General features: G+C 70.0%; 52 protein-coding genes and 1 pseudogene (2 of these 53 only partly in view). 28 read left to right on the forward strand and 25 right to left on the reverse strand.

Annotated elements, in window-relative coordinates; all coding sequences use genetic code 11:
* Both IPL89_03300 and IPL89_03305 read left to right on the forward strand, forming a co-directional pair.
* On the forward strand, positions 1-1,315 hold the 3' portion of the coding sequence (locus IPL89_03300) for an ABC-F family ATP-binding cassette domain-containing protein (protein MBK9062208.1). 320 nt of this gene lie to the left of the window's left edge; only the last 1,315 of its 1,635 coding nucleotides appear in the window; its start codon lies off the left edge, out of view; it ends in the stop codon at positions 1,313-1,315.
* A gap of 7 nt (positions 1,316-1,322) precedes the next feature.
* Positions 1,323-3,020 carry a glycosyltransferase family 39 protein gene (locus tag IPL89_03305; protein ID MBK9062209.1) on the forward strand — a complete coding sequence of 566 codons (1,698 nt, stop codon included), beginning with the start codon at positions 1,323-1,325 and terminating at the stop codon, positions 3,018-3,020.
* Here IPL89_03305 and IPL89_03310 read toward each other — a convergent pair.
* A complete protein-coding gene (locus IPL89_03310) occupies positions 2,980-4,809 on the reverse strand; it encodes a hypothetical protein (GenBank protein ID MBK9062210.1) in 1,830 nt (609 codons plus the stop codon). The genes IPL89_03305 and IPL89_03310 overlap by 41 nt on opposite strands.
* A 351-nt stretch (positions 4,810-5,160) precedes the next feature.
* On the opposite strand from IPL89_03310, the gene IPL89_03315 reads away from it, so the two are divergent.
* Positions 5,161-5,691, forward strand: a complete 531-nt coding sequence (locus IPL89_03315) for a hypothetical protein (protein MBK9062211.1) — start codon at positions 5,161-5,163, stop codon at positions 5,689-5,691.
* A 349-nt stretch (positions 5,692-6,040) separates the two neighbouring features.
* Here the strand turns inward: IPL89_03315 and IPL89_03320 are convergent, their stop codons facing one another.
* The 6 genes from IPL89_03320 to IPL89_03345 form a co-directional block, all read right to left on the reverse strand.
* Positions 6,041-7,870, reverse strand: coding sequence for a carbon starvation protein A (locus IPL89_03320; GenBank protein MBK9062212.1), 1,830 nt, complete (start codon positions 7,868-7,870; stop codon positions 6,041-6,043).
* A gap of 24 nt (positions 7,871-7,894) precedes the next feature.
* Positions 7,895-8,479 (reverse strand): hypothetical protein, encoded by a 585-nt coding sequence (locus tag IPL89_03325; protein ID MBK9062213.1) that lies wholly within the window; start codon positions 8,477-8,479, stop codon positions 7,895-7,897.
* The gene (locus IPL89_03330; GenBank protein ID MBK9062214.1) at positions 8,476-9,633 is read right to left on the reverse strand and encodes a helix-turn-helix domain-containing protein; all 1,158 of its coding nucleotides are present in this window, start codon (positions 9,631-9,633) and stop codon (positions 8,476-8,478) included. The genes IPL89_03325 and IPL89_03330 overlap by 4 nt, the downstream gene beginning before the upstream one ends.
* Positions 9,634-9,816: 183 nt before the next feature.
* On the reverse strand, positions 9,817-10,479 hold the full coding sequence (locus tag IPL89_03335; protein MBK9062215.1) for a metal-dependent hydrolase: 663 nt from the start codon (positions 10,477-10,479) through the stop codon (positions 9,817-9,819).
* A gap of 9 nt (positions 10,480-10,488) precedes the next feature.
* Positions 10,489-12,153, reverse strand: a complete 1,665-nt coding sequence (locus tag IPL89_03340; GenBank protein ID MBK9062216.1) for a S8 family serine peptidase — start codon at positions 12,151-12,153, stop codon at positions 10,489-10,491.
* Between the two features lie 2 nt (positions 12,154-12,155).
* On the reverse strand, positions 12,156-12,602 hold the full coding sequence (locus IPL89_03345; GenBank protein ID MBK9062217.1) for a lipocalin-like domain-containing protein: 447 nt from the start codon (positions 12,600-12,602) through the stop codon (positions 12,156-12,158).
* 116 nt (positions 12,603-12,718) lie between these two features.
* Here IPL89_03345 and IPL89_03350 point away from each other — a divergent pair, with 116 nt between their 5' ends.
* Positions 12,719-13,336, forward strand: a complete 618-nt coding sequence (locus IPL89_03350) for a hypothetical protein (protein MBK9062218.1) — start codon at positions 12,719-12,721, stop codon at positions 13,334-13,336.
* 10 nt (positions 13,337-13,346) lie between these two features.
* Here IPL89_03350 and IPL89_03355 read toward each other — a convergent pair whose 3' ends face one another.
* Genes IPL89_03355 through IPL89_03370 form a run of 4 tightly spaced genes read right to left on the reverse strand, consistent with a single transcriptional unit; the run spans position 13,347 to position 19,022 of the window.
* Complete coding sequence (locus IPL89_03355; protein ID MBK9062219.1) at positions 13,347-15,842, reverse strand: beta-propeller fold lactonase family protein; 2,496 nt, start codon at positions 15,840-15,842, stop codon at positions 13,347-13,349.
* A gap of 30 nt (positions 15,843-15,872) precedes the next feature.
* Positions 15,873-16,325, reverse strand: a complete 453-nt coding sequence (locus tag IPL89_03360) for a hypothetical protein (protein ID MBK9062220.1) — start codon at positions 16,323-16,325, stop codon at positions 15,873-15,875.
* 14 nt (positions 16,326-16,339) lie between these two features.
* A complete protein-coding gene (locus tag IPL89_03365; protein ID MBK9062221.1) occupies positions 16,340-16,636 on the reverse strand; it encodes a hypothetical protein in 297 nt (98 codons plus the stop codon).
* A 19-nt stretch (positions 16,637-16,655) separates the two neighbouring features.
* Entirely contained in the window at positions 16,656-19,022 is a 2,367-nt protein-coding gene (locus IPL89_03370; protein ID MBK9062222.1) for a protein kinase, read from the reverse strand.
* Positions 19,023-19,106: 84 nt separating this feature from the next.
* Between IPL89_03370 and lpdA the strand changes: the two genes are divergently transcribed.
* The 9 genes from lpdA to IPL89_03415 all read left to right on the forward strand — a co-directional run bounded on the left by lpdA (position 19,107) and on the right by IPL89_03415 (position 29,668).
* A complete protein-coding gene (lpdA, locus tag IPL89_03375; GenBank protein ID MBK9062223.1) occupies positions 19,107-20,516 on the forward strand; it encodes a dihydrolipoyl dehydrogenase in 1,410 nt (469 codons plus the stop codon).
* A 274-nt stretch (positions 20,517-20,790) separates the two neighbouring features.
* Positions 20,791-21,951, forward strand: a complete 1,161-nt coding sequence (locus IPL89_03380; GenBank protein MBK9062224.1) for a hypothetical protein — start codon at positions 20,791-20,793, stop codon at positions 21,949-21,951.
* A complete protein-coding gene (locus IPL89_03385) occupies positions 21,948-22,643 on the forward strand; it encodes a response regulator transcription factor (protein ID MBK9062225.1) in 696 nt (231 codons plus the stop codon). Before IPL89_03380 ends, IPL89_03385 begins: the two co-directional genes overlap by 4 nt.
* 80 nt (positions 22,644-22,723) lie before the next feature.
* Entirely contained in the window at positions 22,724-23,899 is a 1,176-nt protein-coding gene (locus IPL89_03390; GenBank protein ID MBK9062226.1) for a porin, read from the forward strand.
* 119 nt (positions 23,900-24,018) lie between these two features.
* Positions 24,019-24,108, forward strand: a complete 90-nt coding sequence (locus tag IPL89_03395; protein MBK9062227.1) for a potassium-transporting ATPase subunit F — start codon at positions 24,019-24,021, stop codon at positions 24,106-24,108.
* A 7-nt stretch (positions 24,109-24,115) separates the two neighbouring features.
* Entirely contained in the window at positions 24,116-25,822 is a 1,707-nt protein-coding gene (gene kdpA / locus IPL89_03400) for a potassium-transporting ATPase subunit KdpA (GenBank protein MBK9062228.1), read from the forward strand.
* Between the two features lie 12 nt (positions 25,823-25,834).
* Entirely contained in the window at positions 25,835-27,883 is a 2,049-nt protein-coding gene (gene kdpB / locus IPL89_03405) for a potassium-transporting ATPase subunit KdpB (protein MBK9062229.1), read from the forward strand.
* A gap of 8 nt (positions 27,884-27,891) precedes the next feature.
* A complete protein-coding gene (gene kdpC, locus IPL89_03410) occupies positions 27,892-28,491 on the forward strand; it encodes a potassium-transporting ATPase subunit KdpC (protein MBK9062230.1) in 600 nt (199 codons plus the stop codon).
* Between the two features lie 7 nt (positions 28,492-28,498).
* Complete coding sequence (locus IPL89_03415; GenBank protein ID MBK9062231.1) at positions 28,499-29,668, forward strand: histidine kinase; 1,170 nt, start codon at positions 28,499-28,501, stop codon at positions 29,666-29,668.
* 15 nt (positions 29,669-29,683) lie between these two features.
* Here the strand turns inward: IPL89_03415 and IPL89_03420 are convergent, their stop codons facing one another.
* The gene (locus IPL89_03420; GenBank protein ID MBK9062232.1) at positions 29,684-31,684 is read right to left on the reverse strand and encodes an APC family permease; all 2,001 of its coding nucleotides are present in this window, start codon (positions 31,682-31,684) and stop codon (positions 29,684-29,686) included.
* A gap of 100 nt (positions 31,685-31,784) precedes the next feature.
* Here IPL89_03420 and IPL89_03425 point away from each other — a divergent pair, with 100 nt between their 5' ends.
* The 3 genes from IPL89_03425 to bfr are packed head-to-tail and all read left to right on the forward strand — an operon-like array spanning position 31,785 to position 32,731.
* Positions 31,785-31,985, forward strand: coding sequence for a hypothetical protein (locus IPL89_03425; GenBank protein MBK9062233.1), 201 nt, complete (start codon positions 31,785-31,787; stop codon positions 31,983-31,985).
* A 48-nt stretch (positions 31,986-32,033) separates the two neighbouring features.
* The gene (locus tag IPL89_03430) at positions 32,034-32,264 is read left to right on the forward strand and encodes a hypothetical protein (GenBank protein MBK9062234.1); all 231 of its coding nucleotides are present in this window, start codon (positions 32,034-32,036) and stop codon (positions 32,262-32,264) included.
* Positions 32,261-32,731, forward strand: coding sequence for a bacterioferritin (gene bfr, locus IPL89_03435; GenBank protein MBK9062235.1), 471 nt, complete (start codon positions 32,261-32,263; stop codon positions 32,729-32,731). The genes IPL89_03430 and bfr overlap by 4 nt, the downstream gene beginning before the upstream one ends.
* A gap of 21 nt (positions 32,732-32,752) precedes the next feature.
* Here bfr and IPL89_03440 read toward each other — a convergent pair whose 3' ends face one another.
* The 3 genes from IPL89_03440 to IPL89_03450 all read right to left on the reverse strand — a co-directional run bounded on the left by IPL89_03440 (position 32,753) and on the right by IPL89_03450 (position 34,582).
* Positions 32,753-33,607, reverse strand: coding sequence for a slipin family protein (locus tag IPL89_03440; GenBank protein ID MBK9062236.1), 855 nt, complete (start codon positions 33,605-33,607; stop codon positions 32,753-32,755).
* Between the two features lie 136 nt (positions 33,608-33,743).
* The gene (locus IPL89_03445) at positions 33,744-34,136 is read right to left on the reverse strand and encodes a GntR family transcriptional regulator (protein ID MBK9062237.1); all 393 of its coding nucleotides are present in this window, start codon (positions 34,134-34,136) and stop codon (positions 33,744-33,746) included.
* 44 nt (positions 34,137-34,180) lie between these two features.
* Complete coding sequence (locus IPL89_03450; protein ID MBK9062238.1) at positions 34,181-34,582, reverse strand: Rrf2 family transcriptional regulator; 402 nt, start codon at positions 34,580-34,582, stop codon at positions 34,181-34,183.
* A 97-nt stretch (positions 34,583-34,679) separates the two neighbouring features.
* On the opposite strand from IPL89_03450, the gene IPL89_03455 reads away from it, so the two are divergent.
* The 9 genes and pseudogenes from IPL89_03455 (at position 34,680) to IPL89_03495 (ending at position 43,434) form a co-directional block, all read left to right on the forward strand.
* The gene (locus IPL89_03455; protein ID MBK9062239.1) at positions 34,680-35,753 is read left to right on the forward strand and encodes a sulfate ABC transporter substrate-binding protein; all 1,074 of its coding nucleotides are present in this window, start codon (positions 34,680-34,682) and stop codon (positions 35,751-35,753) included.
* Positions 35,750-36,568 (forward strand): annotated as a pseudogene (cysT, locus tag IPL89_03460) (sulfate ABC transporter permease subunit CysT). Before IPL89_03455 ends, cysT begins: the two are co-directional and overlap by 4 nt.
* A 15-nt stretch (positions 36,569-36,583) precedes the next feature.
* Complete coding sequence (gene cysW, locus IPL89_03465) at positions 36,584-37,426, forward strand: sulfate ABC transporter permease subunit CysW (protein ID MBK9062240.1); 843 nt, start codon at positions 36,584-36,586, stop codon at positions 37,424-37,426.
* The gene (locus tag IPL89_03470) at positions 37,423-38,145 is read left to right on the forward strand and encodes an ATP-binding cassette domain-containing protein (protein MBK9062241.1); all 723 of its coding nucleotides are present in this window, start codon (positions 37,423-37,425) and stop codon (positions 38,143-38,145) included. The genes cysW and IPL89_03470 overlap by 4 nt, the downstream gene beginning before the upstream one ends.
* 61 nt (positions 38,146-38,206) lie before the next feature.
* Entirely contained in the window at positions 38,207-38,587 is a 381-nt protein-coding gene (locus IPL89_03475; GenBank protein ID MBK9062242.1) for a hypothetical protein, read from the forward strand.
* Complete coding sequence (locus IPL89_03480; protein ID MBK9062243.1) at positions 38,587-41,250, forward strand: glucosidase; 2,664 nt, start codon at positions 38,587-38,589, stop codon at positions 41,248-41,250. Before IPL89_03475 ends, IPL89_03480 begins: the two co-directional genes overlap by 1 nt.
* A gap of 131 nt (positions 41,251-41,381) precedes the next feature.
* Complete coding sequence (locus IPL89_03485) at positions 41,382-41,759, forward strand: hypothetical protein (GenBank protein MBK9062244.1); 378 nt, start codon at positions 41,382-41,384, stop codon at positions 41,757-41,759.
* A 12-nt stretch (positions 41,760-41,771) separates the two neighbouring features.
* On the forward strand, positions 41,772-42,638 hold the full coding sequence (locus tag IPL89_03490) for a DUF692 domain-containing protein (GenBank protein ID MBK9062245.1): 867 nt from the start codon (positions 41,772-41,774) through the stop codon (positions 42,636-42,638).
* Entirely contained in the window at positions 42,631-43,434 is an 804-nt protein-coding gene (locus tag IPL89_03495; protein ID MBK9062246.1) for a putative DNA-binding domain-containing protein, read from the forward strand. Before IPL89_03490 ends, IPL89_03495 begins: the two co-directional genes overlap by 8 nt.
* 4 nt (positions 43,435-43,438) lie before the next feature.
* Here IPL89_03495 and IPL89_03500 read toward each other — a convergent pair whose 3' ends face one another.
* Genes IPL89_03500 through IPL89_03515 form a run of 4 tightly spaced genes read right to left on the reverse strand, consistent with a single transcriptional unit; the run spans position 43,439 to position 46,724 of the window.
* On the reverse strand, positions 43,439-43,672 hold the full coding sequence (locus IPL89_03500) for a CDGSH iron-sulfur domain-containing protein (GenBank protein MBK9062247.1): 234 nt from the start codon (positions 43,670-43,672) through the stop codon (positions 43,439-43,441).
* An 11-nt stretch (positions 43,673-43,683) separates the two neighbouring features.
* A complete protein-coding gene (locus IPL89_03505; protein MBK9062248.1) occupies positions 43,684-44,178 on the reverse strand; it encodes a thioredoxin family protein in 495 nt (164 codons plus the stop codon).
* 9 nt (positions 44,179-44,187) lie between these two features.
* Positions 44,188-46,152, reverse strand: coding sequence for a hypothetical protein (locus IPL89_03510; GenBank protein MBK9062249.1), 1,965 nt, complete (start codon positions 46,150-46,152; stop codon positions 44,188-44,190).
* Entirely contained in the window at positions 46,149-46,724 is a 576-nt protein-coding gene (locus IPL89_03515) for a TIGR00730 family Rossman fold protein (GenBank protein MBK9062250.1), read from the reverse strand. The genes IPL89_03510 and IPL89_03515 overlap by 4 nt, the downstream gene beginning before the upstream one ends.
* A gap of 69 nt (positions 46,725-46,793) precedes the next feature.
* Between IPL89_03515 and IPL89_03520 the strand changes: the two genes are divergently transcribed.
* Positions 46,794-47,381: an NUDIX hydrolase gene (locus IPL89_03520; protein ID MBK9062251.1), complete on the forward strand. Its 588-nt coding sequence runs from the start codon at positions 46,794-46,796 to the stop codon at positions 47,379-47,381.
* A gap of 13 nt (positions 47,382-47,394) precedes the next feature.
* Here IPL89_03520 and IPL89_03525 read toward each other — a convergent pair whose 3' ends face one another.
* Genes IPL89_03525 through IPL89_03535 form a run of 3 tightly spaced genes read right to left on the reverse strand, consistent with a single transcriptional unit; the run spans position 47,395 to position 51,725 of the window.
* Positions 47,395-49,242, reverse strand: a complete 1,848-nt coding sequence (locus tag IPL89_03525; GenBank protein MBK9062252.1) for a long-chain fatty acid--CoA ligase — start codon at positions 49,240-49,242, stop codon at positions 47,395-47,397.
* Positions 49,243-49,285: 43 nt separating this feature from the next.
* Entirely contained in the window at positions 49,286-50,491 is a 1,206-nt protein-coding gene (locus IPL89_03530) for a hydroxyacid dehydrogenase (GenBank protein ID MBK9062253.1), read from the reverse strand.
* Between the two features lie 7 nt (positions 50,492-50,498).
* Positions 50,499-51,725, reverse strand: a complete 1,227-nt coding sequence (locus tag IPL89_03535; GenBank protein MBK9062254.1) for a DUF1015 domain-containing protein — start codon at positions 51,723-51,725, stop codon at positions 50,499-50,501.
* 116 nt (positions 51,726-51,841) lie between these two features.
* Between IPL89_03535 and IPL89_03540 the strand changes: the two genes are divergently transcribed.
* Both IPL89_03540 and IPL89_03545 read left to right on the forward strand, forming a co-directional pair.
* Positions 51,842-52,114 (forward strand): RNA-binding protein, encoded by a 273-nt coding sequence (locus IPL89_03540; GenBank protein MBK9062255.1) that lies wholly within the window; start codon positions 51,842-51,844, stop codon positions 52,112-52,114.
* The gene (locus tag IPL89_03545) at positions 52,111-53,841 is read left to right on the forward strand and encodes a D-aminoacylase (protein MBK9062256.1); all 1,731 of its coding nucleotides are present in this window, start codon (positions 52,111-52,113) and stop codon (positions 53,839-53,841) included. Before IPL89_03540 ends, IPL89_03545 begins: the two co-directional genes overlap by 4 nt.
* 7 nt (positions 53,842-53,848) lie before the next feature.
* Here IPL89_03545 and IPL89_03550 read toward each other — a convergent pair whose 3' ends face one another.
* The 3 genes from IPL89_03550 to IPL89_03560 all read right to left on the reverse strand — a co-directional run.
* Positions 53,849-54,769: a hydroxyacid dehydrogenase gene (locus IPL89_03550; GenBank protein MBK9062257.1), complete on the reverse strand. Its 921-nt coding sequence runs from the start codon at positions 54,767-54,769 to the stop codon at positions 53,849-53,851.
* A 123-nt stretch (positions 54,770-54,892) separates the two neighbouring features.
* Positions 54,893-56,419, reverse strand: a complete 1,527-nt coding sequence (locus IPL89_03555) for a hypothetical protein (GenBank protein MBK9062258.1) — start codon at positions 56,417-56,419, stop codon at positions 54,893-54,895.
* Positions 56,412-57,138 carry the 3' end of an ABC transporter ATP-binding protein gene (locus IPL89_03560; protein MBK9062259.1) on the reverse strand. 1,199 nt of this gene lie beyond the right edge of the window, so 727 of the gene's 1,926 nt are visible here — the last part of the coding sequence; the start codon falls outside the window, past its right edge — the gene reads right to left on this strand; the stop codon is at positions 56,412-56,414. The genes IPL89_03555 and IPL89_03560 overlap by 8 nt, the downstream gene beginning before the upstream one ends.

Below are 57,138 nucleotides of genomic sequence, written 5' to 3' on the forward strand. Positions count from 1 at the left end.
AGACCCTTCCCGCGCGGACGAGATGGAGAAGATCCTCGAGCGGTTCGGCGAGGTGCAGGGCGAGTACCAGCAGCGGGGCGGCTACGAGCTCGAGGCGCGCGCCCGCGAGGTCCTCCACGGCCTCGGCTTCGACGACGCGCGCATCGACGGCGACGTCGGCGCGCTCTCGGGCGGCTGGAAGATGCGTGTCGCGATGGCCAAGGTGCTCCTCGGCCGGCCCGACGTCCTCCTCATGGACGAGCCGACGAACCATCTCGACATCGAGTCGATCCTCTGGCTCGAGGAGTACCTGAAGAAATACCCGGGCTCGCTCCTCATGACGTGCCACGACCGGGACTTCATGAACCGCGTCGTGACGAAGGTCGTCGAGATCGACGCGGGCGAGACGATCACGTACTCCGGCAACTACGACTTCTACGAGCGCGAGCGTCTCCAGCGCGAAAGCCAGCGCGAGGCCGCGTTCGCGCGGCAGCAGGCGATGCTCGCGAAGGAGAACCGCTTCATCGAGCGTTTCCAGACGCACGCGTCGAAGGCCGCCCAGGTGCAGAGCCGCGTCAAGAAGCTCGAGAAGATCGAGACCATCGAGCTGCCGAAGAAGCGCGCCGTCGTGCGCTTCGACTTCAAGGCGCCGGCCCGTTCGGGCGACGACGTCGCGGTCCTCGAGAAGCTCTCGAAGGGCTACGGCGAGAGGCGCCTTTACGACGGCTTCGACTTCCTGATCCGCCGCGGCGAGCGCTGGTGTGTGATGGGCGTGAACGGCGCCGGGAAGTCCACGCTCCTCAAGATGGTCGCGGGCATGCTGCCGCCCGACGCCGGCTCCGTGCGCGTCGGCGCGAGCGTGAGGCTCGGCTACTTCTCGCAGCAGGCGCTCGACGTCCTCGACCCCGAGCTGACGGTGCTCGAGCAGGTCCAGAAGGACTTCCCCGCAGCCGGCATCGGCGTGCTCCGGGCCCTCGTCGGCGCCTTCCAGTTCTCGGGCGACGACGTGGACAAGAAAGTCCGCTTCCTCTCGGGCGGCGAGAAATCGCGCCTCGTGATGGCGCGCATGCTGTTCGATCCGCCCAACTTCCTCGTCCTCGACGAGCCCACGAACCACCTCGACCTCGCGACGAAGGAAATGCTCGTCGAGTCGCTCTCGAAGTTCGAGGGGACGATGCTCTTCGTCTCCCACGACCGCGCTTTCCTCCGCGGGCTCTCGAACCGGGTCCTCGTGCTCTCCGAGAACGACTCGTCCGACCCGCCCCACGCCTACGGCGGCTCGTACGCGGAGTGGGTGTCACGCACCGGGCACGAGGCGCCGGGCGTCCACGCATAATCGGCCGATGTCCCGCACGCGGTTCGCGGCCGCATTGGCGGTCCTCGCCTGCGTCGCCCTCGCGGGCGCAGAGCGGGCGCGCTTCTCTCTCTGGACGACGTCCGACGAGCCCCCGCACCTCGCCGCCGCCCGCGAATGGCGGTTCGGCTCCGGGATGGTTTCGAACTTCGAGCACCCCGTCCTTCTGAAGGTGATCGCGGGCAGCACGCTTCCGGCGACGAAACCCGGCCTCGAGATCGACGAGACGCGCGCGGGCCGGGCGGCGATTCCGTTCGTCCTCGCCCTCCTCGTCGTCGCGACCGGCCTCCTCGGCCGCGCCGTCGCCGGACCGGTAGCCGGCCTCGCGGCCGCCGCCGTCCTCGCGGTCGAGCCGACGTTCCGGGGCCACGGCACGCTCGTCCAGAGCGACGTCCTGCTGACTCTTTTTCTCGTCTCCGGGGCGTTCGCGCTCGAGAAGGCTGCGGCGGACGGCGTCGATCGCCGGTGGCTCGCGGCGAGCGGCGTCCTCTACGGCCTCGCGATGGCGGCGAAGTACTCGGCATTCCCGTTCCTCGCCGTCTTCGCCTTCATCGCGATCCTGCGGCTCGCACGGCGCGATCCTCCCTCTTCACCTTCCAAGAAGATCTTCTCTTCTCTCTCTCTCGTCCTCGTCTTCATCGTCGTTCCCGCCCTCCTTACGCTCGCGCTCGTACAGTTCCTCGCGTACGCCGGCACGACGGACGCGGCCTTCCGGCAGGGTCTGCGCGCCGCGTTCGAAGGCCTGCCGCAGGAGGGCGCCGTCGTCGCTCTCGCGAAGAGGTTTCCGAAGTGGATCGCGGGCTACGGCGCGGGCCTCCTCTTCGTGCAGGGCGTCGCGGGCCCCGGCGAGCGCTTCAACTATTTCTTTGGATCGGTGCGTGGGACTGGCTCGCTTCTCTACTTCCCCGTCGCGCTCGGAATCAAGCTCACGACCGCCGCCGTCCTCGGGTCTCTCGCCGCGCTCGGCGCGGGCGCCGCCGCGCTCGTGCGCGGGCCGCGCCTCCGAAGCCTGGCCTCACGCGCCTGGCTGCCCGCCGCCCTCGGCGGCACGTACCTCGCCGCCGCGTGCGTCTCGAACGTCAACATCGGCGTCCGCCACGCGCTCCCGTGCGTTCCGTTCCTCCTCGTTGCCGCAGCCGCCGCCGCGGCCATCCTCCTCGAGGAGCGGCCGCGCGTCCTCCGCGCGGCCCTCTCCGCCGTCGTCCTTCTCGCGGCGGCCGAGTCGGCCCTCCGCGCCGGGCGCGAGATCTCCTTCGGGAACTTCCTCGTGGGCGGGCCGGCCGGCGTGCCGCCGGTCCTCTCGGATTCCAACGTCGACTGGGGCCAGGAGCAGGGGCTCGTCTTCGACCGCGTGAGGCGCGGGGACCTCGGAAGGGTCGCGATGGCGTCTCTGCTCGTCGACGAGACCGGCGCGACACGCGCCGGCATCGCCGGCCTGGCGCTCAGGGGCGATGCCGACGCGGACACCGTGTTTTTCTCGCGCTTCCTCTGGGACCTCGGGGCGGCGATCGAGAAGAACGACGACACGTACTCGAAGTTCGTCTGGCTGCGCGGCTGGCTGCCGCCGCTGCGGCGCGGACTCGAGGCCCGGGCCTCGTCGATCGCCCCGTTCGGCGACGCTTACCTTCTCCTGCGTCTCAGACCGGTCACGGCCGCCCCGTCGTCAGCGCCCGGCTCCACTCCGTGAGCGTCCAGCCGCGCTGACGGGCGACGCCAAGGGCGCCCGCAAAGGCCTCGCGCTGCGCCTCGGGCAGGCACGCGAAGTCTCCGGGCGGCGCCGCCATCGCGCGGACGAAGAGGATCCATGCGTGGCATGAAGAAGAAGAAGAGAGAAGAGAAGTTTTCTTAGAAAGGTAAGAAAGGGCGGCCGGCGCGCCCGTCCCCAGGCGCAGCGACTCGGCGACAAGCGCGACCGTGCGAGGGTCATTCGCAGAAATCTTCACTTCTCTCTTCGTCAGCTCTTCTCCGAGCGACGCCGCCCTCGCGAAGTCCTTCATGTCGATCGCCCGGACGAGCTGGTCGCGCAGGGCGTCGCGGTATGGGTCGACCGATTCGCTCCCCTCCCCCTCTTCAATTTCAAAGAACTCTCTTCCCCATCCGACTCTCAAGGGCGAGACCGCGAGGCGCAGGGCGGGAGCGGGCGACGGCGCGGGCGCGGGCCGGAACGGCGGATCGAGCTGCGGGAGGCTGCCGTCCCAGCCGCCCTTCAGACGCGCGGCGAGGACGAGCGCGTGAATGCGGATCGGGCTCCACGCGGGCGTCAGGGAGAGATGGTGTGGCGCCGTCGCCCGCAGCGTGCCGTCCGGCGCGCGGTCGATCTCGTAAGGCGTCCCCGCCGCCCGCGACTCCGCGATCGGCTGGGGCGCGACCCGGGACGAAAGCGCATACACGGCCGGAAACGGCACGAGCGCGCCGAGAGCGTTCACGGCAACGCCCGCAGCGAGCGCGAGCGCCCCCGCAACGCGCCACGCCCGGCCGCCCTGCGCGAGCGCGACGCCCGCCAGCGCGACGAGGCAGGGCAGCGCCGGCAGCACGAGGCGCGGCCCCCACCCCGCCTGCCCGTCCCACGCCCACCAGGCCGCCGACGCGAAAAGCAGTGCGAGCGCCGACGCGGCGAGAGCGAGCGCGAGCCGCGAGTCGCGTCGGCGCAGCAGCAGGAACCCGGGAACGGCGAGGGCCGAGAGCGGTGCGTACCAGAGGAGGCCCTTGTTCGGCAGCAGCGTCAGCCGCAGCAGCCCAGTGAAGAACGGGTACGTGAACGTCTCTCCCCCGTACCCGCCTCCGAGCCTCCCGAAGCGGGCGATTTCGAGAAAGAGCCAGAGAAGAAGAATTCCTGCGAATGAAAGAAGCAGCGGCCAGGGCAGCGCGAGGCGGGTGGACGACGCGGCGCGGCGCCGCGGTGCAGGGGTGGCGGGCGGCGGGAACAGGGCGGCGACCAGCAGCGGCGCGACGACGATCGCGAGCAGCGTCTTCGTCAGGATCGCCCAGCCCGCCGCGACGCCGAGGACGACCGGCCAGCCGCGCGACGCGGGTTCTTCGCGCAGCTCGGCGACCGCGAGGACGGACAGCGTGACGCAGAGCGCCTGGAGGGGCTCGCCGTAGTCGCTGCCCGCGTAGCCCCAGAGAGGCGTCGCGAGGACGAGCCCAGCGCCGACCGCGGCCGCCGGAATCCGCGCGGCGCCGAGGACTCCGAGCGTACGCGCCGCCGCCCACGCGCAGCCCGCAAGGCAGAGGATCGGGACGAGGACGAAGAGCGGCGACGTCCGCGCCGCACCCGTCGCGCGCTCGACGGCCGCCGGCACGGCCTCGACGAGCGAGAGCCCCATCCCGTAACGCGACACGGCGTCCCCGCCAGGCCTCCGCGGCGCGTTGACGAAGTCGCGCGAGACGCCGATCTCGAAGAAGCGGGCGACGGCCGCGCCAGCCGAGAGCATTTCCCTCCCGTCCGGAATCAGGCCGTACGAGCGGCCGTCCACGGTCGCAAGGAGAACAGCCGCAACAAAAAGGCCGGCGATCCCCGCGAATCGCCGGCCCTGCGTTTCTTCGGCTCCCGTCAGGGATTTGCTGGGCTAACGCGACGGAATCGCCTTCGGGGTCGATCGTCTGGTCAGGACTGGGAACTTTCTCAGCGTCTTCGGGTCTTTGCGGGGCGGCGCTGGGCTTCTTCCCCGAATCTGGCCCGCATTCAGCCCAGGATCGGGCCCGGGCGCGGGGCGCGGGAGACGGCCGCGTGCTGCGTCGCCAGGACGCTCCAGTCGCGATTGAGCGAGGTTTTGAAGCTCGACGGGCCGCCCCTGAGCTGCCGGCGCCGTTTCAGGAGAGCCCTGGTGGCTCGAGTGATCCGGCGTTCGCCGTCTGGACGGGACAGCGATGTTCTGGCGCGGCAAAGCCATCCTTGTCACGTTGGTCGGCGCTTCTCCATCTCGGCGGGGTGTTTCGCGGCCGGGCGGGGCAGGCCAAGGGCGGCGCGGTGGCCGTCCGTCGTTCATCGTCTGCGCGATGTTGTTCGTGATGCGCGTGACGAGGTCGTTCACGATGTCGACCGGGTTGAAGATGCGCTCGGGGTGCGAGATGAGGTCGCCGAGCATCGATTTGAGGTCGGTGAGCGGCCTGATGAGGAGGTCGTGCGGGTCGCGAAGTCGAACTTGCCCCGCACGGCGTTTTCGGCGGCGTTCGCCTTGGTCCGCACGAAGGCCGCCTTCTCCGCCGCTTCCACTTTCTGCTTTTCGGCCTCTGCCTGTGCGCGTCGGAGAAGGCCGATGACCGTCGCCTGCTCGCACGCCGTCAGGACCGGAACGGCCGCCACCATCGCCGGCTTCGGCGTGACCTTGGGCTGCAATGCGAGCGAACCGACCTGAGGCCGCGGACGCCACAGGCGCGCGCACCGCGGTGGGCGGGTGCTCGGCCCTGTTCAGGATCTCCGCCGCCTTCCGGGCTGCTGCCAGGGCGTCGCTCTCCGCCCCCTGAACGAGTCCGCGCAGGTCGTCGCCGGCGGCCTTGACGCCGGCAAGGGCCGCGCCCGTGACCTCCCCGACGTTCCGGTTGATCGAGTTCACGAGCGTCTCGACGTTGCGGACCATGGTCCTGATGGAGTTCACGAGGTTTTCGATCGCACAGGTCAGACGGCGGCGGCGCGGCCGGGCGGGGCAGGGTCTGCGGGCGAAAATCTCCTGCCCGGGAGCGCCAGACCCCCCGGATGCGCTCGATTCAGACCCGCCGGCGCGCGCCGCGGGCCTTCCACCAGCGCGGGAGCGCATCGAAGAGGACGAGGAGGACGCACGCCATCATCACGGCGGTCAATCCGGCATTGAGCGCGCCCTTGAACGCGTCCGCCGGCTTCGCCGAACGGGCGAGCGGCAGAAAGATGTCCCGGATCGAGAGCGCGCCCCCGGCGAGCGTCGTCGTCCCGAGGAACGCGAGCGGCGCGGCCGTCGTCCACGCGTAGCGCGCCTTGCCCTCGTTCACGAGGACGCTCGTCGCGACCGTGAGCGCGACGACCGCGAGGAGCTGGTTCGCGACGCCGAACATCGGCCAGAGCGTCTGGATCGATCCCGTGAAGATGAACCAGCTCCAGCCTCCCACGACGAGCGCGGTCGCCAGGACGCTTCCCGGCAGCCAGTCCGTCTTGCCGAAGCGCGGGGAGACGCGCCCGAGCAGCTCCTGCACGAGGAAGCGGCCGATCCGCGTGCCGGTGTCGATCGTCGTGAGCACGAAGAGCGCCTCGAACATGATGACGAAGTGGTAGAAGTACGACATGAACGCGCGGGCGCCCGGCAGGTCGCCGAAAATCTGCGCGATCCCGACCGCGAGCGACACGCCGCCGCCCGTCCGGCCTTCGAGGCGCGGCTCGCCGACGAGCGCCGCCAGCTCCGAGAGGCGGCCGCCGTCCAGTCCGGTCTTGGCGACGAGCGCCTGGAACGCGGCCGGCGAGAGGTTGATCCGGAAGTAGTCCGCCGGGAAGAGCGAGCAGGCGGCGACGAGCGCCGTGACGCCCACAAGGCTCTCCATCAGCATCGCGCCGTAACCGATCGGCCGCGCGTCGCGCTCGTTGTCGATCATCTTGGGCGTCGTGCCCGAGGACACGAGAGCGTGGAAGCCCGAGATCGCCCCGCACGCGATCGTCACGAACATGAACGGAAACAGCGCGCCCGGGACGAGAGGCCCGCCGCCCGACGTGAAGGCCGACAGCGCGGGGGCCTTGACCTCCGGGCGCACGAGGACGACCGTCGCAACGATGAGCGCGATCGTCCCGACCTTCATGTAGCTCGAGAGGTAGTCGCGCGGGCAGAGGAGCATCCAGACGGGCAGCACGGAGGCGCAGAACCCGTAGACGGCGATCGAAGTCGTGAGGCCGTTCTCCGAGAGCATGAAGAAGTGCGCGTGCGCCGCCCACTGGTGTCCGGGCGAGAAGAGGCCGCCGAGGATCACGCACCCCAGAAGAAGCGTGACTCCGATCGCGGAGGCTTCTCCCACCCGGCCGGGCCGGAGGCGGTACATCCAGAGACCCATGAGGAGGGCGATGGGGATGGACGCCGCGATCGCGAACGTTCCCCACGCGCTCTCGGCGAGCGCCTTGACGACGATGAACCCGAGGACGGCCATGGCCACGACGACGATGAACAGGATCGCGACCATGGCGACCATGCCGCTGGCCGGGCTGATCTCGTCCCGCGCGATCTCCGCGAGCGAGCGCCCGCCGCGCCGGATCGAGGCGACGAGGATCACGAAGTCCTGAACGGCGCCCGCGAGACAGACGCCGAAAACGAGCCACAGGAAGCCCGGCAGCCACCCGAATTGCGCGGCGAGCACGGGTCCGATGAGCGGGCCCGCGCCGGAGATCGCCGCGAAGTGGTGGCCCCAGAGCACCCAGCGGTTCGTGGGGTGGAAGTTCTGGCCGTCGCGGAGGGTGTGCGCGGGCGTCAGCCGCGTCTCGTCGAGGACGAGCACTTTCTTCGCGAGAAACGCGCTGTAGTACCGGTAGAAGACGGCGTAGACGCCCAGCGCGCCGAGCACCAGCCAGAATGCGTTGACCGTCACCCTGGAGATTCTACGGGCGGGCGCTCAGTTGGAGGGCCGCTCGGACAGGCCGTAACAGCCCGGCGTCAGGCACGCGAGGCGGGCCGGCCCGGCCTTCACCGGCGAGTCGGGCGCGACGGCGGGCACGACGGACACGCAATCGGCCCCGGCCGGCCTGAAGCGCGTCGCGAGCGTGATCGTGCGCTGCTCGCCGGCGCCCATCGAGCCGACGTCGACGTGCCCGACCAAGACCGCTCCCGTCTTCGCGTCGAGGGCGACGCCCTTCGCGGCGGCCGCGCCGCGGTTCGAGACGCGGACCCGGAGCTTGAGCTCCTGCCCGAAGGCGGCGGGGAAACCCGGGTCGACGCTGACCTCGAGGACGCCCACGTCGGGCGCCTGGGCGCGCGCGGGAGCCGGCGCAAGAGCCGGGACGAGGATCAGCGCCGCGGCGAGGACCGCGGCAAACGTCGATGTGAGGCAACGGTCATTTCGCATCTCGTCCCCTTTGATCAAGGTGCGCTCCTCGCGGCCGATCGTCCACTCCGTCGGATAGTCCCGACGCGCTAATCGCGCGTCCCGGAGCGCCAGAAGCCCGTTCTGGCCCCTGAGCGACAGGTTCCGGGCCCTCATTCGGGATCCTCGGTGCCGCCCGCCGACGGATCCGGCGCTCCTTCGGCGCCCCGGCGGTACTCGTTCGGCGACACGCCGAACCGGGCCTTGAACCGGCGCGTGAAGTGCGACGGGTCCTTGAACCCGACGCGATACGCGATCTTCGTGACGGGGTCGTCGCCGGCCCGGATGACGCGCGCGGCCTCCAGGAGCCGCGCCTCCATGAGCCAGCTCATCGGGGTCGTGTCGAAGCGCTCCCTGAAGATCCGCTGGAGCGTGCGCAACGAAACGCCCGCGATCTCCGCGAGCGTTTCGGCCGTGAGGTCTTCGCGCAGGCGCGCCGGGAGGTTCTGTTTGAGCCGCTCGATCGGATCGTCGCCGGAAACGGACGTCTCGCCCGCCGCAAGGACCGGCGGGGGCGCCGTGGCCCGGAGGACGGCCGCCTTCCGCACGCGCCAACCCACGGCCACGAAAACGGCGAGCACCCCGAGAGCCACGGCCGCCCAGGGACGCGCGTTCCGCGCCAGGCGCGTGAAGGACCCCGGCGGCTGCAGTGACGCCGCCGCCCACACCGCGGGCGACTCGTACGCCGCGCGGCCCTGGAAATCGACCGACGCGCGCATCGGAACGGGTTCGCCCGGGCGCATCGCGAGGTCGTTCACCGCTGCCGAGACCCCAAACGCCGCATCGGACGCCGGCTTGCCGCCCACGGCCGCCCACGGCACGGCGATCTCGACGCGATAGCCCGGCCCCTTCCCGGGACCGGCCTCGGGACCGTCCGCGACGGCGACCTCGATCGGCACGTTCATGCCCCAGTCCTTCGGCTGCGGCGCCGCGTCGGCCTCCATCTCCGGCCGCACGGTTCCCGACAGGGCCGACGAACCCTTGAACGTCGTCCTGCGGCCGTCGCGCGAGACGGTGAACTGGTAGTCGTTCGTGTCCATCCGCGGTGTCGCCTCGCCGTGGACGTCGAGGAAGAGCTCGACGGAGTCGGACTTCAGGCCGAGATCGGGGTCTTCGTCCTCCCGTCCGAGCGTCACGGACGTGGCGTCCCCGATCTCGAAGAGCACCCGGAGGGCCGTCTCGTCCCAGGCGAGCCGCAGCGTCGCGGGGGTCGCGCCGACGACGAACGTCACCGGCGAAACCGACGCCCAGGGGCCCAGGTTTGCGTCCACGGGCGACGGCCTCTCCAGAAATACGAGCCGTAGCTTTTCCCCGGGACGCGCAGCCCCGTCCCCCGTGGCGGCAGCCACGGCCGCGAGTCCGGCAACGAGGAGGACGGCAAGGCGTCGATTCAGGGTTTGCGGAGCTTATCCGACGTCTCGTCCTGCTCCCGTGGGGCGGCGCGGCCCACGCCCTCAGTCCGCGCCGGCCTCGGTCTCGCGGTGACGATCGATCCAGATCGCCCACGGGATGAAAACGAGGAGAGCGAGGGTCCCGATCGCGGCGGCCGTCATGTTCGGCGGCGGCGGCCCGAAGGCCGCGCCCGCGTAGAAGAAGAGAAGCACCGCGACGAGCGCGGCGAGCGCCCATCGCCCGACCGCGTCCTTCGGGCGCGTCGCCTTCGTGTAGAGCCAGACGCCCAGAGCGAACATCGGGAGCTCGACGGCGAGCGTGGCGGGCACGGAGTTCCAGAGGCCCATGCCGACGAAGATCGAGCTGCCCGGCCAGAGAGGAAGGTCGGGCCGGTGGACGATCGCGTCGCAGATCCAGTGGCTCACGACGCCGAGCGCCGAGACCCATCCGACGGCCACGCTCCGCGTGAAGAAGTGCGCGAGCGCGCCGTAGAGAAGCGCCCACGCGATCGCCATCGCGAGGCTGTGGGACCACGGGTACGAGTCGAACGAAAAGTTCAGGAAGGGGTTGGCGCCGCGCTCGATCGTCGCCCTCTCGACGCCGAGGAGGAGGAAGACCGGCCAGAGAAGGTCGAGGAGAAAGGGGGCTGTAAAGAGCCAGCCGAGCGACCCGCGCGGCGCACCGGCCTTGCTGGCGAACCCCACTGCGGCGTGCCCGATGAACATGCGACTTCCTCAGCGCAGCAGGGAACGGATGAGCCGCGCCACTTCGGGCGTTCCGAGACCGGTGACGGGGTCCCAGCCCTTCCCCGCGGCGAAGCCGGATACGCCCGCGTAAGTGTTGTCGCCGCGCACGACGTCCCGGAACGGCGTCGAGGCGCCCCGCCCGGCGGCGTAGAGGGCCGCGTTCGCCGCGCCGAGGCGGGCCTTCTTCGCGGCGACGCGCTCGGCGTTGACGCGCGCGATGAAGCCGGCCCAGATCGGCGCTGCGACGCTGGTGCCGCCCGCCGCCGCCCACTTTCCACGCACGAAGATCGAGAGGCCGGGATCCGGCGACGCGACCGCGGAAACGTCGGGAATGCCGCGGCCGGTCACGCCCTTGCGGCTCGAGAAGGCGGCCTTCTGCCAGTCGGGCACCGCGATCAGGCGCGAAAACCCTCCGCCCGTGGCGCCGCGTCCCGGCCCGTCGTTCCAGGCCGTCTCGGCGAACCCGCGGCCGGACGGGAGCAGCTTCGTCCCGCCGACGGACGTGACTTCGGGCACGACGCTCGGGAAGTCGACGTGGCGCTGTCCGTCGTACCACCCGTCGTCGGGCAGCTCGTCGGCCGCGCCGGCGTCGCCGGACGCGCAGACGAACGTGACCCCGAGCAGCGCGCAGGCCTGGAAGAGCTGCCGCGTCTGGTCGTAACGGCGAGACGTCGAGAATCCGTCCTCGGGCATTCCCCACGAGATCGAGACCACGCCCGGACGGCGCGCGTCCGGCGCGTCGAGGATCGCCGCGAGAAAGTCCACCCATCCGGTGTCGACGTTCGGTGTCCACCAGAGGTCCATCTCGGCTTCCGGCGCGGTCGCGCGGACCCAGTCCATGTCGAGCGCGACCTCGACGTCGGCGTCGCCCGTGCGCCCGCTGTAGTCGTTCTTCGCGCCGGAGACCGAGACCTCCGTGACGTCGGCGGCCGGGAGACCGTAGGCCGAGCAGAAGGCGGAGAAGTCCGTGCTCGAGAAGCCGCCGCCGAACTCGAGGATCGCGACGCGCTCGCCGCGCCCGCCGGTCTCGACGGATCCTCCGACGCCGTAGGCCGCATGGATCTCCGCGGGCGTGTAGCCGCCGCCCGGGCCCCGGGCCGCCGCCGGGCCGCGCCGCGGCACGCGCGAGCGCTTCGGCGCGAGGAGCGGCGGGAACCGGCGCGCCGCCGGCAGGTCGTTCAGCCCCGCGACGCCGCGAATCACGGCCGAGAGGGACGCCGGGATCGTCGGGTCCCTCTCGATCCCGTAGGCGCGCTGCCGGCCGTCCGCGAGACCGCGCGGCGGCGCAAAAAGACCGATCGGGGCGTCGAAGGCCCGCGCGACGGACTCGGCCGGTCCGCTCGCCTGCACGGCCGTGCGGGCGCCGGAGACGCCCTCGACCCGCAGGCCGGAGTCGCTGAGAAACGCGAGGACCGCGTCGAGGTCCTGGTAGCCGGGCGCGACGAGGTCCCGGACCTGGTCCGGCGTGAGGTGGCGGCCGTACGCGGCGCCCTTCGGGTCCGAGACGGCGTGCACGGCCTCGCGCAGGGCGCGCCCGTCCTTCGCGTGGAGGAGGACGCTGATCCTCACGGACGCGTCGGCCGGGCAGGGCCCGACGCGCCGGCAGAGCGTCAGGCGGCGGGACATGTGGCGGGCCAGGGTGAAGCGCTGCACGGTCAGTGCCTCTCGACGTCCGAGAGCCGTTCCCAGATGAGCATGGCGTCCATGAGGTGACCGCCCACGACCTGCGTCGGCGCGCTCACGATGAGGCGGTCCCCGGCCCGCTTGAAGAACCGGACGAGGTCGGTGCCGACCCAGTTCGGAAAGAGCGAGTGCGTGACGTGGTGCACGACGACGCCGTTCACAACGTCCTCGACGTACGTGCCGCCGTAAGCGATGTAACCCTTCGCCGCGGCCATCACGTCCTCGGGCGCCCCGCTCAACATGTCGCCCGAGGCGAAGCGCGGCCGGTCGACCCGCATGATCTGGAGCGACATGTGGCCGGTGGCGTCGTAAAGGCACATACCCGCCGCGTCGCGCCCCGTGGGATACACGACCTGCCCGTCCGAGCGGAACTCGAGAACGAGGAGCTTCCAGGCACCCACCAGCGACGGCGTGCTCATTTGGTCCGCGAATCGTACTCCGAGGCCCATCGAGCCGTCCGCAAAAGGGGGCCCGCCCGGCGGTATGCTCCGTGCAAGCGACGTCTCGAGAGGGCCTCGGGGCCCCGGAGGATTCCGTGAACCCCACTCCCAGACTCGTTCTCGCAGGCCTCGCGGTTCTCTGCCTCGCGGCGCCCGGCGCCGCGGACGTCGACAGCGGGCCGAACGTCACCCGCCTCGGCAAAACCGTCATGCGCTGGAGGGACGACTCCGTGCAGGTCGTCGTGGGATACCGCCACGCGCAGGCCCATCTCGACCGGAAGTGGATCCTGCTCGACACCGGCCTCACCGTGTGGAGCGGAAAGCCCGTGGAGGTCTTTCGCGAGGACGTCTGGCTCGTGATGCCGGACGGCAGGCGCCTCCCGATGCCGTCGCAGCGCCGCATGGCCGAGGGGATTCCCGACCTCCGCAGGATGCTCAACGAAGCGAAGGTGCAGCGCGACCCGCTGAACGGCTACTTCCCCGGCGCCGTGCGCGAGGAGCGGCTCGGCTTCTTCGCGATCCCCGGCGAGGAAATCGTCTTCGACAAGGTCGCGGTGAACTCGCGGACGCTCGCGTCGGGCGACATTTACTTCGAATCCCCGAAAGCGGCGTGGGAGCCGGGGATCTACACGTTCGTCATCGAAAACCGGGACGTGCACGTGCGGCTGCCCCTGACCCTCGGGATCGACGTACCGCTCGAACGCGTCCGATAGGCGATAGGCCTCAGTCGCCGCCCTTCTCCTTCAGGCGAACCCACGAGGCGTTCACGGGCGCCGGCATCACGGCCTCGGCTCCGCGCACGCTCTTCCAGATCGCCTCGTTGAGGGCGAGGTCGGGCGCCGCGTCCTCCCGGGTGAAGTCCCAGGAGTTGGACGCGGCCTGCATCGGCGCGCCGTCCGGGTTCATCTCGTAGAACGGAATCTTCGTCTCGCGGTGGACGAAGGGCGCAAGGTCCGGCGCGTCCGCGAAGGCGTTCGTCATGGGCGTCGCGCCCGCATCGTGCTGCGACAGCGGCGGGAGTCCGAGCAGCAGCTCCATCGTGCGGAGCATCGACACCGTGGAGTACATCGTCGAGTCCACGAAGCCCTTGCGGCGGGTGTACGGCGAAACCACGAAGCCGACGGTCCGGTGCGCGTCGACGTGGTCCGAGCCGTTCTGCGCGTCGTCCTCGATCACGAAGATCGCGGTGTCCTTCCAGAACGGCGAATGCGAGATCGCCTCGACGAGGCGCCCGAGCGCGACGTCGTTCTCGGCCACCATCGCGCGCGGCGAGCGCCCACCCTTCTTCGTCCCCACCGTATGGTCGTTCCCGAGCCGCAGAATCAGGAGGCGCGGCATCTCCTTCGCCTTCGCAAAGCCGCGGAACTCCTTGAGGAAGACGTCGACGCGCGCGTTGTCGAGGATGTCCGTGTCGAATCCGGGGAAGAAGGGGCAGGTGTTCCCCTTCAGCGCGCCTGTCGCTCCCTCCTCGAGGTTCATCGTCGTCGGCGACCACTCCGCGGAGGTGCCGACGAATTCCCCGTAATTGCGCAGGGTCAGGCCCGCGCGCGCGGCCGCGTCCCACAGGTAGCCGTTCGTCGGGTACGCGTTCGCGTCGTTTCCCTCGAAGAGGTACGAGAAGGCGACGTTGCCGTAGACCGGCGGCCAGACCTTTTCGACGAAATCCGTGGCGTATGCGCCCATCGACCAGTTGTGGCCGTCCGCCGACACCTCGGCGTCGCAATAGAGGTTGTCGAGGAGGACGAAGTCCTCCGCGAGCGCGTGGGCATTCGGCGTCACCTCGCGCCCGAAGATCGTGAGGGACGGGTCGCCGTTGCCCTGCGGGAGGTCGCCGAGCACCTGATCGTACGTGCGGTTCTCGCGGATCACGTAGACGACGTGCTTGATCGGCGAGACGCCGCCGGGTGCCGCCGGGACGACCGCCGAGGCCTTTGCGGGCGACGCCCCGCGCGCGGCCGGCCGGCGGTTCGCGTACGCGCGCACCGTGTGCGCCGCGAGCGCCTTCGGCGACGGGACGTCGATCCGGGAAACGGAGCCCGGAATCGTGCGCGTCTTCTTCCAGGCCTTCTTGTCGTCGCCTTTCTTCGTGGGGTCGGGCCCGCCGGCCGCGTTCGCCCACGACCAGCCGCCCTTCGCGTTCGCGACCCAGAGCGTCCTGCCGTCCGGGGAGAGCGCGAGGGCGGCGGGATACCAGCCGCTCGGGATGAAGCCCTTCGTTCGGGCCGCGCGAAGATCGCCGCCGACGTCGACGACGGCCACGGCGTCGTCGTCGGCGTTCGCAACGTAGAGCGTTCGTCCGTCCGGGGAGAGCGAGAGCGCGTTCGGCGTCGAGCCGTCCGGGAGCGCGTCCGCCGACGGCGTGCCGGGGCCGTCCGGCCCGAGCGCGACGGAGATCTGCCGCACCACGGTGCGCGAGGCGAGGTCCACGGCGGCGACGAGGTTGCGGTTCGACTGGGCGACAAAGAGCGTACGGCCGTCGCGCGAAAAGAGCACGTCCGAGGGGTGATCCGCGGTCTTCACGGTCGCGACGACGGCACCGGTCGCGGTGTCGAGGAGCGACACAGACGCGGCCCCCCAGTTCCCCACCGCGAGGAGCGTCCCGTCCGCCGAGAGAACCGGGCGGTAGGGGTGGACGCCGACCGCGACCGTCGCCACCACCGTGCGCGACGCCAGGTCGATCCGGACGACGTCGTTCAAGAGGATCCGCGCGGCCCACAGGCTCTTCCCGTCCGCGGAGGCGGCGAGGCCGGAGGGCGCGGCGTCGAGTCGGGCACTCTCGCCGGCCGCGAGCACGGAAAGGGAGGGCTCGGCGGCGAAGCGGTCATTCTCCAGCCGGTACACGAGCACGTTCTTGCCGCCGGCGCCGGCGAGGTACACGCGCTTTCCGTCCGGAGAGATCGCGAGACCGAGCCAGGATTTCTTGACGGGCTCTTTCGCGAGCGACTTCCCCGTCGCCGCGTCGAGGAGATGCAGCGACTGGTCGTCGGACCCGGTGCAGGCCGCGACGACCCGCTTCCCGTCCGGGGTGAGGGCGAGCGCGAAGGGATACGGCGCGACCTCGGTCTGGGTCCCGGTGGGCGTCAGGAGCCGTCCGTTCGGCAAGAGCGTCTCTCCCGTCGGGAGCTTCCCAGGGACGGAGCGCTCCGCGGCCGGGCCGGACGGCGCGAGGGCGAGGGCGAAGGCGGCGGCGAGAACGGTTCGCAGGAAAGCACGGTGCATGGGCCGAGCCTACCGCGACCGCGCGGAGGCTCAGGGAATCGTGATCGGCCCGTTCACCGAAGTGCGGACTTCGGTCAGCGTCTGTCCGGTCGCCGTGCGGATGACGTCCGCCATGTTGCCCGAGCTCGCGGCGTAGGTGGCGCCCGTCGTGGCGCGGCCCGCGATCCGGAACGAGCACCAGTACGACTTCGCCTGCGAGGGCGGGATGATCCCCGTCGCGTTCACCGCGACCGTGAGCGCCCCGGAGAACGAGCCGCCGGTGATCGCCTGCGACGCGCTCCCCGTGCCGATCACGTTGCCGCCGGCGAGCGGGGAGACGCCCGCGACCTCGACCTTTGAGATCGAGCAGTCCACGACGGCGGTCGACGCGCTCGGAATGTTCGAGATCGTGAGCGGAACCTGCAACGTGAAGTCCACGGCGGCGGCGGCCGGGGCGAGGGCGGCGGCGGCGATCGCGGCGAACAGGAGCGTCGGTCGGCGCATGGGCTTCTCCTCGGTCACTTCTTGGGAGCCCCGACGGCGCGGAGCTCCGGTGTGGTGAGCGTCATCGGCTTGAACGGCTTCGGCGTGGGGACGTTCGCAAGAGATCCGCCCACCGCCTTCAATTCGCCCGTCTTGATCGTCATGGGCGTGAACGGCTTCGGTGTCGGGACGTTCTTGAGCGAGCCGCCCACGGCCTTGAGCTCGCCCGTCCGGATCGTCACGGGGACGAACGGCTTCGGCGCCGGCGTGGGCGCCTGCGCCGCAGCCGACGCCGCAGCGAGCAGCAGGAGCAGCGCTCCGCGTAAACGCATGGTCGGGGAATTCTACTCTTCAGGCCGGACCCGCGATCGCCGCGAACCGGGGGTCGGCGCGCAGGGCTTCGAAGTCCGGGTCGATCCGGGCCCGCGCGGCCGTGTAGGCGTGACGCTGCGCGGCGGCGCGCTCGAGCGCGTCGAGCGCCCGCTCCTTCTCCCCGAGGAGAGCCCAGCCCGCGGCCACGTAGTAGCGCGTGTACGGGTCGTCCGCTCCCATCCGCAGGCGCTCTTCGAAGGCGTCGAGCGCGACGCGGAGAGCGGACCTGCCGGACTCTGACCGGCCCAGGGCGAGGAGCACGCTTCCGATGTGGACGTGGAGCTCGACGATGATCCGCTCCTTCAAGGCGTGGTCGACGCGCCTCAGGAACGCGAGCTCCCGCCGATACTCTTCGAGCGCCTCGTCGTACCGCCCCTGGAGCGCGAGCGCGACGCCGAGGCGCATGTAGGCCCCGACGATCAGAACGCCCTCCCGCCCCGAAAGCCCGCGCTCCTGCAGCTCGATCGCCTGCCGCGCCGCGCGGTCCGCGAGCGGAAAGTCGCGGAGAAGGGTCGCCACGTGCGCGAGCTGGAGCGCGTACCAGCCGCCCTGGGGATTTCGCTGGAGGGCCCGCTCGAAGGACGCCGCCGCCTCCGGGAACATCCCCTTCCCGATGAAGTACGCGCGGCCGAGAGCGGCGTGGGCGCTCCCGTCCTCGGGATCCAGCTCGAGAGCGCGGCGGATCGCCTCGAATCCGCGCTCCTCGCGGCCGAGGGTCACGAGCGTGGCCCCGAGCTCGCGCCACGCGCGCGAGAGACGCGGCTCGAGGGCCAGCCCGCGCTCGAACGCCTGCACCGCACGCTCGAGAAGCTCGGGCATGGCGAGGTAGGTCGCCTTCGTGTCGTACGCGGCGCCGAGCTCGATCCACGCTCGCGCGTAGTTCGGGTCGAGCGCGACGGCCCGCTCGAAAAAGAGGATCGCGCGGTCAACCGACTCGCGGCTCTCGGCCCGGAGGTTCACGAGGCCCTTCGAGAACGCCTCGTAGGCGTCGACCACGTGCGTCGCCTCGCCCGCGCCGGAGGTGGGCCGGGCCGCGACGTGGAAGCCTTCGGCGAGCTGCGCGACGATCCGGTCCTGGAGCTCGAAGAGGTCGGCCATCGCCCCGTCGACCTTCACGGTCGTGAGGACCTCGCCGGACTCGACCTCGCTGGCGCGCGCCGTGATCCGCACGCGTTCCCCGAGCCGTTGAAACCCGCCAGTGACGACCCAGCGCGCGCCGACCTCGCGCCCGAGCCGGGCCGCGAGCTCCGTCTCGCCGCGCGTGGCGTGTCCGGTCAGGCGCTTCTCGACCTCGCAGATCCGCTCGCACCCGATCACGGAGAGACCCGGGACCGCCTTCAGATCCGCCGTGACGGTCTCCATGATCCCCGTCCCGAGCCAGTCGTCCTCCGGGCTCCTCGTGATGTTCGTGAAGACGAGAACGGCCACCGCGTTCGCGGGCGGGGCGGGCGCCCCGGGGACGGGCGCTCCCGTCGCCGTCCGCGCGCCGCCGCGCGCGAGGGCCTCGAGGTCAAGGCGCGCGTCGCGCATCGTCTCGTACCGCCGCTCGCGGTCCTTCGCGAGCATCCGCAGGACGACGGCCTCGAGCTCCGGCGGGACGCCCTCGGCCGAACGGGAGAGCGGCGGCGGGTCCGCGTGGAGAAGGAGGTCGAGGGTTTCGACGGCGTTCGCGCCCTCGAACGGGCGCCGCCCGGTGACGGACTCCCAGAGGAGGACCCCGAGCGAGAAGATGTCCGTGCGCGCGTCGACGTCCTGGCCCCGCGCCTGCTCGGGTGACATGTACGCCACCGTCCCGACGATGACGCCGGGCAGGGACTGCGTCGGCCCCGCGGGGCCGGCGCTCCACGTCTCGCCCGAAAAGCCCGCCGGCGCCCGCCAGGCCGCGAGCCCGAAGTCGAGCACCTTCGCGCGGCCCGCAGCGTCCACGATGACGTTGCCGGGCTTGACGTCCCGGTGGACCACGCCGCGCGCGTGCGCCGACTCGAGCGCGGACGCGATCTGTTCCGCCACGTCGAGGGCCTCGCCGGCGGACAGGGGACCCTCCTTGAGCCTCTCCGCCAGCGTCCGACCCTCCACGAACTCCATCGCGATGAACGGCACCACGGCACCGTCGCGCGGCGCCTCGTCGATCTCGTAGATCACGGCGATGTTCGGATGGCTGAGCTGCGAGGCGAGGCGCGCCTCGCGCAGGAGGCGCGCCGTCTCTTCGGCCGTGGCCGCGCCCCTGAGGACCTTGAGCGCGACGGGGCGGCGCAGCCGGAGGTCCTCCGCGCGCCACACCTCGCCCATTCCGCCGGCTCCGAGCCGCGCGTCGATCCGGTAGCGCCCCAGAACCTCCCCGATCACCTGCGCATCTTAGGACTCTCCGTATAATTCCTTCTGCCGCGCGACCGCCCCCACCCCGCGTGCGCCCTCATCAAGGAGAGTGAGATGTACGACCTCGTCGTGATCGGCTCGGGACCCGGCGGCTACGTCGCCGCCATCCGCGCCGCGCAGCTCGGACTGAAGACCGCGATCGTCGAGAAGGACGCGAAGACGCCCGGCGTCGGCCTCGGCGGCACGTGCCTCCACCGCGGGTGCATTCCGACCAAGGCGATGCTGAAGTCCGCGTCGCTCTACGACGAGACGAAGAACCACGCCGCCTCCTTCGGCGTGAAAACGGCCGGCGTCGAGCTCGACTACCCCGGCGTCGTGAAGTTCCGCGACAAGGTCGTCTTCAAGGGCGCCAAGGGCGTCGAGTACCTCATGAAGAAGAACAAGATCGACGTCGTGCCGGGATTCGGGCGGCTCCTCGCCGCGAACCGCGTCGCCGTCACGGGCGAGGGCGGCGAGACCGTGCTCGAGACGAAGAACGTCCTGATCGCGACCGGCTCGGTCCCGCGGGACCTTCCCCACCTCAAGGCGGACGGCGTATCGATCCTGAACTCCGACCACATCCTGAAGTCCACCTCGATCCCGAAGTCGCTCCTCGTGATCGGCTCGGGAGCCGTCGGCTCCGAATTCGCGTCGTGCTTCGCGCGCTACGGAACGAAGACGGTTCTCGTGGAGGTTCTTCCGCGCATCCTCCCCATCGAGGACGAAGAGGTCTCGAAGGAAGTCGAGAAGGCGTTCAGGAAGAAGGGCATCGCGGTCCACGTGAAGACGGGCGTCGAGTCCGTCACGCCAAACGGGGACGGCAGCGTCACGGTCACGGCGAAGGGGCCGGACGGCGGGCCCATCTCATGGTCCGTCGAGAAGGTTCTCCTCGCGGTCGGGCGCAAGCCGGTCACGGAGGGCCTCGGCCTCGAAGCGCTCGGCGTCGCGGTCGAGCGCGGCTACGTGAAGGTCGACCGAAACCAGCGCACGAACGTCCCGGGCGTCTGGGCGATCGGCGACGTGACCCCGACGATCTGGCTCGCGCACGTGGCGTCGGCCGAGGGCATCGTGGCCGCCGAGACGATGGCGGGCCATCCTACGGTGCCCGTGAACCGCGACCAGGTGCCCGGCTGCACGTATTGCGACCCCGAGGTCGCGTCCATCGGCCTGACCGAAGCGAACGCCAAGGAGCGCGGGTACGCGGTGAAGACCGGCAGATTCAACTTCGGCGTCCTCGCCAAGACCGCCATGGAGTCGACGCAGGAGGGCTTCGTCAAGATCGTGTCGGACGCGAAGTACGACGAGATCCTCGGCGTCCACATCGTCGGCCCGCACGCGACCGAGCTCATCGCCGAGGGCGCCGCGCTGCTCCGCCTCGAGGCGACCACCGAGGAGATGATCCGGACGATCCACGCGCATCCGACGCTTTCGGAAGCGCTCCACGAGGCGGCGGAGGCTGTCCACGGCCACAACATCCACGGGTAGGACCCTCGGCCGCGTCGCGCTGGCGCTCCTCGGCGTCGCCGCGGCGACCGCGGCCGGCCGGGCGCTCGGCGCGAACGCGACGACCATCGGCTTCGTCTACCTCGTCGTCGTCCTCTTCACCGCGGCGCGCCTCGGCTTCGCGGCATCGGCGACCGCGTCGCTCGCGGCGACGGCGTCCTACAACTACTTCTTCCTCCCCCCCGTCGGGACGTGGACGATCGCGGCCCCGGCGAACTGGGTCGCCCTCACCGCCTTCCTTCTCGCGTCGGTTCTCGTGAGCCGGCTCGTCGCGAGCGAGCAGCGCCGCGCGGAAGAAGCCGAGGCGCGCCGGAGTGAGATGGAGGCCCTCTACGAGCTCTCGGTCGACCTCTTCGCGGCGACGAACAGGGTCGGGGCGCTCGGCGACGCCGCGGGGCGCGCCCTGCGCTCGATCGACGCCCGCGGGGGCGCTCTCGTCCTCTATCCCGGCGTGTCCGGCCGCGGGGACGTCGTCGTCGCGACCGGCGACCACAGGTTCGACCCCTCGGACCCGCTCCTCGAGAGCGTCGGCCGGAGCGCCGAGGCGGCCGAGGTGCCGGCGGCAGACGGAGCGCGGGACGCATACCTCCCGCTCGCCCTCGGGGGCCGGTCGAGCGGCGTCCTTCTCGTCCGCGGGACGCGCGCCGACCGCCACGCCCTCGCGTCCGTCGGCCGCCTCGTCGCCCTCGCCGTCGAGCGCGAGAAGTTCCTCGAGGAGAGGTCTCACCTCGAGGCGCTGCGCGAGAGCGACGCGCTCAAGACCTCGCTCCTGAGGGCGGTGTCCCACGACCTGCGGACACCCATCACCGCGATCCAGCTCGGCCTCGAGCGCCTCCGCCGGACCGCCGCGGCCCCGGCGGACGTCCACGAAGTCTCCGCCGAGACGGAACGGCTGTCGCGCCGGATCGACAACCTCCTCGCGATGGCGCGCCTGGACGCGGGGACGTACGTCCCGCGTCCCGAGCCGACGCCGGCGGCAGACCTCTTCCGGGCGGCGCTCGAGGCCCTGCCGCTCGTCCTCTCCGCCCGGACGATCGACGTCCGGGTCGCGCCCGACATGCCCGACGCCGTTGCCGATCCCGCCCTCGCGGTCGAGATCCTCGCGAACCTCCTCGAGAACGCGGCGCGCGCCGCTCCGGCCCCGGCCGCGCTCGAGCTGGACGCCACGCCCCATCCGACGGATGTCGGAAGAGTCCGGCTGGACGTTCTCGACCGCGGTGCGGGAGTCCCCAACGACGTGAAGCGCGCGGCCTCGTCGGGCGGCTCCCCGGCCGAGGCCGGCCGCGCGGGCCTCGGCCTCGTGATCTGCGCCTCGCTGGCGCGCGCGATGGGCGGCTCGATTGCGCTCCTCGACCGGCCGGGCGGCGGAACGATCGCACGGCTCGACCTTCCCGCCGCGGCGGGGGCCTCCGCATGACGCGCGCCCTCGCGACGATCCTCGTCGTCGACGACGACCCCTCCATCCGGCGCGGCGTCGCGGCGGAGCTCGCGGCCGCCGGCTACGAAACGCTGGAGGCGGCCGACGGCGAGGAGGGCGCCCGGCTCGCCGCCGAGCACGAGCCCGACCTCGTCCTCACGGACATCGCGATGCCGGTCGTCGACGGTTTCGAGCTCATCGCACGCCTCCGCAAGGCGGGCCGGACGCCGATCCTCGTCCTGTCCGTGCGCGGCGGGGACGACGACAAGATCCGCGCGCTCGACCTCGGAGCCGACGACTACGTCGTCAAACCCTTCTCCGTACCCGAGCTCCTCGCGCGCGTGAGAGCCCAGCTGCGGCGGCACGCCGACGAGAGTGCGGCGGACGTCCTGGAATTCCCGGGCCTCACGCTGGACCGCGAGCGCCGGCGCGTCGTGGTCGAGGGCAAGGAGATCCGCCTCACGCCTACGGAGCTCGCGATCCTCGAGCTGCTCGCCTCGCACGCCGGGAAGCCCATCACGATCCGCCAGATCATCGGCCGCGTCTGGCACGGGGCTCCGGGCACGACGCCCGACGCCGTGCGCGTCCACGTCGGCTCGCTCCGCAAGAAGATCGAGCCCGACCCCGCCCGGCCGCGCTACATCGTGACGGAGCCCTGGGTGGGCTACCGGTTCGTCGCCGAGCCCATCTGACGCCCGCGGCGCCCGTCCTTTAGGACATCCTTAGAACTCTCTCCGGACTTTCTTGGCGAGGTGCGCGCACCTTCTCCGCCGTGAAGACGCTCGGGCTCCTCCCCGCGACGCTCGCGGTCGTCTTCACCTTCACCTGCATCGGAAGCCCGGCGTTCGCACAAGGCCCGGCGCCCCAGCCGGCCCCCTCGCCGGCCCCGGCCCCGACCCTGGCGCCGAAGCAGTGGTACGAGGGAATTGCCGTGAACGGGTTCCTCTCCACCAGCTACGAGTACAACTTCAACCAGCCCGCATCGGGAACGAACCAGTATCGGGTCTTCGACTTCGACGACAACACCTTCAAGGTGGACGTGGCCGAGGTCGTCCTCCAGAAGGCGGTCGCCAACCCAGGCGAGGCGGGCTTCCGGGTCGATGCCGTGGCCGGCAGCTCGATTCCGCGCGTATCCGCCGCGGCCGGGCTCTTTCGCGACGCCAGTGGAAAGGCCCAGGACTTCGACCTGCAGCAGGCCTTCCTCAGCTACGTGGCCCCGGTCGGCAGCGGCCTCCGATTGGACATCGGAAAGTTCGTGTCACCCCTCGGCTACGAGGTCATCGAGGGTTACGACGGGTACGACGACAACGCGACGCGTTCGTTCCTCTTCGGGTATGCGGTCCCCTTCACGCACACCGGCCTCAAGGCCAGCTATGCGTTTGGCGACCAGCTCTCGGGCATGGTGATGCTCGTCAACGGCTGGGACAATGCGAAAGACAACAACACGGCCAAGTCGTTCGGCGCACAGCTCGTCTGGACCCCTTCGAAGGCGGTCACGATCACCGCCAACTACATGGTCGGAGCTGAGCGGAGCGACACGAGCGGCGACGCCCGCAACCTGGTCAACGTGAACGCCCAGTGGAAGGCCACCGACCGGATCGTTCTGGCGGTCGACGCCGTCTACGGGAGCGAGCCGAACGCCGTCACACAGGGTCAGACCGCGATGTGGAACGGGATCGTGGGCTACGCGAGATTCGGACTGAGCGACACCTTCGCTCTCGTCGTCCGGGGCGAAATCTTCAACGACCGGGACGGCGCCCGGACGGGCGTCGCCCAGCAACTGAAAGAGCTGACGCTCACCCCCGAGCTCAAGGTCGGCTCCCACGTCGTCTTCCGCGGCGACCTCCGCGTCGATTTCTCCGACAAGGAGGTCTTCGAAGGTCCGGACGGGGCCCTCACGAAGAAGCAGCAGCCCACCGTCCTCCTGAACGCTCTCTACGCCTTCTAAGGAGAACCGCCAATGCTCGATGCCCTGTTCCTCCTCCTGACGCTCGGCCTCCTCGCGCTGTCGCTCTGGTACGTGAAGCGTTGCGACGAGATCTGAATCGAAAGGGAAGGTGACACGCCATGTCCTTCGAAGCCGTCCTCGGCCTCGTGCTCTCCGCCGCGGCCCTGCTCTATCTCCTCTACGCGCTCGTGAAGCCCGAAAAGCTGTGAGACCGCCATGCTCGACATCTTCCTGAAGGTCGGCGTCTACCTCCTCCTCGTCCTCGCGGCCGTCAAGCCGCTCGGGATCCACATGAAGAGGGTCTTCTCGAAAGAGAACACCTTCCTGGACCCCGTGCTCGTTCCGATCGAGCGCCTTCTCTACCGGGTCGGCGGCGTCGACGCTTCGAAGGAACAGGGCTTCAGGGCGTACGCGGGCTCGATGATGGTCTTCAACGTCGTCAGCCTCGTCGTGCTGTACGCGATGGAGCGCCTGCAGCACCTCCTTCCGCTGAATCCCGACAAGCTGCCGGCCGTCCCGGCCGCGCTCGCCTGGAACACGGCGGTTTCGTTCACGACGAACACGAACTGGCAGGCCTACTCGGGCGAGTCGACGATGTCGCTCTTCACCCAGATGGCGGGCCTCGCCGTCCACAACTTCGCGTCCGCGGCCACCGGCATCGCCATCGCGATCGCCTTCGTGAGGGGCGTCGCCCGGGTCGAGTCGAAGGGAATCGGCAACTTCTGGTCCGACCTCGTGCGCGCCACGCTCTGGGTGCTCCTCCCCATCAGCCTCGCGGGCGCGGTGGTCCTGATGTCGCAGGGCGTCATCCAGAATTTCAAGGCCTCGGAGACCGTCACGACGCTGGAAGGCGCCACGCAGAAGATCCCGCAGGGCCCGATCGCCTCCCAGGAGGCCATCAAGGAGCTCGGGACGAACGGCGGCGGCTTCTTCAACGCCAACTCGGCCCATCCCTACGAGAACCCCACGCCGTTCAGCAACCTCTTCGAGATGTTCCTCATCTTCTCGGTCGGCGCGGGCCTGACGTACACGCTCGGCTCGATGACGGGCAAGAAAAGGCACGGCTGGGCCGTCTTCTGGTCGATGGCGATCCTCTTCCTCGTCGGGGCGCTGGTGGCGGGCTTTTATGAGGTGCGCGGGAACCCGATCCACCAGGGTCTCGGAGTGGCCTCCGCCATGGGCAACATGGAAGGCAAGGAGGTCCGGTTCGGGCCCGTCGACTCGGCGCTCTTCGCGACGATCACGACCGATGCGTCGTGCGGCGCGGTCAACGCGATGCACGACTCCTTCACGCCCCTCGGCGGCCTCGTCCCGCTCCTGAGCATCCAGCTCGGCGAAATCATCTTCGGCGGCGTCGGCGCCGGGCTGTACGGAATGCTCCTCTTCGTGGTCCTGACGGTCTTCATCGCCGGCCTCATGGTCGGGCGCACGCCCGAGTACCTCGGAAAGAAGATCGAGGCCCACGAAGTGAAGCTCGCGATGCTCTCCGTCCTGATCCTCACGTTCTCGATCCTCGTCGGAACGGCTCTCGGCGTCGCCTCGAAGGCCGGGCTCTCGAGCCTGAACAACGCCGGACCGCACGGGCTTTCCGAGATCCTCTACGCGTTCACGAGCGCGACCGGGAACAACGGCAGCGCGTTCGCCGGGCTGAACGCGAACACGGATTTCTACAACGTGGCGCTCGCCATCGCGATGTTCTTCGGGCGCTTCCTGATGATCATCCCTCTCCTCGGCATCGCCGGCTCCCTCGCGGCGAAGAAGAAAGTCGCCGAGTCGATCGGGACGTTTCCCGTGGACGGGTCCGTCTTCGTCGTGCTGCTGATCGGCGTGATCCTGATCGTCGGCGCCCTCACGTTCTTCCCCGCTCTCGCACTCGGCCCGATCGTGGAGCACTTCCTGATGGGCGCCGGAAAGACCTTCTAAGGGAGACGCACCGTGACGCGAACGAAACCGACTTCCCTCTTCGACCGGGCAATCCTCTCCCGGGCCGCCGTCGACGCTTTCGCGAAGCTGCATCCGGCGCGGATGATGAAGAACCCCGTCATGTTCATCGTGGAGGTTGGGGCGCTCGCGACGACGCTCTTCCTCCTGCCCGGCCTCGCCCCAAAGGGCCTCTTCGGGTTCCAGATCCAGATCGTCTTCTGGCTCTGGGCGACCGTCCTCTTCGCGAACTTCGCGGAAGCCGTGGCGGAAGGCCGAGGCAAAGCGCAGGCGGACGCTCTCCGGCGCACACGAACGGAGACCACCGCCCGACGTCTGGTCGGCGGCGGGAAGGCGGGGCGGGAGGAGAAGGTCCCCTCCAGCCAACTCAGGAAGGGAGACCGCGTCGTCATCGAGGTCAACGAGATGATTCCAGGGGACGGGACGGTCGTCGAGGGCATTGCGTCCGTCAACGAGTCCGCGATCACCGGCGAGTCGGCGCCCGTCATCCGTGAGGCGGGCGGCGACCGCTCGGCTGTGACGGGCGGTACGACGGTGCTTTCGGACCGCATCGTCGTCGAGATCACCTCGGAGCAGGGACAGACCTTCCTCGACCGGATGATCCGTCTCGTCGAAGGAGCCGAGCGGCAGAAGACGCCGAACGAGATCGCGCTCGACATCCTCCTCGCGGGTCTGACCATCGTCTTTCTCTTCGCCACGGTGACGCTGCGTCCGTTCGCGGTCTACTCGGGAGGCACCGTCTCCGTCACGGTCCTCATCGCTCTTCTCGTCTGTCTCATCCCGACGACGATCGGGGGCCTCCTCTCGGCGATCGGCATCGCGGGCATGGACCGTGTTCTCAAGCACAACATCCTCGCGATGTCGGGCCGGGCCGTCGAGGCCGCGGGCGACGTGAACGTCCTCCTCCTCGACAAGACCGGCACGATTACTCTCGGCAACCGCGAGGCCGTGAAGATGGTCCCGGCCCCGGGCGTGGCGGAGAATGAGTTGGCCGAGCTGGCGCAGCTCTCGTCGCTCGCGGACGAGACTCCCGAGGGACGCTCCATCGTCGTGCTCGCGAAGGAAAAGTACGGCCTCAGGGCCCGGGAACTGCGCGACCTCAACGCGAAGTTCGTTCCGTTCTCCGCGCGCACACGGATGTCCGGCCTCGACTTCGAGGGCGGGCGGCAGGTGCGCAAGGGTGCCGCGGACGCCGTGGACGGTTTCGTGCGCTCTCTCGGCGGCTCGCTCCCCGAGGAGATCCGCCGGGACGTCGCCTCGATCGGGGGCGAGGGTGGAACGCCTCTCGTCGTCGCGGACGGCAAGAGAGTCATGGGGACGATCTACCTGAAGGACATCGTCAAGGGCGGGATGAAGGAACGCTTCGACCGCCTGCGCGCGATGGGCATCCGGACCGTCATGATCACGGGGGACAACCCGCTCACCGCCGCGACGATCGCGCGCGAGGCCGGCGTGGACGACTTCCTGGCCGAAGCCACCCCGGAGCACAAGCTCGCACTCATTCGGGCCGAGCAGAACAAGGGGAATCTCGTGGCGATGACCGGCGACGGCACGAACGACGCGCCGGCTCTCGCCCAGGCCGACGTCGGCATGGCCATGAACACGGGCACCCAGCCCGCGAAGGAAGCCGGCAACATGGTCGACCTCGACTCGAATCCGACGAAGCTCATCGAGGTCGTCGAGATCGGCAAGCAGCTCCTCATGACGCGCGGGGCCCTCACGACGTTTTCGATCGCGAACGACGTCGCGAAGTACTTCGCGATCATCCCCGCGCTCTTCCTCGCGACGTACCCGGAGCTGCAGGCGCTCAACGTCATGCACCTCGCCACTCCTCAGAGCGCGATCCTCTCGGCCGTCGTCTTCAACGCGCTCATCATCGTGGTGCTGATCCCGCTCGCGCTGAAAGGCGTCCAGTACCGGCCACTCGGCGCCGGCCGCATCCTCCGCCGCAACCTCCTCGTCTACGGCCTCGGAGGCGTCGTCGTCCCGTTCCTCGGGATCAAGGCGATCGACCTTCTCCTCGTCGCTCTCCATCTCGTTTGAGGTCTTCAATGAAAGAGAACGTCTTCGGCTCGATCCGGCTCTTCCTCGCGCTGACCGTGCTGCTCGGATTCGCATATCCCGCCCTCGTCTGGGGCGTGGGACAGGTTGCGTTCCGGGAAAAGGCCGATGGGGGATTTCTTAGAAAGGAAGAGGGCGGGCGCCCCGGCACCATCGTGGGCAGCGCGCTCATCGGGCAGTCCTTCCATTCCAAGAAGTTCTTTTCCTCTCGTCCCTCTGCGGCCGGCGATGCCGGCTACGACGGGACGCAGTCTGGAGGAACCAATCTCGGCCCCACTTCGAAGAAACTCGCCGATTCGATCCGCGATCGCGTCGCCGCGCTGCGAGCCGACAATCCGTCTCTTGCGGGTTCTCCCGTCCCCGCCGACGCCGTCACGTCTTCCGGCTCCGGCCTGGATCCTCACATCTCCCCCGAGTACGCCCGGCTACAGATCCCGCGGGTCTCCCGGGAGTCCCACATTCCCGCCGCCGACCTCGAGGCGCTGGTCGCGGCCCGGACGGAGGGACGATTCCTCGGGCTCTGGGGAGAGCCGCGCGTGAACGTGCTCCTCCTGAATCTCGAAGTCGCCAGGCGCACCCCCGCCCCATAATCGGAGCGTGAAACCCGACCGCGACGCGCGACCCGATCCCGAGTCCTTCCTCAGGCTCGCGAACCGGGACCCGAAGCGCGGGCACCTGAAGGTCTACATCGGGCAGGCGGCGGGCGTCGGGAAGACGTACAAGATGCTCGACGACGCCCATACGATGCGCCGGCGCGGCATCGACGTCGTCGTCGCCCTCGTCGAGACCCACGGCCGCGCCGAGACAGCCTCGCGGATCGGGGACCTCGACGTCGTCCCGCGCCGGACGGTCGAGTACAAGGGCGCGACGCTCGAGGAGATGGACCTCGACGCGGTCCTCGCGCGCAGGCCCGAGGTGGCCGTCGTCGACGAGCTCGCCCACACGAACGCGCCGGGCTCGAAGAACGAGAAGCGCTGGCAGGACGTTCTCGACCTCCTCGCCGCCGGGATCTCCGTCATGACGGCCGTAAACGTCCAGCACCTCGAGGGCGTGCAGGACGTCGTGAAGTCCGCGACGGGCCTCGAGATCAAGGAGCGCGTTCCGGACCGCGTCATTCGCGAGGCGGATGCCGTCGTGAACGTCGACCTTCCGGGGCCCGAGCTTCGCGACCGCCTGAAGGAGGGGAAGATCTATCCGCCCGTGCAGGCCGCGCAGGCGCTCGAGAACTTCTTCCGCGAGGAGAACCTCCGGGCCCTCCGCGAGCTCGCGCTCCGCGAGACCGCCGAGAACGTCGACCACGGCCCCACAGAGACGGCGCCTTCGGCCGCGACGTCGGGGACGTTCGCGGCGGCCTCCCCCGCGCGCGTCGCCGTCGCCCTGCCGCTCGATCCGCTCGTCGCGCGCGCGTTGATCCGGCGCGGCTCGCGCATGGCCGGGCGTATGAACACGCGTTGGTACGCGTTCTACGTGAGGCGCAAGCGCGACCGGCCCGAAAATCTCTCCGCGAAGGCGCACCGCGAGCTCACGGAGAACATCCAGCTCGCGATCTCTCTCGGCGCCACGATCGTCTATCGCGAGTCCGAGGACGTCGCGCAGGCCCTGCTGGACTTCGCGCGCGAGGAAAAGGTCGGAGTTCTCGTCGTGGGACGCCCGACCCGGACGGGACTCAGGGGGCGAATCGCGCCCGGAATCGTCTCGCGCCTGCTCGAGGGGGCCCGCGGGATCGACGTCTTCGTCGTGGACATCGAGCGGGAAGGGCCCGCGTGATGCGGGCGCCGGACGCTAGACCGCGGCCCGCACAGGCAGGACGATCGACTGGACGCCCTCGAACTGCAGGCGGCGCTGAATCGCCATCGCCGTCTCGCTGTGGAGCAGCCGGTGGTACCACTGCTCCTTCCGGAACACGAGCTTGCCGCTGAAGACGACCATCCGCGGGAACTCTTCCCGGAGCTCCTTGCAGATCTTCACGACCTCGTCGACCGCCTCGGTCGCGACGGCCATCCGGTAGCCGGCGTTCCAGCCCTTCTCCCGGCACCAGGAAACGTACTTCTCGAGATTGTTGCGGGTGTTCGCCTCGAGCCGCCCGACCTCCTCCTCCCCCTTGAAGCTGCCGGAATCCACGACGGCGACCGAAACGAAGATGAAGTTCCCGTAATACCTCGGGAACAGGGAGTGGATCGAGAGGATCTGGTGGAGGCCGTAGCCGGAGAAGCGGTCCACCGTGAGGACGGCCGTGGGAAGGCGGCGGTCGAGAGTGTCGAGTCCGTCGCCGGGCGCGGGGAGGGGCGCGATCGGCGCGAGGATCTCGTCCAGCCGCTTGAGGTCCTCCGCGACGTGCTCGTAGTGTCGCTTGATCAGGAAACAGAGACAGACCGTCGCGCTCGTCACGATCGTCGTCACCCAGCCGCCCTCGGCGAACTTCTCGAAGAGCGTGACCCCGAGGATCGTGAGGCAGAGGACGAGGCCCGTCCCGTGAATCGCGAGGAGGCCCTTCCAGTGCGGCTCCTTGTGCCGGTCCACGATCCAGTGGCGCGACATGCCGAGCTCGGTCAGGGAGAACGTGATGAAGACGTTGATCGAGTACATCACGACGAGCATCGTGATGTTGCCGCGCGTATACAGGAGGGCCGCGATTGCCGCGAGACCCATGAGGACGACGCCGTTCTGGGTCACGAGGCGGTCGGAGAGCTGCGAGAAGCGGCGCGGCACCCAGGAGTCGACGGCCATGTTCCCGAGGACGCGCGGGCCGTCGAGGAAGCCGGCCTGCGCCGCCACGAAGAGGAGGGCCGCCTCCGCGACGAGGAGCGTGAGCACGAACGCGCTCCCCACCGCGAAGCCTCCGATCTTCCAGTGGCCGAACAGGGCGTCGAAGAGGACGAAGTTCATCGTCTTGCCCTCGTGGGGCCGCGCCGCCACGAGGAGGTATCCGAAGAGAATGCCTCCGGCCGTGAACGCGAGCGAGAGGGCCATCAGGAGCATGGTCCTCTTGCCGGTCTTCACACGCGGCTCGCGGAGCATCGAGACGCCGTTCGAGACGGCCTCGATTCCCGTGTACGTGCCCCCTCCCATCGAATAGGCCCTCAGGAGGACGAAGGCGAGCGGCCAGAACCCCATCGTCGCCGTCGAGGCGTGGAAATCGCGCGCGGCACCCGAGAAGACCTCGGGAAGGGCCGTGAGGTGCGAACCGAAGGAATAGAGGATCGCGAAAGCGTGCGTCCCGATGAAGACGAGAAAGATCGGGGCGAGGATCGTCACGGATTCCTTCACGCCCCGGAGGTTCAGGACGATCAGGAGGAGGAGAACCGCGATCTCGACCGGCAGCTTGTAACGGGCCATCGCAGGCGAGAGGAAGTTCCAGATCTGGTCGCAGCCCGAGGCGATTGACACGGTGATCGTCAGGACGTAGTCCACGAGGAGGGCGCAGCCCGAGACGACGCCCGCATGCTTTCCGAGGAGCTTCGTCGCCACGAGGTAGCCGCCGCCCCCGCCCGGGAAATGCTCGATGAGGTTCGAGTACGCGTAAGAGATGACGCCCACGGTGATCGCGGTCATCGCGACCAGGACGATCGCGAGGGAGCGGTGCTCCCCGAGCGCGCGAAACGCTTCGTCCGGCCCGTATGCGGAAGAGGACAGACCGTCCGCGCCGAGCCCGACCCACGCGAGGAACGCGATGAGCGACAGCCGGTGGAAGACGTGCGGGTCCTTGACGTCGCGCGGCTTGCCGAGAAGGACCTGGGAGAACTTGCTTGACTCGGCCATCGAAGGCCGCACGGGGCGGCCCATCCGAGTCTGCGGCGCTGCCACCCCGCCCGGCGAACGCCTTTAGGGTTTCTTTAGACCTTTCTCCGGACTTCCTCGGGTCCGGAGACGCAACTTCTTGCACATGAACGATCTCGCTCCCCAGGTCCCGCGCGGCGCCGCCACCGCGGCCCTCGTCGCAGCCTCGCTCCTGAGCCTCGTCGGAGGCGCGCTCGTCGCCGTGCCTCTCCACGGCGTGCTGCGCTTCGCCGTCGGCATGGGAGGTTTCGCGGGATACGTCGGGCTCTTCGCGCGCGCCCTCAAGGGCCTCGGGCGCCCTGGTTGACGGATCGCCCGGGGAGGGGCAGATTCCTCCCGTGAGACCGGCTCGCACATGAGGTCGCTCCCCGACCTTCCCGCGCCGCCGCCCATGACGGCCTGCACGTGCCTGAGCCTCTCGTTCGCCGAGGTCGCGGCCCGGCTCGACCGCGAGGGCCGGCCATCCGGGGATGCCGAGCGCGTCACGGGATGCGGGTCGATCTGCACGGCCTGCCTCCCGGACCTCCAGCGATACCTCGCGGCCCGCACGGCCCCCCGAACGACGGAAGGAGCACACCCACGATGAAGGGCAACGAAAAGGTCATCCAGATTCTCAACGACGTCCTCTGCGCCGAGCTGACGGCCGTCAACCAGTACTTCATCCACGCGATGATGTGCGCGAACTGGCGGTACAAGAAGCTGGCGGACCACAGCCGCGAGGAGTCGATCGACGAGATGAAGCACGCCCAGTCGCTCATCGAGCGGATCCTCTACCTCGAGGGCGTGCCGAACATGCAGAAGTACCTGCGGATCAACGTCGGCCAGACCGTGCCCGAGCAGCACGCCTTCGACCTCGAGGTCGAGCGGGCCGCCGTCGAGCGACTGAACGCGGGCCTCGAGCTCTGCCGTTCCGTCGGCGACAACGGGTCGCGCATGCTCCTCGAGGCGATCCTCAAGGAGGAGGAGGGCCACATCGACTGGCTCGAGGCTCAGCTCCAGCAGATCGCGGACATCGGCCTGCAGAACTATCTCGCTCTGCAGGCCGAGACCTGAAATCCGGCCGCCCCGGGAGAACTACTCCCCGGTCGTCGTCTTCTGTGCGAGGGCCGTCATGCCCGAGAGCCCGCCGAGCCCCATCGTCTCGACGGCGCTCGACGGCACGATGACCATCGAGCCCTTCTCCTTGATCGCCTCGTAGAGCATGTTCATCGCGCGCAGGTGCAGCGCGAGTGGGTGGTCCTTGTAGGCGTCTCCCGCCTCGACGAAGCGCGCCGAGATCTCCGTCTCCGCGGTGCCGAGGATGATGCGGGCCTGGCGTTCGCGTTCGGCCTGTGCCTGGCGCGACATCGCGTCTTCGAGGTCGGCGGGGATCTTCACGTCACGGATCTCGACGGACTGGACGGTGATCCCCCACGGGTTCGTCTTCTCGTCGAGGATCGTCTGGAGCTGCTTCCCGAGCCGCTCGCGCTCCGTGATCATCTCCGCCAGCTGGTGGCGGCCGATCGTCTCGCGGAGCGCCGTCTGCGCCGAAAGCGCGACCGCGTCGAGGTAGTCCGCCACCTCGAGGACCGACTTCTGGGCGTCCCAGACGGTCCAGAAGACGATCGCGTCGACGTTCACGGGGACGGTGTCCTTCGTGAGGGCCGACTCCGCCGAGACGTCGGTCACGCGGACGCGCTGGTCCACGAGCTGCGTGATCTGGTCGATGACGGGGATCAGCGCGAAGAATCCCGGCCCCTTGAGGCCCCGGAACTTCCCGAAGCGCAGAACCACCGCGCGCTCCCACTGATTGGCGACCTTGAGCGCGAAGAGGAGGTAGACGCCGAGGACGATCCCGGCGACGAGAGCGGCAGGAGACTGCGCCGCGACGGCCCCGGCGATTCCCACGAGGATCGACAGGAAGAACGCGAGAAAGCTCACGCCGTTCACGTATCGGCGCGCCTGGGTGTCCCTCTCGCTCTGGCGCTGCCGGCGTTCGGACGGCGTCGAACGGTCCGTTTCGGCGGCCGCCCGGGCCTCCTTAACTTTCTCGGTGAGCCGGGGAAAGATGACTGGGTTCACGGCGTTACCTCCTGCCGGCCTCTTCGGTGCGCTCGAGAAGGGCTTCGGCAAACTCTTCGTGTGTGAATCCCTGGGCGGTGGCGGTCGTCAGAAACTGGTCCACGAGACGCTCGAGGGCCTTTCGGCGATCGGCGGTCTTCTTCTCGGGCTTGCGCGCGGAGACGAACGTGCCGGTCCCCTGCTGCGTCTCGACGATCCCGCGGATCTCCATCTCGCGGTAGGCGCGCGCGATCGTGTTCAGGTTCACGGAGAGCTCGACGGCGAGCGCCCGGACCGTGGGGAGCTGGACGCCCGGCTTCAGCCGCCCGTCGCCGACGGCGAGGAGCACCTGGTCGATGACCTGCCGGTAGAACGGCACGCCGGACGCAGGGTCGAGGCGGAACGGGGGGCTCGCCATGGTCTTAATGTACTAGTTCACTAGTACAACGTCAAGGGGCGATTTCAGAGCACGTCGGCGAGCGTCGCCTTCTCGAGCTTCGTGGAGACGAAGTCCCGGATCTCCTTGAAGACGCGGAGCAGCTTCTTCTCGCGCTCGACGGGCGTGGACTCGTAGAAATACGTGCTGACGGACTCGGTGGGCGCGAGGGCGCCGTCCAGCAGGCGCACGACCTCGGCCAGCGAGATCTTCGACGCAGGGCGCCCCAGCCGGTATCCCCCGTGCGGCCCCTTCTGGCTCTTCACGAGGCCCGCGCGCTTGAGCGCCATCAGGAGCTGCTCCAGGAACTTCGCGGGCAGCCCCTGCGCCTCGGCGATGGCCGAGACGGCGACGTACCCCTCGCCCTCCGCACGCGCGAGGTGGATGAGCGCGAGCAGGGCGTATTCGCTGCGGCGGGTGAGCTTCACGGACCGATTGTCCCCCGAACGGATAATACTTGACTAGACTAGTGGGATAAGTAATATAAAAGAGAAGAAAGAAGATTTTCTTAGAAGGTAATAGGGCATGGCTCCGATCGTTCAGAACCCGTCGACTCGCGTCTGCCGCACGCTCGTGCGCCTCACCGCAACCCTCGCTCTTCTCTTCACCTTCAAAGAAATCTTCTCTTCCTCTTCTCTTTCTCTCGCGGCACCCACCGCCACGCTGCTGAACGTCTCCTACGACCCCACACGCGAGCTCTACGAAGAAATCAACGCCGCATTCCGGAAGAAGTGGGAGCCGGCGCACGGGCCGATCACGATCCGCCAGTCCCACGGAGGATCGGGCAAGCAGGCCCGCGCGGTCATCGACGGTCTCGAGGCCGACGTCGTCACGCTCGCCCTTGCGGGTGACATCGACGCGATCGCCGAGAAGAGCGGCCTCCTCCCCGCCGCGTGGCAATCCCGGCTGCCGCAGAACAGCGCCCCGTACACGTCCACGATCGTCTTCGTCGTCCGCAAGGGCAACCCGAAGAAGATCCGCGACTGGGACGACCTCGCGAGGCCCGGCGTCGCCGTGATCACGCCGAACCCGAAGACCTCGGGCGGCGCGCGCTGGAACCACCTCGCCGCGTGGGGCTGGGCCTTGCGGCAGAAGGGCGGCAGCGAGGCGACGGCACGCGAGTTTCTGACCCGCTTCTACCGGAACGTCCCGGTGCTCGACACCGGCGCCCGCGGGTCGACGGTGACGTTCGCAGAGCGGGGAATCGGAGACGTCCTCGTCGCCTGGGAGAACGAGGCGTTCCTCCTCACGAAGGAGATCGGGAAGGACAGGTTCGAGATCGTCGTGCCGTCCGTCAGCATCCTTGCCGAGCCGCCCGTCTCCCTCGTGGACAGGAACGCCGACAAACGTGGGACGCGCGCCGCCGCGCAGGCCTATCTCGAGTTCCTCTACACGGACGAGGGACAGGAGATCGTCGCGAAGCACCACTACCGCCCGCGCTCGGCCGCGGTCGCCGCGCGCTACGCCGCGACGTTTCCGAAGGTCTCGCTCTTCACGATCGACGGCGCGTTCGGCGGCTGGAAAAAGGCCCAGAAGGCTCACTTCGACGACGGCGGCGTCTTCGACGCCGTGACGGCCGCCACGCAGGGCGCCCGGTGACGACGAAGCGCCGACAAGGCGTCCTCCCGGGCTTCGCGCCCGCGCTCTCCCTGGCTTCGCTCTACGTGGGCCTCGTCGTCGTCCTTCCGCTCGCCGCGCTCGCGCTGCGCGCTGCGAGCCTCACGGGCGATGACTTCCTGCGAATCGTCACGGCGCCGCGCGCCCTCGCCGCGTACCGGTTGAGCTTCGGCGCGGCGCTCCTCGCCGCGCTCCTGAACGCCGTCTTCGGCCTTCTCGTCGCGTGGGTCCTCGCGCGCTACCGCTTCCGCGGGCGCGCGATCCTCGACGCGTTCGTGGACCTTCCGTTCGCGCTCCCGACGGCCGTCGCGGGCCTCACGCTTACGGCGCTCTACTCAGGCCAAGGCTGGATCGGCCGGTTCCTCGAGCCGCTCGGCCTGAAGGTGGCCTTCGCGCCGGCCGGCGTCGTCCTCGCGCTGACGTTCGTCGGCCTGCCGTTCGTCGTGCGCGCCGTCCAGCCCGTCCTTCAGGATCTCGACCCCGAGCTCGAGGAGGCCGCCGGTGTCCTCGGGGCCTCCCGCCTGCAGGCGTTCCTGCGCGTCGTCTTCCCGAACCTTCTCCCGCCGCTCCTCACGGGGTTCACGCTCGCGTTCGCGCGCGCCCTCGGCGAGTACGGCTCGATCGTGTTCATCTCGGGGAACCTCCCGATGAAGACCGAGATCGCGCCGCTCCTGATCGTCACGAAGCTCGAGCAGTACGACGAGGCCGGCGCCACGGCGATTGCGGTCGTCCTCCTCCTCGCCTCCTTCGCCCTCGTCTTCGCCGCGAACGCCCTCCAGCGCTGGACGCGAAGGCGTGCCGGCGCCTCGGCCATGGCCGCGAGCCGCGGCTTTCGCCCCGCGCCGACGCTCGCCGAGCGGCCCGCAGTCCGCCGTGCCCTCGTGGGCGCCGCGCTCGCGTTCCTCGGTCTCTTCGTCTTCCTCCCGCTCGCGTCGGTCTTCGCGCAGGCGCTCCGGAAGGGCCCGGCCGCGTACCTCGCCGCGATCACGGAGCCGAACGCCCTCGCGGCGATCCGGCTCACGCTCCTGACCGCCGCGCTCGTCGTGCCGTTCCATCTCGTCTTCGGCCTCCTGACGGCCTGGCTGGTCGCGAAGTTCCGGTTCCGGGGCAAAGGGTTCCTCGTCGCGCTCGTAGACCTCCCGTTCGCGGTCTCTCCCGTCATCGGCGGTCTCGTCTTCGTCCTCCTCTTCGGCCGGCGCGGCCTCCTCGGACCGTTTCTTCAGCTGCACGACTGGAAGGTGATCTACGCGGTGCCGGGCATCGTGCTCGCGACCATCTTCGTCACGTTCCCGTTCGTGACGCGCGAGGTGCTCGCGGTGATGGAGGCGCAGGGCAATGCCGAGGAGGAGGCCGCACTCACGCTCGGCGCAAACGGGTGGCAGACGTTCTTCCGCGTGACGCTCCCGAAGGTGCGGTGGGGGCTGCTCTACGGCGTCGTCCTCTGCAACGCGCGCGCGATGGGAGAATTCGGCGCCGTGTCGGTGGTCTCGGGACACATCCGCGGGGTCACGAACACGATCCCGCTGCACGTCGAGATCCTCTACAACGAGTACGACATGACGGGCGCCTTCGCCGTCGCGTCCCTCCTCACGTTCCTCGCGCTCGTGACGCTCGCCGTCCGGAAGCTCGAGGAGGCCCGGGTGGCCGCGCGATGAGCGTCGAGGTCCGCAACCTCGCGCGCCGATTCACGGACGACGGCCCGCCCGCGGTGGCCGACGTGTCGTTCACGGCGCCGACGGGCGCGATCACGGCCGTGCTCGGCCCTTCCGGAGCAGGCAAGTCGACGGTCCTCCGGATCATCGCGGGCCTCGAGGAGCCCGACGCGGGCCGCGTCCTTCTCTCGGGCGAGGACGTCACGACGACGCCGGTCCAGAAGCGCGGCGTGGGCTTCGTCTTCCAGGGTTACGCGCTCTTCGGCCACCTGACCGTGCGCGAGAACGTGGCTTTTGGTCTTCGGGTCCGCCGTGTCCCGCGCCGGGAGGCCTTCGCGAAAGCCGACGAGCTCCTCGCTCGCGTGCAGCTCGACGGCCTCGAGGGGCGGCGCCCGAACGAGCTCTCCGGCGGGCAGCGGCAGCGCGTCGCGTTCGCGCGTGCCCTCGCCGTGAACCCGCGCGTCCTCCTCCTCGACGAGCCGTTCGGCGCGCTGGACGCGGGCGTGCGGCTCGAGCTCGGCGAGTGGCTCCTCCGACTGCACGACGAGACGGGCCTCACGACGCTCCTCGTCACACACGACCAGCCCGAGGCCTTCTCCCTCGCCTCGCACCTCGTCGTCCTCTTCGACGGGAAGGTCGCGCAGGCCGGCACGCCTGCCGAGCTGCGGGCGCAGACAACCGACGAACGCCTCGCGGCCTTCCTGAGAGTCGTCCGGCGCTGAACGGTCTGGCGCACCGACCGTCCCGGCTCTCCCCTGTAGCATCCCGCGCAGGGGGAACATCATGAAGAGGATCGCCGGTACCGGAATCATCCTCGCCTCGGTTCTCGGCGGGATCGCCGGAAGCCTCGCCACTGTGGCCGTCCGTAGCGCCAACGCGGTCGCCGCCCCTCAGACGGTCGCGGGAACGTCGACGATGGCGCTCCCGCCTTCGGCCGAGGCGAGAATCGCGCAACTGGAGCAGAAGCTCGCCGCCCTGAAAACCGCCTACGAGGGCCATGGCCATCCGTACACGGCCCCGGGCTGCGGCGGGCGCGTGGCCCTGTCCGTCTTCAAGGAGTTCCTCTCGCGGCCGTCACCGCCCCCTTACACGATCTGCCTCATCCCGGACGGATCGAGCCCGATCGCGGCGGGGACGACCTCAAAGCCGGTGGCCGCCCACTGATGCCGCAGGCCGGGCCGCTCGATCCGGAGTCCCTCCGCCTCGAGGAGGATCGCTCCCGCAAGGCGAACTGGAAGCGCTGGGGGCCGTACCTTTCCGACCGCCAGTGGGGCACGGTGCGAGAGGACTACGGCGCCGAGGGCCAGCCCTGGACGTACTTTCCGCACGATCACGCGCGCTCGCGCGCCTACCGCTGGGGCGAGGACGGCCTCGCGGGTTTCTCCGACCGCCACGGCCTGATCTGCCTCGCGCCGGCGCTCTGGAACGGGCACGATCCGATCCTCAAGGAGCGCCTCTTCGGCCTCTCCGGGCCCGAGGGCAACCACGGCGAGGACGCGAAGGAGTACTGGTTTCACCTCGACGGGACGCCGACGCATTCGTACATGCGGATGCTCTACAAGTACCCGCAGGCCGAGTTTCCGTACCGCGCCCTCGTCGAGGAGAACGCGCGGCGGACGCGCCTCGATCCCGAGTTCGAGCTCCTCGACACCGGTGTCTTCGCGGAAAGCCGCTACTGGGACGTGTTCGTCACGTACGCGAAGGCCTCGGCGGAGGACCTCCTCGTGACGATCGAGGCCGTCAACCGCGGCCCCGACGCGGCTCCGCTCCACGTCCTCCCGACGATCTGGTTTCGCAACACGTGGTCGTGGGGCCTCGATGCGCGCCTGCCCCGCCTCGAGGCGTCGGCGCCTCCGGCCGGCGCCGCGGCGATCGCGGTCCACCACCCGTATTACGGCGGCCGGACGCTCTACGTCGAGGGTGCGCCGGATCTCCTCTTCACGGACAACATCTCGAACGCCCGGAAGCTCTGGGGCGCCGAGGACGAGGGCCGGTTCGTGAAGGACGCCTTCCACGAGCGCGTCGTCCACGGCGTCACGGAAGCCGTGAACCCGGCGGGCTACGGGACGAAGGCGGCCGCCTGGTTCCGTTTCGACGTCCCCGCGGGCGAATCGCGCACGGTGCGGCTGCGCCTCACGGACCGCTCCCTCGCGGCGCCGTTCGACGAGGAGTTCGACCGAGTCCTCGCGGCGCGCCGGGACGAGGCGGACGCCTTCTACGCCCGCGTGATTCCCCGCGAGCTCTCCGCCGACGCGAAGAACGTGATGCGGCAGTCGTTCGCGAGCATGCTCTGGTCCAAGCAGTACTACGGCTACGACGTCGCGCGCTGGCTGAGGGGAGACCCCGGCCAGCCGTCCGCTCCGGACGAGCGTCTCCGCGGGCGCAACGCAGCCTGGCAGCACCTCTTCAACGCCGACGTCCTCTCGATGCCGGACAAATGGGAATACCCGTGGTACGCCGCGTGGGACCTCGCCTTCCACACGATCCCGCTCGCGCTCGTGGACCCTGACTTCGCCAAGGACCAGTTGGTCCTCCTCCTGCGCGAGTGGTACATGCACCCGAACGGGCAGCTCCCCGCGTACGAGTGGAAGTTCGAGGACGTGAACCCGCCCGTTCACGCGTGGGCCGCGTGGCGCGTCTACAAGATCGACGCGAAGCGGTCTGGCACGCCCGATCGCGCGTTCCTCGCGCGCGTCTTCCACAAGCTGCTCCTGAACTTCACGTGGTGGGTGAATCGCAAGGACCAGGACGGAAACAACGTTTTCCAGGGAGGCTTCCTCGGGCTCGACAACATCGGTCTCTTCGACCGAAGCAAGCCGCTCCCGTTCGGCGCCACGCTCCAGCAGTCCGACGCGACGAGCTGGATGGGGATGTACTGCCTGAACATGGGCACGATCGCCCTCGAGCTGGCCCGCGAGGACAAGGCCTACGAGGACATCGCCTCGAAGTTCTTCGAGCACTTCATGTACATCTCGAAGGCGATGAACGCGCCGGAGCACGGCACGGGGCTTTGGGACGAGTCGGACGGCTTCTTCTACGACGTCCTTCGCCTCGCCGACGGCCACGGCATCCCGATGAGGATCCAGTCCATGGTCGGCCTCATCCCGCTCTTCGCCGTCGCGACGCTCGAGCCCGCCCACCTCGAGGCCTTCCCCGGCTTCCGCCGACGGATGCAGTGGTTCCTCGACCACGGCGCGGCGTATGGCGCGAAGGTCGAGACGCAGACAACGGCCGCGGGGACGCGCCGCCTGCTGTCCCTCGTGGGGAGGGAGCGCCTTCGGCGCATCCTCGACCCGCTCCTCGACCCCGACCGCTTCCTGTCCGACCACGGGATCCGGTCGCTTTCCCGGGCGCACCGGGACCGCCCCTTCGTCGTGCCATGGGACGGCCGCGAGTTGCGCGTCGACTACGAGCCGTCCGAGTCGCGGACCAGCCTCTTCGGGGGCAACTCGAACTGGCGCGGCCCCGTCTGGTTTCCGGTGAACTTCCTGCTGATCGAGTCGCTCCAGAAGTTCCACCACTTCTTCGGCGACACCTTCACGGTGGAGTTTCCGAAGGGCTCCGGACGCGAGCTCAGCCTCTGGCAGGTCGCCGACGAGCTTTCCCGGCGCCTCACCGGGATCTTCCTCGCCGGGCCGGACGGCCGGCGGCCCGCGTTCGGCGGGACCGGGATCTTCCAGGCGGACCCCCACTGGAGGGACCTCCTCCTCTTCCACGAGTACTTCAACGGCGACGACGGAGCCGGGCTCGGCGCCTCCCACCAGACGGGCTGGACCGGCCTCGTGGCCAAGCTCCTCCAGCAGGCCGGAGACGGCCGGCCGGAATAGAGGCGCCCCTTCGCGTCATCCACCCCTGCACGTGGAGCGACAACCCTGAGACAGAGTCTTTGATCCAGTCGCAATCTCACTTCCGTAGTGGTATGAAGAACCCGCACCTCGAGCGCATTAAAGGAGGACCCATGAATCGTCGCCAGTTCGCCGCCACCCTCGGTGCCGCCGTCGCCGGCCTCGTCGCCGGCAAGACCCTCCTCGCCGACGACAAGCCCGCCGACAAGCCCGCCAAGCACGCCTGCAAGGGCTTGAACGCCTGCAAGGGCCAGGGCGGCTGCGCCACGAAGGAGAACTCCTGCGCGGGCGCGAACGCGTGCAAGGGCAAGGGCGGCTGCGCCACCGCGGCCAAGCACGACTGCGCCGGCAAGAACGAGTGCAAGGGCCAGGGCGGCTGCAAGTCCGGCGACAACAAGTGCGCCGGCAAGAACTCGTGCAAGGGCAAGGGCGGCTGCGCCAGCCCGATGAAGAACGCGATGAAGCCGAAAGCCGCCGCGCCAGCGAGCTGACCTCCGATTTCCATGGGTGACCGCTTCGGGCTGCCCGACCTCGGCGTGGGGGTCGGGCTCCGCACCGTCCACTTCGGACACATCCTCGCGAAGAAGCCCGACGTGGACTTCTACGAGGCCCTCACCGAAAACTTCCTCGACACGGGCGGGCGTCCGCTTCACGTCCTCGACCGCGTTGCGGAGCGGACGCCCGTCGTGCTGCACGGGGTCTCGATGTCGATCGGCGGGACCGACCCCCTCGACTTCGACTACCTCCGGAAGGTCAAGTCGCTGGCACACCGGACGAAAGCGCTCTGGGTGTCGGACCACCTCTGCTTCACGGGCGTCATGGGCCGCAACACGCACGACCTCCTCCCCCTCCCCTACACGGAGGAGTCCCTGAAGCACGTCACGAAGCGCGTCAAGACGGTCTCGGACGTCCTCGAGCGGCCGCTCGTCCTCGAAAATCCGTCTTCTTACGTCGAGTTCCGCGCGTCGACGATCCCCGAGTGGACGTTCTTCGACCGCCTCCTCCGGGACGCCGACTGCGGAATGCTCCTCGACGTCAACAACGTCTACGTGAGCTCCGTCAACCACGGCTTCGATCCCGTCGCCTACCTCGACGCTCTCCCCCACGACCGCGTCGTCCAGTACCACCTCGCCGGCCACACCGACAAGGGAACGTACCTTCTCGACACGCACAGCGCGCGCGTGAAGGACGAGGTCTGGAGCCTCTTCCGCCACGCGAACGCTCTCACGGGCCCGCGCGCGACGCTTCTCGAGTGGGACGAGGACATTCCGGACTTCGAGACCGTCCACGCCGAGGCGAAGAAGGCGCTCGCCCACCGGCCTCCCCTCGTTCGGGTCGAAGCCCGCGTGACCGCGGCCGCCCATGCCTGAACTTCGCGCGCTCGAACGCTGGATGCAGGCCTCGATCGTGCACCCGGGCACGATCGAGGAGGCGATCCGCAGCCGCGCCGCCACGCGGCACGTCCCGCTGCGCGAGGCCGAGCGCGCGATTCTGCCCTCGAAGACGATGGCGCCTCTCGAGCGGCTGGCCGTCTACCAGGGCATGTACCCCCTCCGGATGCACGACGCGCTCGCAGCCGACTATCCGGGGCTCCGTGCCTTTCTCGGACACCACCTCTTCGAGCACTTCGTGGCCGACTACGTCGCGGTCCACCCGTCGCGGAGCTACACGCTCAACCGGCTCGGCGACCACGTCCCGGACTTCGTGAAGACGTGGCATCACCCGAAGCGCGCGTTCCTCGCGGACCTCGCCCGGCTCGAGCTCGCCGTCACGGAGACGTTCGACGCGGAGGACGATGCCGCGCCCGCGGCCCCGCCCGCGCACGTCGACTCCGACTGGGAGAGCCGCCGGTTCGGCATCGCGCCGACGCTGCGCCTCCTCGCCTTCCGGCACGCCGCCGGGCCCGCGCTCGACGCGCTCAAGGCAGGACGAAAGGCCTCGACCCGCCCGAAGGCGTCGTGGGCCGCCGTCCACCGCCGGAGCTTCGTCGTCTACCGGCTGGACCTCTCGCGCGGGGAGTTCCACCTGCTGGCGGCGCTGGCCGCCGGCGAGAGCCTCGGGAAGGCGCTGCGCCTCGCGGCGCGCAAGGCGCGGAGCCCGCTCTCCCCCGCGGCCGTCCGCAAGGCATTCCGCATCTGGACCTCGGAGGGGATCCTCCGGGCCTGAACGGTCAGGGCTTCGGCTTCGGGGGCGGCAGCTCGCGCGCCACGACCTCGGATTTGAAGCCCGCGCGGGCGTGCGAGCCGTCGCAGAACGGTTTGTTCTCCGAGTGGCCGCAGCGGCAGAGCCCGATCGAGGTACGGCCCGACAGCCCGAACGGCTGTCCCGCGGCATCCTCGAGCGTGACGGGGCCGCTCACGAGGAGCGAGCCGTCGTTGCGAACGGTGATCTTGACGTCGGTCACGGGGCCTCCGATCAGGTCTTCTTTTTCTTCTCGGCTTTTTCCGCCGTCAGGAATCGCTGGCGCGCGCCCTTCAGGAACTCGATTGCCAGCGCCGGCCCGTCCCAGCCTTCCATCGTGATGCCCTTGTCGAATCCGGGGCGCGACACCACGAGAGTGGGAAAGCCGCGCAGGCCGTAGCGGTTCGCGAGCGTGACCATCTCGGGCGAGTTCTTCCCGCGCACCTCCTCGCGCACGAGGATCGGGACGTAGTCCTTCGCGATCTGGTCCGCGACCACCTTCTGCGAGAAGACCTGCTGCTCGAGGAGGTGGCAGGGGCCGCACCAGTCGGCCGTGAAGAAGTAAAGGGCGAGCTTGCCCGCCTTCTTCGCCTCGGCCTCGCCCGCGACGATGGGGCGCCACTTGACGAGGCTCGGCGACGCCGCGTGCGCGCGGCCGGCGGCCGCCAGGAACGCGAGGGTGACGACGAGCGCGCCCATCGGGCGCCGGAAAACGGGGGCTCCTGTCATGCCCGGATGTTAGCGCGGCGGCGCGGCCGCGGCGCCCGCATCCGAGCCGTCCGAGATCTCGGAGCTGAGCTCCCGGAAGCTCCGCGGCCACTCGGACGGCGGCCGGCGCAGGGCGTCCTGCATGGCGCGCGTCCGGATCCCGCGGGCCGCCTCGGCGAGGAGACCCGCGGCGTACGCATACTGGCCGCGATCGCGCGCGCGAAGAGCCTGCACGAGCACGACCGGAGGCGCGCGCCGGACGCGGTCCGGAAGCTCGTCGGCGAACGCGTGCGCGGTTTCGTCCTGTCCCGACAGGCGCAGGCCCTCGAGACGGATGGCGGCCATGTATCCCGACGGCAGCAGCGCGAAGAGCGTCTCCGCGATCCGCGCCGCACGGTCCGGCCGGCCGATGTCGAGATTCCGGAGCGCCTGGTCCGCGAGGCCCGCGTACCAGGCCGGGTTATAGGTTCCGGGGCGCTCGCCGCGCGGGTGCCGGAAGCTCATGAAGAGGTGCGGCCAGCGGAACGGCGTCGTGAGGTAGTTCACGAGCGGCGTCCGCGTCGTGATCATCGGCGAGGGCGGCGGCAGGTCCGGAACGGCGTCCGGATGCGCGGCCAGCCAGGGCGGGCGCAGCAGCCTTTCGCGGCGCTCGTCGTCGCCGAGGTCCGCGAACCGGACCCCGAGGAGGAAGGGGTGCAGCCGGAACGCCGAGAAACCGGCGTCGGACGCCGCAGGAACGTAGCGCCAGAGCCGGTACGTGCCGTTCTCCTCGCGCGGTGGCCGGAACGAAGCGGGATATTCCGCGTACAGCTCCGGCGAGACTCGGCCAAGCCCGGTCGACGAGACGTAGAAGAAGGACGCCGCCTCGGATTCGAACGTCCCGAGCGCATTGACGCCGATCCCGAGCGCGACGAGCGTCGCCCCGGCCGCGCGCCCGAGGCGCGAGGCCGCGGCCGTTCCCGCGATGGCGGCGAGAACCGGCACGAGCGGGACGAGGAAGCGTGGCCCCCAGCCGCCGCTGCCGTCCCAGGCCCACCACCGGGCGTACACGGCGAAGAACGCCACGCCAAGCGCGGCGACGGCGACCGCCGCGGCGCGCGTGGTGACCGCCCGCGTCAACAGGACGAGGCCGACGATCGCAAGAATCGCAAGCGGGAAATAGAGCAGAAGCCCCTTGTTCGGCCCGACGAGGAGCCGCCAGGCTCCGTCGAGGAACGGGTGTGCGAATTTCTGGTCCCCGTAGGACGAGAACGGCTTTCCGAAACGCACGAACTCGAACGCGAGCATCGCGGCGAGGGGCGCCGCGGCGCCCGCCGCCGCCGCGGCCACGAGCCGGAGCCGCGCGCGTGACGGAGGCCAGACGGCCGGGACGAGCGGCAGGAGGGCCAGCGGCGCGAACACGAGGTTCACGGATTTCGTGAGGACGAGCCAGCCCGCGAAAAAGCCGGCGGCCGCGGCCCGGCGCGTGGCTGCTCCGGCACCGTCCTCGGCCGCCCGCACCGCGAACAGGAACGCGAAGACGAGACAGGCCGCCTGGAGCGGCTCGGAGAACCCGTAAGCCGTGTAAGCCCACAGCGGCGATCCGAGAGCCGTCCCGAAGACGGCGAGCCCCTGGCCGAACGCGCCGGCGCCGAGCGCCGCGGCGAGCAGTCCGGCGCCCGCCGCGGCCGCCGTCACCAGAAGCACTTCGAGGAACACGAACAGGGTCTGCGAGGTGCGGGCCCCGAACGCCGCTTCCCAGGGCCGCGCAAGGGCGGCGAAGGGGGCCTCCACGAGCGGAAGGCCCATGCCGTAGGGCGCCACGGCGTCGCCTCCGGCCCGCGCGATGCTGAAGTGCTGGTTGCGGGAGATTCCGATCTCTCCCGTCGTCGCAATCGAGATCGCCGTGTAGAGCATCTGCTGCTCGTCGCTCACGGTCCCGAACGTCCGTTCCTCGGCCGTCGCCGCGAGCAGAAGGAACGCCGCCGCGACGCAGGCGGCGAGGCTGCGGCTCACCGCCGGTCCTCGCCCCCGTGGGCCGGCGGCGCCGGACGAGATGCGCCCGCGAGCGCTCGGCGCACTGCGGCGGCCGGGTCGGTCTCGACGGCGAAATAATCGGCGCCCTCGCGGGCGAATCCCTCGTCCGCGATCCTGCGCGTCGCCGCGAGAAGAGGGTCGAAGAAGCCGGAGCGGTTGTAGAGGACGATCGGGCGTGCGTGGTGCCCGAGCTGCCGCCAGGTCACGATCTCGAAGAACTCGTCGAGCGTGCCGTATCCGCCGGGCAGCGCGAGGAAGCCGTCCGCCATGTCGGCCATGAGCGCCTTGCGCTCGTGCATCGTGTTCACGACCTCGAGGCGCGTGAGGCCGCCGTGCGCGACCTCCTTCGCGAAGAGGCCGGCGGGAATCACGCCGTAGGCGATGCCGCCCTCCTCGAGCACCGCGTCCGCGAGGACGCCCATCAGCCCGACGCGCCCGCCGCCGAACACGAGCCCGGCGCCCGCGCGGACGATCTCGCGGCCCACCGCCGCCGCCTCGTCGGCGTACGCCGTCGAGACGCCGGCGCGCGCTCCGCAGAACACGGCGAGCATGGGGCGGTCGAAGGGCGGGGCCATCCCCCGGATGATGCCCGATCCCGCGCCGCCTGCTAAGGTCCGCCCGTGGAATCGCCCGATCGGCTCGATCCCGCCCGCGCCGCCCTCAGGGCCGCCCTCCTCCGCCACGTTCCGGCCGACGGCCGCGAAGCGGGCGATCGTGCGGCGATCCTCGCGCTCGTCGAGACGGAGCCCGGCTGTTTCGCGCGGAAGACGTTCGCGCCGGGACACGTCACGGGCAGCGGGTTCATCGTCCATCCCCCGTCGCGGCGCGTTCTCCTGCATCACCACCGGCGGCTCGACGCATGGCTGCAGATGGGCGGCCACGACGAGGGCGAGAGCGACCCGCGGGCGACGGCGCTCCGCGAAGGCGCCGAGGAATCGGGCCTGACGGACCTCGTCCTCCTGTCGCCGGAGATCCTCGACGTGGACGTACACCCGATCCCGGCGGGAAAGGGCGAGCCGCCCCACCTCCACCACGACGTGCGCTACGCGCTCGCGACGCTCGCGCCGGACGCGATCCGCCGGGACGACGCCGAGTCGATCGCCCTGCGCTGGTTCTCTTTCGAGGAAGCGGCCGCCGCGATGGACGACGCCGACGCGACCCGGGCCCTCGACCGGCTCACCCGGCTGCTGGACGGCGCGCGGCGCTAGCGGGTAAGGGCCGTCAGCGCCCTTCGAGGGTGTCCGCGTTCGCGTCTTCGAGAGCCGCCGCATCCGCGTACATCTCGTCGATGACGTCGCGGTATTTCGAGACGACGACGCGGCGCTTGATCTTCAGCGTCGGCGTCAGCTCGCCGCCCTCGATCGAGAAGTCCTCCGTGAGGAGGCGGAACGCACGGATCTGGCGCTCGTGCGGCTCGTCGCCGTTCAGGATCTCGATCGCCTGCTTGAACAGGGACAGCACCTTCGCGTCCGCCACGAGCTCCTGGCGGGTCCGGTAGGACACGTTCGCGCCCATCGCCCAGCTCTCGAGCTTCTCGAAGTTCGGAACGACGAGGGCCGAGAGGAACTTCTGCCGGTCGCCGATCAGGACGGCCGAGGAGACGAAGCGAACGGCCTTGAGCGCGGCCTCGATCGGAGCCGGCGCGATGTTCTTGCCGTAGGCGTTGATCAGGATTTCCTTCTTGCGGTCCGTGAGCGTCAGAAAACCGTCGAGGTCGAAGGAGCCGATGTCGCCCGTGAGGAACCAGCCGTCGGCGTCGAAGACGCTCGCCGTCTCCTCCGTCTTCCGCCAGTAACCGCCGTCCATGATGCTCGGTCCTTTCGCGAGGACCTCGCCGTCCGGCGCGATCTTGAGCGTGACCCCCGGGATCGCCCGGCCGACGGTGCCGAGACGCCACTCGCCAGGCCGGTTGCACGTGAGGACAGGGCTCGTCTCCGTGAGGCCGTAGCCCTCGTAGACCTCGACGCCCGCGGCCCAGAAGAACGCCGCGACGTCGTGCGCGAGGGGTGCGCCTCCCGAGATCGCGAAGAGGAACCGGCCGCCGAGGCGGGCCTTGATCTTCCCGAAGACGAGACGGTCCGCGATCCGGTACTTGAGCCGGAGGAAGAACGGCGGTTTCTCGCCGGACTCGACGGCCCGGAGGTGCATCGCGCCGACCTGCACGCCCCATTCGAAGATCGCGCGGCGCAGGGCCGGGGCGGCGTCCACGGCGTTGCGGACGCGCGCGAGCATCTTCTCGTAGACCCGCGGCACGGCGGCGAAGCAGTGCGGCTTGATCTCGGCGAAGTTCTCGGAGAGCTTGTCGATCGATTCCGCGTACGCGATCGTCGTCGCGCGAGAAAAGAAGAGGTAGTCGACCATCCGCTCGAAGACGTGCGAGAGCGGCAGGAACGACAGCGCGACCATGTCCGGCGTCACTTCGAACAGCGTCGAGCAGGTCGCGACGTTCGCGACGAAGTTGCCGTGCGTCAGGATCGCGCCCTTCGGCTCGCCCGTCGTTCCCGACGTGTAGATCATCGTCGCGAGGTCGGTTGGAAGGATGGACGAGGCGCGTTCCTCCCACGCCTCGGGGTCCGCCGCGAGGGCCGAGAGCCCCTTCTGGACCACCGTCTCGAACGGGACGGCCCGGCCCGCGCTCCACGGGACCTGCTCGAGCACGACGACGTGCTTGAGCTCCGGGCAGCGGTCGCGCACGTCGAGGACCTTCTGGAGCTCGATCGCGTTCGAGACGACGACGACCTTCGCGAGCGAGTCCCGGAGGATGTACTCGACCTGCGGGGCGAGGTACGAGGTGTAGATGGGGACGGTCAGCGCTCCCAGCGAGAGCGTCGCGAAGTCCGTCATGGGCCACTCGGGCCGGTTCTCCGAGAGGATTGCGACGCGATCCTGCCGGTCGACGCCGAGGAGGGCCAGCCCGAGCGCCAGCCCCTTCGTCCGCTCCTCGAACTCACCCGCGGAGACGGGCTTCCAGGCCCCGTCCACCTTCGAGACGAGCAGATCCGCCTTCCCGCTCGCGGAGGCGTGGCGGAAGTAATCGACGAGAGTTCTCGCGGGAAGGGCTTCGATCACGTGCGTCGCCTGGAGATTATGCCGAATCGCCGCGTTCCGGCGCTCACAGGACCGTCATTCCCACGGAAAGGACGTCCGCGCAGCCCGACCGGATGTCTTCGAGGACGGCCGGGCCGGGGCCCTGGTCGACCTGGATGCGGGCGCACGCCGCCTCGGCGCCGGCGAAGACGACGTTCTCCGTCTGCTGCACGTTGATCCCGGCGGCCCTGAGGACGCCGAAGACGTGCGCGAGAACGCCGACGCGGTCGCGGTGCCGCACCGTGAGGAGATGCGTCGCGGGAGTCCGGCTCGCGAGGTTGACGGCGTTCGGGATCGCACCGGTCGCCGCGAACGCGGCGACGATGCGGACGGTCTCGGCCGCGATCGCGTTCTGCGCCTGCTCCGTCGAGGCGCCGACGTGGTGCGTGCCGATGACGCCGGGGAGCTTCACGACGTCGTCCTCGAACGTGCCGCTCCCGCCGGCAGGCTCCTTCTCGAAGACGTCGAGACCGGCCCGGATCCCGCGCCCGGCGATCGCCTTGCGCAGGGCGGCCGCGTCCACGATCTCGCCGCGGCTCGTGTTCACGAAAAAGGCCCCCGGTTTCAGCGCCTCGAAGAACTTCGCGTCCAGGAAGCCCTTCGTCTCCTTCGTGAGCGCGCAGTGGACCGACACGGCGTCCGAAGCGGCCGCGAGCGCGTGGATCGAGTCGGCGCGCGCCACGCCGAGACGCTCGGCGTGGTCGTCGTCGAGCGAGCGGCTCCACGCGACGACGGGCATCCCGAACGCCTGGGCGCGCGTCACGACCTCGAGGCCGATCGCCCCGAGGCCGATCACGCCGAGCGTCCGGCCCGCGAGCCCCTTCGCCTTGCCGTACTCGGCCTTGTTCCAGACGCCGCTGCGGAGGTCGACGGCCTGCTCGACGAGACGCCGGTCGAGCGCGAGAAGAAGGCCCCACGCCAGCTCGGCGACCGCGATCGCGTTCTTGCCGGGGCAGTTCGAGACCGCGACGGCCCGCGCGGAGGCGGCCGCGAGGTCGATCGTGTTCACGCCCGCTCCCGCCCGGACGATCAGAGAGAGACCGGAGGCCTTCTCGATCTCGGCCGCGGTCACCTTCGTCGAGCGGACGACGAGGACGTCGGCGTGCGACTCCGCGAGCCGGGCCCCGAGAGTCTCGCCCTCGAGCTTCGGCTCGTAGAGAACCTCGCACCCGAGGGCCGAGAGACCGGCGAGGCCCGACTCCTCGAACTTGTCGGCGACGAGAACCTTCATGCGCTCCTCAGAAGCGGTGGACGAAGAGGCCCGAGCGCAGCTTCGGCTCGAACCACGTGGACTTCGGCGGCATCGTGACTCCGGCGTCGGCGATCGCCATGACGTCCGAGATCTGCGTCGGATACATCGCGAACGCGACCGCGCCGCGCCCCGAGCGCACGCGCTCCTCGAGCTCCGAGGTGCCGCGGATCCCGCCGACGAAGTCGATGCGCGGGTCCGTGCGCGGGTCGCCGATGCCGAGGACGGGGGCAAGGAGGCGATCCTGAAGAAGAGAGACGTCGAGGGCGGAAACCGGGTCGTTTCCGGAGACCGGCTCGCGAGGTGTGATGGTCTGCCAATTTTCTTTGAGGTAAAGAGAGAAGGTCCCGCGGCGGCTCGGCTCGGGCGCTTCGGCAGGCTTCACGTCGAACCGCTCTTTGACCTTTCTAAGAAAATCTTCTTCTCCCAGTCCCCCGAGATCCTTCACGACCCGGTTGTACGGGAGGATCGCCAGCTGGCGGTCCGGGAAGATCGCCGCCGGGAACCAGTTCACGGGGTGGTCGTCGGCGAGGGGGCCCTTCGCCGCGAGCGCCGCCCGGGCGCGGGACGCGGACGCGCAGCGGTGGTGGCCGTCGGCCACGTAGAGGAGCGGCACCGCCGCGAACGCCGAGACGAAGAACGCGACGTCCGTCTCCGGGACGAGCCAGAGCGTGTGCCGGACCGCGTCGGGCGCTTCGAAATCGAACTCGGGCCTCTGCGCCGTCACGGCCGCCACGCGGGCGTCGATTGCGTCGACGGCGCGGTACGTCAGGAAGACCGGCTCGGCGTGCGCGGATTGCGTGAGCAGGTGGCGGACGCGGTCGTCCTCTTTGTCCTTCCGGGTCTTCTCGTGCTTGCGAATGACGTCCGTGTCGTAGTCGTCCACGGAACAGGCCGCCACGAAGCCGTCCTGCGACCGCCCTCGCCAGGTCTGGCGGTAGATCAGGAGGCGCGGCACGGGGTCTTCGACGAGAGTGCCGTCGGCGAAAAATCGGTCGAGGTTCTCCCTCCCCTTCGCGTAGACCTCGTCGGCGTGAATGTCGGTCGTCTCGGCGAGGTCGATCTCGGGACGGCAGACGTGGAGGAACGACACGGGATTGCCGGCCGCGAGAGCGCGGGCTTCCTTCGTGTCGACGACGTCGTAGGGCACGGAGGCGACGCGCGCGGCGAGCGCCTTCGGCGGGCGGCCGGAACGGAACGGTCGGATGCGAGCCATGGGCGGAGAGTATCAACCGGACGCCCCGGCCGGTGGCCCCGGGGGGGCCGGACTTGCGCCGGGTGCTAGACTTTTTCCATCGATCGGACCCCGGTGAGGTGAAAGGAATCCGCGGAATGAAACTGTACGTCGGCAACCTCTCCTACGGCGTGAACGATTCGTCCCTCCGGGCCCTGTTCGAGGCGTACGGCGCGGTGGAGTCCGCCACCGTCGTCGCCGACCGCGACTCCGGCCGTTCCAAGGGCTTCGGCTTCGTGGAGATGAGCGACGCGGACGCCCAGAAGGCGATCCAGGCGCTCAACGGCTCCCAGCACGACGGCCGCACGATCCGCGTGAACGAGGCGCGCCCGAAGACCGATGCGCCCCGCGAGTCGAGGGGCCCCCGCTGATCCGTCCGGGAGCGTCCGGCGGCGCCCCCCTCCCGCTCAAGAGAATCCTGACGGCCGCGGTCCTCCCGATCGCGGCCTTTTTTCTTCTGACCGGCGCCGGGCCCTCGGGCGACGACCTCGTCTTCACGGGCGCGCGCGTCCTGGACGGCACGGGCGCCCCGTGGTTCCGCGCCGACGTCGCGGTCGCGGGCGGCCGCGTCGCGGCCGTCGGCCATCTGCCCGAGGCCCGCCTCTCCCGCGCCGCGCGGCGGATCGAAGCATCCGGCCTGTACCTCGCGCCCGGATTCATCGACCTCCTCGGACAGTCCGAGTACAACGTCCTCGTCGACGCCCGGGCCGCCTCGAAGATCACCCAGGGCATCACGACCGAGGTCACGGGCGAGGGCGGCTCGATCGCCCCGAACGACGAGCGGATGTTCCGCGATTCCGAGACGACGTGGAAGCGCTACGGCGTCCGCGCGGACTTCTTCACCCTCGCGGACTACTTCGGCCGCTTTGCCAAGGCCCCGCCCGCGATCAACCTCGGCACGTTTGTCGGAGGCGGCTCGCTGCGCGAGCTCGTGATCGGCGCCGAGAACCGGCGCGCGACGGCCGGCGAGCTCGCCCGCATGTGCGACGAGGTCGAAAAGGCGATGAAAGACGGCGCGCTCGGCCTCTCGTCGTCGCTCCAGTACGTTCCCGACATCTACAACTCCACCGACGAGATCGTCGCGATGGCGAAGGCCGCCGCGAAGCACGGCGGCGTGTATTTCATCCACCAGCGCTCGGAGAGCAACGCGATCGACGCGTCGCTCGACGAGGTCTTCCGGATCGCGCGCGAGGCGCGGATCCCGACGAACGTCTGGCACCTCAAGACGGCCTACAAGCGCAACTGGGGCCGGATGCCCGCCGTCCTCGCCCGGCTCGAGGCCGCGCGGGCCGAGGGCCTCGACGTCGCCGCCAACCAGTACCCGTGGATGGCTGCGTCGAACCCTCTCGACGCCTGCCTGCCGCCGTGGATGCGCGAGGGAGGCCGGGACAAGCTCCTCGCGCGGCTCAAGGACCCCGGCCTGCGCGAGAAGGCGAAGGCGGACATGGCCCGCGACGCGGACGACTGGCAGAACCAGTACTTCGGCAGCGGCGGCCCGTCGCGGATCCTCGTGTCGGCGGTGCTCACGCCCGCGCTCAAGCCGCTCGAGGGCAAGTCGATCGAGGAGATCGCGGCGGTGCAGAAGAAGGACCCGCGCGACGCCCTGATGGACGTCGTCCTCGCGGACGGCGCCCACGCGTCCTGCATCTTCTTCTGCATGGACGAGGAGGATGTGAGGTCGGCGCTCAAGCACCGGCTCGTGTCCTTCTGCACCGACTCGGGCGCCTCCGCGACGGACGGCATCCTCTCGGAGGAGAAATCTCACCCGCGCGGCTGGGCCTCGACCGCCCGCATCCTCGGAACGTACGTCCGGGACGAGAAGGTCCTGCCGCTCGAGGAGGCCGTCCGCAAGATGACGTCCTTCGCGGCGGCGCGCGCGGGCCTGAAGGACCGCGGCTTTCTCAAGGAAGGCTTCCCCGCCGATCTCGTCGCGTTCGATCTCGCGAAGGTGAAGGCCGTCTCGACGTACGCGGACCCGCTCCGGTACTCGGAGGGGTTCCCGTACGTGGCCGTCAACGGCGCGCTCGTCGTGGACGGCGGCCGGATCACCTCGGAGCGCCCAGGACGGGCGCTCCGAGGGCCCGGGTTCGCGCGCTGACGGGGCGCTACCGGGCGGGAACGGGCGCCGCGACGCTCGTCGCGTGCACGGGCGCCCGCTGCCACTTCTTCAGGAGGTCGACGACGATGTCGCCGATTCGGAGGAGGTTTTCCTGGCTGGACCCGCCGAGGTGCGGCGTCATGAGGACGTTCGGCGCCGCGAGGAGCGGGCTGTTCGGATCGGGCGGGTCGCTCAGGTAGACGTCCGTCGCGTACGCACGGACCTTGCCGGACGCGAGGGCGGCCGCGAGATCGGCCTCGACGACGATCGAGCCGCGCGCCGTGTTCACGAGGATGACGCCGTCCTTCATCTTCGCGATCGTGTGCTCGCTCACGAGTCCGCGCGTCTCGGCGGTGGCCGGCACGTGGAAGCTGATGAAGTCGGCCCGCTTGAAGAGCTCGTCGAGGTCGTCCACGAGCTCGGCGAGCGCGTGGTTCGCGATCTGCGGGTCGTACGCGAGGACCTTCATCCCGAAGGCCTGCGCGCGGCGGGCGACCTCGGTGCCGATCAGGCCGGCGCCCACGAGGCCGAGCGTCTTGCCGAAGAGCTCGGTGCGCTTGAGCTCCTTCTTGAGGAAGCGGCCGCCCTTGAGCCCGACGTGCCCCTCGACGACCCGGCTCGGAACCGCGAGCATGAGCGCCATCGTGAGCTCGGCCACGGCGACCGACGACGCGCGCGGCGTGTTCTTGACGTCGATGCCTCGCTCGCGGCAGGCCTGGATGTCGACGTTGTCGAGACCCACGCCGCCCCGGATCACGAGCTTGAGGTTCGGCGCGTTCGCAAGGTACTCGCGCGTGACCTTCGTCTTCGAGCGGACGAGGACGACGTCGGCCTCCTTGAGGCGGGCGGCGTCGGTGAGGACCTCGCCGAACGGGGCGAGGCGTTTGGGAAGCGATTCGTCGAACGAATCGGCCAGCAGGATCTTCATGTGGGCCTCCAACCTTGGGGCACGCCCCGCGTCAGGCCGGCGGACGCGTCCCCTCTACATGCTGAGGACCGGACGGGCGGGCGGCCATGATGAGCCCGTATCAGGGGCGCCGGGGAGCCGGGGTCAGTGCGCCGCTGGTTCGCGTCCCGGCCCTTCGGCCCAGGCGAGAAGGCGAGCGGCGTCCGGGTCCCCCGGCGAAAGCCGAACCGCTTCCTTGAGCCACGGAAGAGCGCGTGCGGTCTCCCCGCGGCCGAGATAGCCGGCCGCGGATCGAACGAGAAGGCGCGGGACCATCGGCGAAACCGCCGGGAGGCCCAGGACGCGCCGCAGCCACCGGGGAGACACCGAAGCGGCCGCGTCGGGGGGCGGACCACCCTCCGTGACGCCGCCCGTCAGCCAGGGGCGGTTGAGCTCGACCCCCGCGACGTTCCGGACGGCGAGCCAGGCGTGGCCCACGACCGGAGCGAGGGCGGGAATCGTGGAAACGCGCACGGGTCCCGCCACCGCCCACACGACCCCCGCGGGCGGACGGAGCGCCTCGGCGTATCCGTCCCATGCTCCCGGCGCGATCAGGACGCCGGGGAGGTTGACCAGCGCTCCCGCAACGAACGCGGCGCGCACCGCCCCCGCCACGACGAGCGCCGCGGGGGCGGCGAGGAGCGGAAGCACGGGAAGCAGGTGCCGCGGGCCCCACGCGGTGCCGCCCTCCCAGCTCCACCAGCGCGCGACGACGAGAAGGTGCAGGAGCGGCACTCCCGCGCAGAGCCAGACGGCCGCGCGCGGCGCGACCCTCAGGCCGAGGACGCCCGCGATGACCACCGGAGCGTAGAGAAGGAGGCCTCGCCCCGGCGAGAGAAGGAGACCGAAGAGGCCGGTTCCGATCGGCGTCGTGAAGCGGAGCATTTCGTCGCCGTAGCCCGCCTCGAAGAACGATCCGTAGAGAAGCCGGTTCGCCGCGATGTGGAGGCACAGGGCGGCCGCGAGGATCCCCATCGCGCGCAGGGCCCGCCCGCCGTCGCGAGAGGGCCGGGCGTCGAGGACGATGACGAAGAGGAGCACCGGCGTCGTCGCCCACAGGATCGGCTTGAGAAGACACGCGCCCGCCCAAGGGACGGCAGCGAAGGAGGGCGGGCGGCCCGAGAGAAGGAGCGCCGCTCCCGACGCGAGACCCGCGGCCGCGAACGGCTCGACGAACGAATCCGCCGCGTACGGCCAGAGAAAGGTCCCCGCGACGAGCGCCGCCTCCCATGGCCCCGTCGCGTCGGGCTTGAGGGCGCGCACGAGCCACCCGAACGCGAGTCCGGCGAGCAGGACTCCGGCCGACCACGTGAGCGCCGTCAAAGCGTCGACGCCCGCCGCGCCGATCACGCGGCGGACGGGCCACGCGGCGCCCAGGCCGGGAAGAGGCAGGAGGGACGGGAACAGCCCGTACTTCGAATGGTGCGGCGGCGCGATCTCGGGAGCCGAAGCGTCGGCGGGAGGCATCCGGCCGAAACCGGGCCCGCCCTGCACGAAGAGCCCCAGCGATTCCGAGACGACCTCCGCCCCGTCGGCCGTCGCCACCGCTCTTCCGATGTACGGCAGGGCGACGACCGCGAGGAGAGCGAGAAGGGAAAAGCGCCCCGGGCGCGAGGCCGGGCTTTCAGCCATTGGGGCGGCGCAGCGTGTCGACGGCTTCCGCGAGGGCCGGAGGGACCTCGGGAGACTCCTCCACCGTCTCGCGCGGCTTCGGATCGCCCTCGCCCGGAGCGAGGAAGAGGTTGCTCTCGAGGCCGTGCTGCTTCGTGTACATGTCCCAGTACCGCCCGCGGGCGGCGAACAGCGTCTCGTGCGTGCCGTGCTCGACGATCAGGCCGTTCTCGACGACGAGGATCTGGTCCGCGCGGCGGATCGTCGACAGCCGGTGGGCGATCACGAACGTCGTGCGGCCCTTCATGAGGTACGAGAGCCCCTGCTGGATGAGGGCCTCGGACTCCGAGTCGAGGCTCGACGTCGCCTCGTCGAGGATCAGGATGCGCGGGTCCGCGAGGATCGCCCGGGCGATCGAGACCCGCTGGCGCTGGCCGCCGGAGAGCTTGACGCCGCGCTCGCCGACGATCGTGTCGTACTTCTTCTCGAAGCCCTCGGCGAACTCGTCCACGCGCGCGATCCGGCAGGCCTCGAGAATCGTCTCCTCCGGCGCGTCCGGGCGCGAGAAGGCGACGTTCTCGCGAATCGTGCCGTCGAAGAGGAACGTCTCCTGCAGGACGACGCCGAGCGCGGTGCGGTACGAATCCAGCCGCACGGCCGAGAGGTCGACCCCGTCCACGAGGACGCGGCCGCCCGTCGGGCCGTGGAACGCGGCGACGAGTCCGATGATCGTGGACTTG

The organism is Acidobacteriota bacterium (assembly GCA_016716715.1).
Classification (GTDB): domain Bacteria; phylum Acidobacteriota; class Thermoanaerobaculia; order UBA5066; family UBA5066; genus Fen-183.

Coding starts and splice junctions, on each gene's coding strand:
- IPL89_03360 (MBK9062220.1), bottom strand. CDS start 16,325: ATGCGCCGACCGACGCTCCTGTTCGCCGCGATCGCCGCCGCCGCCCTC.
- IPL89_03485 (MBK9062244.1), top strand. CDS start 41,382: ATGAATCGTCGCCAGTTCGCCGCCACCCTCGGTGCCGCCGTCGCCGGC.
- IPL89_03505 (MBK9062248.1), bottom strand. CDS start 44,178: ATGACAGGAGCCCCCGTTTTCCGGCGCCCGATGGGCGCGCTCGTCGTC.
- IPL89_03535 (MBK9062254.1), bottom strand. CDS start 51,725: ATGGCTCGCATCCGACCGTTCCGTTCCGGCCGCCCGCCGAAGGCGCTC.
- IPL89_03550 (MBK9062257.1), bottom strand. CDS start 54,769: ATGAAGATCCTGCTGGCCGATTCGTTCGACGAATCGCTTCCCAAACGC.
- kdpA (MBK9062228.1), top strand. CDS start 24,116: ATGCTCGACATCTTCCTGAAGGTCGGCGTCTACCTCCTCCTCGTCCTC.
- kdpC (MBK9062230.1), top strand. CDS start 27,892: ATGAAAGAGAACGTCTTCGGCTCGATCCGGCTCTTCCTCGCGCTGACC.
- IPL89_03530 (MBK9062253.1), bottom strand. CDS start 50,491: ATGAAGGTTCTCGTCGCCGACAAGTTCGAGGAGTCGGGCCTCGCCGGT.
- cysW (MBK9062240.1), top strand. CDS start 36,584: ATGGCCGCGAGCCGCGGCTTTCGCCCCGCGCCGACGCTCGCCGAGCGG.
- IPL89_03495 (MBK9062246.1), top strand. CDS start 42,631: ATGCCTGAACTTCGCGCGCTCGAACGCTGGATGCAGGCCTCGATCGTG.
- IPL89_03470 (MBK9062241.1), top strand. CDS start 37,423: ATGAGCGTCGAGGTCCGCAACCTCGCGCGCCGATTCACGGACGACGGC.
- IPL89_03555 (MBK9062258.1), bottom strand. CDS start 56,419: ATGGCTGAAAGCCCGGCCTCGCGCCCGGGGCGCTTTTCCCTTCTCGCT.
- IPL89_03420 (MBK9062232.1), bottom strand. CDS start 31,684: ATGGGCCGCCCCGTGCGGCCTTCGATGGCCGAGTCAAGCAAGTTCTCC.
- lpdA (MBK9062223.1), top strand. CDS start 19,107: ATGTACGACCTCGTCGTGATCGGCTCGGGACCCGGCGGCTACGTCGCC.
- IPL89_03540 (MBK9062255.1), top strand. CDS start 51,842: ATGAAACTGTACGTCGGCAACCTCTCCTACGGCGTGAACGATTCGTCC.
- IPL89_03395 (MBK9062227.1), top strand. CDS start 24,019: ATGTCCTTCGAAGCCGTCCTCGGCCTCGTGCTCTCCGCCGCGGCCCTG.
- IPL89_03455 (MBK9062239.1), top strand. CDS start 34,680: ATGGCTCCGATCGTTCAGAACCCGTCGACTCGCGTCTGCCGCACGCTC.
- IPL89_03480 (MBK9062243.1), top strand. CDS start 38,587: ATGCCGCAGGCCGGGCCGCTCGATCCGGAGTCCCTCCGCCTCGAGGAG.
- IPL89_03475 (MBK9062242.1), top strand. CDS start 38,207: ATGAAGAGGATCGCCGGTACCGGAATCATCCTCGCCTCGGTTCTCGGC.
- IPL89_03430 (MBK9062234.1), top strand. CDS start 32,034: ATGAGGTCGCTCCCCGACCTTCCCGCGCCGCCGCCCATGACGGCCTGC.
- IPL89_03490 (MBK9062245.1), top strand. CDS start 41,772: ATGGGTGACCGCTTCGGGCTGCCCGACCTCGGCGTGGGGGTCGGGCTC.
- IPL89_03355 (MBK9062219.1), bottom strand. CDS start 15,842: ATGCACCGTGCTTTCCTGCGAACCGTTCTCGCCGCCGCCTTCGCCCTC.
- IPL89_03425 (MBK9062233.1), top strand. CDS start 31,785: ATGAACGATCTCGCTCCCCAGGTCCCGCGCGGCGCCGCCACCGCGGCC.
- IPL89_03335 (MBK9062215.1), bottom strand. CDS start 10,479: ATGTTCATCGGGCACGCCGCAGTGGGGTTCGCCAGCAAGGCCGGTGCG.
- IPL89_03385 (MBK9062225.1), top strand. CDS start 21,948: ATGACGCGCGCCCTCGCGACGATCCTCGTCGTCGACGACGACCCCTCC.
- IPL89_03305 (MBK9062209.1), top strand. CDS start 1,323: ATGTCCCGCACGCGGTTCGCGGCCGCATTGGCGGTCCTCGCCTGCGTC.
- IPL89_03445 (MBK9062237.1), bottom strand. CDS start 34,136: ATGGCGAGCCCCCCGTTCCGCCTCGACCCTGCGTCCGGCGTGCCGTTC.
- IPL89_03345 (MBK9062217.1), bottom strand. CDS start 12,602: ATGAGCACGCCGTCGCTGGTGGGTGCCTGGAAGCTCCTCGTTCTCGAG.
- IPL89_03325 (MBK9062213.1), bottom strand. CDS start 8,479: ATGAGGGCCCGGAACCTGTCGCTCAGGGGCCAGAACGGGCTTCTGGCG.
- IPL89_03515 (MBK9062250.1), bottom strand. CDS start 46,724: ATGCTCGCCGTGTTCTGCGGAGCGCGCGCCGGCGTCTCGACGGCGTAC.
- bfr (MBK9062235.1), top strand. CDS start 32,261: ATGAAGGGCAACGAAAAGGTCATCCAGATTCTCAACGACGTCCTCTGC.
- IPL89_03365 (MBK9062221.1), bottom strand. CDS start 16,636: ATGCGTTTACGCGGAGCGCTGCTCCTGCTGCTCGCTGCGGCGTCGGCT.